Origin of the sequence: Olivibacter domesticus (genome assembly GCF_900109575.1) — a bacterium.
GTDB classification, from domain to species: domain Bacteria; phylum Bacteroidota; class Bacteroidia; order Sphingobacteriales; family Sphingobacteriaceae; genus Olivibacter; species Olivibacter domesticus.
The window spans coordinates 230,686-288,356 of sequence record NZ_FOAF01000004.1 but is presented as its reverse complement, the minus strand read 5'-3'; the positions used below and the strand labels follow the sequence as shown (position 1 = coordinate 288,356).

Below are 57,671 nucleotides of genomic sequence, written 5' to 3'. Positions count from 1 at the left end.
AGACAATTTTATCATATTACCGACGCCTGTAAACGATCGTACGCTTACTGTTACACGTATTGTTCACATTGGTATAAGTGTTTTTAAGCAAGCGCTCGGTTTAGCGCTTCCTGGTTTTATATTTACGCTTTTAACAAAAACTGCCATTGGGGGAGTAATTTTTGTTTTACAGGTTTCTATTGCTACCGTGCTCTGTGTCTTGCTAGTCAATATGTTTTATCTTATTGCCATGCATTTTCTGCCGGTAAAGCGTTTTAAAGACATTGTTGCCTATTTACAAATTGTTTTTTCCATCCTTATCTTTGCGTTGTATTACACGATGCCCAGTATCTTGGAGAGCGCTATGGTACAGCAAATAGATTTTGCTTCTACCTATTGGCTATGGTTCACGCCAAGCGCTTGGATTGGAGCATTACAGGAGCTAGGTGCAGGTGATTTCTCTGTACTAGCACTTTCTTTGTCCGCTCTTGCACTTATAACACCCTTTATTGCTTTATGGTTAATTACCGGCAGGTTTTCATCCGGATTTAATGTAATGTTAGCTGGATTGCCAACAGAAGACAACGTAAGGGAAGAAAAGGTGGTGGCACATGAACAGGTTGCTTTTGGTCACAAGTTGGCAAGAGCTGTTACACGTAGTCCGCTGGAAAGTGCGGGCTTTGAGTTTGTGTGGGCGCTTACTGGTAGAACCCGGGAGTTTAAAATTAAAGTGTATCCTTCCATGGCTTATGTACCTGTATATTTTTTCTTTATGTTCTTTGTTCGTAATAAAGGACAGGGAGCAGTGTCATTTGTGGAACGCTGGCAGATGATTTTAGACCAACACACCTATCTATTCATTTTTTACTTCTCTTTATTTACCCTATTAACCGTATTTCAATTCATTACACAAAGTGAAAAATATAAGGCCGCATGGGTCTACTTTGTTGCACCTATACAGCAACCAGGGCTGTTAATGTCGGGTGTATTAAAAGCCGCCTTTATCAAATTCTATATGCCCTTTATGTTGGTTTTTACTGCGTTAGGTTTGTCCTTTATCGGTTATCCGGTACTCAATGATATTCTCTTATCTACTGCTGTGGGAGGAATTGCGGCAGTCTTAATCTGTTTATTTACCGTCACAGGCTATCCCTTCAGTCAGCCACTTAAAAAGACAGAAGGAAGGTTTATTGCTAACTTAATACTAATAGGTCTTATCAGTGCTATTGGTTTCGGACATTATCTGGCCGTAAAATACGAATGGTTGGTTTGGTTGCTTGCGGGTCTGTTTTCAGGCGTCTTCTTCTTACTTCTCCATTATTTTAAAAAGGAATCATGGGAAAAAGCAGAATTTAAAGAGTAGCCGTATGGCGCTAGTTTTGCTGCCTAGCTGAGTAGTTGAATAGTTAAGTCGTTGAGTAGTTAAATGGCTGACTAGTTAAATTGTCAAGTCGTTGAGTAGTCAAATTGTAAGAATGCTCACAGCTAACAACTCGCAACTGATAACTAATATAGTGCTAACAACTCGCAACTGATAACTCATAACTAATATAGTCTTGCTACTTATATCTTACTACTGATGTCTTGATACTGTATCTCGATATCTTGATACATACTAGCACGAGAGGTGACCTCATAAACAAGACTTTCCTCGTAACGGGATGCTACAACAATTTCTGTAGATCCCGCATGTTCTTTGAATAAACGTGCTACTAAATCCGGGCAGTTATTGTCTTTTGATAAATGTGATAGGAGAAGAAGACTTAGTTCGTCCGTTCGATGAGATAGAAATAGATCCAAAGCTTGTTTATTGGATAAGTGGCCATGGCCACCGCTTATCCTCTTTTTTAAAAAATAAGGATAACGGCCATTGTTCAGCATATCTTCATCATAATTAGCTTCTAAAAAAACAGCATGACACTGTTTAAAATAATAAGTTATGCGGTCGCAAACTCTTCCAATATCCGTAAACACGCCAATTTTCACTTGCTCGTTTGTTATAACAAAACTGTAAGGGTCGGTGGCATCATGGTACTTGGCAAAGGGGATTACTTGTAAGGTACCAATTTGTATAGGTAAAGAAGAGTTAAATATATTGATGGTTGCTAAAGGGAATGTAAAGCCGGTAGCGGCTAAGGTTCCTTGACTTATATATACCGCTAATTGATATTTGTTGGCCAACCTATATAAACCTTTAATATGGTCAGTATGCTCATGGGAGATAAAGATTGCTTTAACCAAGTGCAATGAGAGTCCTAAGCGGGTCATACGTTTTTCAATCTCTCGACAGGAGATTCCAACATCGACAAGAATAGCTTCCTGGTCATTTCCGATATAATAGCAATTGCCATTACTGCCAGAATTAAGTGATGATACAAAAAGCGAAGACATATTACAAACATAGGGAAATTGTTCTATGATTAGAAAATACCGACAAACAAAAAGCACGAAACAGATGTATGTAGGAAGGGAAGGCACAATACTTTAACAACATTATGGATTATATTGACTACTACAAAATTTTAGGTGTCGAAAAAAATGCTTCTCAGGATGATATAAAAAAGGCCTATCGTAAAATGGCGCGTAAGCTGCATCCTGATTTAAATCCTGACGACAAGGAAGCACATAAAAAATTTCAAGAAATTAATGAGGCAAATGAAGTGTTGGGTGATTCGGAAAAGAGAAAAAAATATGATCAATACGGAAAAGATTGGAAACATGCTGATGCATATGAACAGGCAAATCGAGCACAGGGCGGGGGCGGACAACGTAGAGGCGGAAATCCTTTCGATGGCCAAAACCCGTTTGGAGGAGGCTTTTCCAGTACCGGCGGAGATTTCTCCGAAGCTGATTTTTCGGATTTTTTCTCCTCGATGTTTGGAGGAGCTTCTCGAGGAGGAGGACATACACGGTTTAAAGGGCAAGATTACCGTGCAGAACTTCCCTTAAATTTACGCGACGCGGCCGTAACACATAAACATACCGTAAATGTAAATGGCAAGAAATTAAGAATTACTATTCCTGCAGGTGTAGAAAATGGCCAAGAAATACGACTCAAAGGGCAGGGAGGGGCGGGAGTGAACAACGGCCCGGCAGGTGATCTATACATAACTTTTATTATTTCTGATGATCCAATGTTTAAACGATTGAAGGACGATTTATATCTTACAAAAGATATAGATCTTTATACGGCAGTGCTGGGGGGAGAAGTGTTGGTAGATACGCTGACAGGCAAGGTGAAACTTAAAGTTAAACCGGAGACGCAAAACGGCACGAAGGTTAAACTAAAAGGTAAGGGCTTTCCTGTGTATAAGAAAGAGGGGCAATTTGGTGATTTGATCATTACTTATCATGTTAAAATCCCTACTGGTTTAACGGAAGAGCAAAAACAGTTGTTTAGGCAGTTAGCAGACACGGATCATTCATAGACTTTTAAAATGGAAACAACATTGATTTTGATAAAGGAGTATTGTGAGCAATACGAGATCGAGCAGCACTTTGTACAGTCTTTGCAGGAAGAGGGTTTACTTGAAATTACCGTGGTATCCGACGAACGCTATATTAAAGAAGAGCAGTTGAACGAATTGGAACAATTTCGTCGTTGGCATTACGACTTAAATATCAATATTGAAGGCATAGATGCAATGAGGCATCTGATTAACAAAGTAACGAAAATGCAGCAAGAGATTAATCATTTAAAGAATCAGCTGCGGCTACATGGAGGGGTGTAGTGATCGCTCGCAATGATTCGTAATCATTACGAGCGAACAAAATAACACAAAGCGTTTACTTTTTATTGTAACATAGAGCGGAGCATCCAGGCCATCGATTCATGTTGTTCCATAAGACCGGTCAAAAAATCTGCTGTACCGGCATCTTTATGCTTTTCCTGAATTGGATCTATTGCCTTTCTGAGTTCTCTGATGATAGTTTCATGATCTTCCAGTAGTGCTTCTATCATTATTTCCGCAGATGATCCATCATCCGTATGTTCTAATAAATTTGTTTCGTCTAAGAATTGTTGAAGTGTACCCAAGGAATAATGCCCAAGTTTGCGGATGCGTTCTGCCACCTCGTCCATAACCTCGGCAAGCTCTTTATACTGTGATTCGAAAAATAGATGTAAATCGTGAAAATGTATACCCTTTACATTCCAATGAAATTTTCTTGTTTTGGTATACAAAACAAATTCATCTGCAAGGAGATGATTCAAAATGTTAGCAACAGCTTGGCGATTATCCTCAGAGATGCCAATATCAATTTTAGCAGTTTTTGTAAGTGCCATGGTATTTGAATTTATGTAATTGAACGATATTAATAATTTGCTTAGGGTATGCTTAAATTTATGAATAGATATGCTCTTTTTTTAGCTGCATAGAAAAAACAAGATTAATCGCTCGCGCTATTATAAACGCTAAGCTCTCGCATCCTAAAATGAGTGCTGTATATAATCAAATTTAACATATATGAACGATTTATTGCCTTGATAACAATCATATTTAAACATGTGTTTGCTCACTTTTAAACTTTATTTCAATGGTATGACAAATACCTCTTATAACTCGTAAAATTCTAATGGAAGATCATCTGGATCGGCAAAAAAAGTAAAACGTTTATGCGTTAATTCATCTATCCTTATGCATTCGGTCACAACATGGTGAGCCTGAAGATGTGCAACAGCCTTATCAAGATCAGGAACCCCAAAAGCCAAATGCCTTAATCCGCGGGCTTCGGGTCTGCTGACGCGCATCGGCGGATGGGGAAATGAAAAAAGCTCAATCACATAATTATTATTGAGCGCTAAATCAAGTTTATAAGAATCACGTTCTTCACGGTAGGTTTCGTTAATTATCTCAAGATTTAATATTTGCGTGTAAAAATGTTTGGATTTGTTATAGTCCGAGCATATGATAGCGATATGGTGGACAGCTTGAATGAATGGGTGCTTCATGGAAATAAATTATGAAAATTTTAATCTAAGTTAGCTGTTTGGTTGCAAATTTTGGTAACATTCTTATGGTGGAGCGTTTAGAAGAGTTTTTTTTGCTTAAAAAGAGTATTTTAGTGTTCAATTTTGAAGGTCATTGTTTTTATAGGCTGCTTTTGGGAAGCCGAGTGTCAAAAAAATGACTCTAATCCTCATTAATGTTCAAAATTTCATTACAAATCAATACTATGCGAAAATTATTACCTTTTTGTTTTCTGATTCTTGGTTTTTATCTCTTGAAAGCACAAGAGACTTTTCCTGTCAATGGTTCTCATGATAAACGTCCTAAAAAGTACGCCTTTGTAAATGCTACGATTGTCGCTAAAGCGGGCCAACGTGCTGAGAAGGGTACACTGCTCGTCAATGATAAGCTTATTGAAGCGGTAAATGGAGATCAAAAGGTTCCCCCCGGATACATTACCATTGATTTGGAGGGGAAGTACATCTATCCTTCTTTAATTGATGCTTTTTCGACATACGGGGTACCGGAAAGTAAGGAAGGCCGATCGTTTGGAAGAGCACCTCAAGTGCTGACTTCGACAAAAAATGGTGCCTATGGATGGAATGAGGCGATCAGACCAGAAACACGTGCAGTAGATGCGTTTACTGGGGATACTAAAGAAGCTGAACAGTTAAAAAAGATAGGATTCGGAGCAGTACAAACGGTATTGGAAGATGGAATTGCACGTGGTAGTAGTGCGCTTGTATCGCTATTGGGGGCCGAAGATAATGAGGCCGTTTTGGTGGCTGATGTAGGTGCTCATTATTCATTTGATAAAGGGTCGGCGAAAACTTCCTACCCTTCGTCATTGATGGGAAGTATTGCGCTGTTAAGACAAACGTACTATGACGCACAATGGTATGGGCAACAGCAGGAAGAATATAATATGTCATTGGAGGCCTTTAATAAGTGGCAAAATCTGCCACAGTTTTTTGAAGTTAATGATGTGTTAGATGTATTAAGAGCTGATAAAATTGCAAAAGAATTCAGCAAGCAATATGTTATTAAAACAGGTGGGAACGATTATCAGCGTATAAAAGAGATAAAAGCTACAGGGGCTAGTTTAATTGTTCCGTTAAATTTTCCAAAGGCCTATGATGTGGATGATCCATATGAAGCTGATAAGCTTTCATTGGCTCAACTGAAACATTGGGAGCTTGCCCCGGCTAATCCCTCTTTTTTAGAGAAGGCCGCAGTTCCTTTTGCTTTAACGGCAAGTGGCTTAGATAATATACGTTCGTTTTGGCCTAATCTAAGGAAAGCTATACAATTTGGTTTAAGTGAAGAGACCGCTTTAAGGTCATTGACAGAAATACCGGCTCAATTGCTTGGGGTTAGCGATAAAATCGGAACACTTGAAAAAGGTAAGCTAGCTAATTTTATTATTACATCAGATAGTTTATTTAAAGAGGGTAACATTATATATGAAAATTGGATCCAAGGTGAAAAATTTATAGCCAATAATGTAAGTACAGGTGATATTAGAGGGGAATATGCCACAGCGATTGAAGGTTATGGCGATGCAAAACTTGTCATTGGTGGAAAATCAGGTAAATATGAAGCGCATATCAGCACATTAAAGGATACCGCTCAAACGAAGGTGAATATAAACGTTGACGGCGATCTACTAACAATGAGTTTTAATCCTAAAGGAACTAAAAGCAGCTTCAGGATAAGTGCTTACGTCACGAATGAAAAACCTGTTCAACTAAAGGGTGATTTAAGTAAAATGGATGGAGACGTATCGCCATGGTCAGCGACCTATTCAGGAGCTTACGTCGCCAAACCGAAAAAACAGGTAAAAAATAAATCGTTAGACCTCGGAAAGGTAATTTATCCCTTCACCGCTTTTGGACATGAAGAGTCTCCTACTGCTACCACTGTATTGCTTAAGAATGCCACTGTGTGGACAAACGAATCAGCCGGGATACTCCAGGGAGCAGATGTGCTTCTTGTAGATGGAAAAATTAAAGGTGTTGGAAAGGGCTTATCTGCCGCTGGCGCCAAGGTGATCGATGCAACGGGCAAGCATGTGACAGCGGGAATCATAGATGAACATTCGCATATTGCTATATCTCGCGGAATTAATGAAGGAACACAATCCGTAACCTCCGAAGTCAGGATCGCCGATATCATCAATTCGGAAGATGTGAACATTTATCGCCAACTGGCAGGAGGGGTAACTACTTCGCATATATTGCATGGATCGGCAAATGCTATCGGCGGTCAATCTCAATTAATAAAATTACGTTGGGGTAAAGCACCAGAAGAACTAAAATTTGGTGGTAGTGATGGTTTTATCAAATTTGCACTTGGTGAAAATGTAAAGCAAAGTAATTGGGGAGAAGCCGCTAAGATCCGTTTTCCGCAAACACGTATGGGTGTGGAACAAGTGTATGTAGATGCTTTTACACGTGCGAAAGAATATAAAGTGAACATAAACAAAAAGGATGGTAAGACACGTAGAGATCTGGAGCTTGATGCCTTGGTGGAAATTCTGGATAAGAAACGATTTATCACCTGTCACTCTTATGTACAATCCGAAATCAACATGCTTATGCATGTAGCTGATAGCCTAGGTTTTAAGATTAATACTTTTACACACATTTTGGAAGGGTATAAGTTGGCCGATAGAATGGCCGCAAGAAGTATAGCCGGCGCGACCTTTGCTGATTGGTGGGCGTACAAAATGGAAGTACAGGAAGCTATTCCGTACAATGCCTACTTAATGGAAAAACAGGGGGTTGTAACGGCGATTAATTCTGATGATGCCGAAATGGCCCGTCGTCTTAACCAGGAGGCGGCCAAAGTAATAAAATACGGTGGCTTATCAGAAGAAGAGGCTTGGAAGCTCGTAACATTAAATCCCGCTAAGATGCTGCATGTAGACAACCGAGTGGGAAGTATAAAAGTTGGAAAAGATGCAGATGTAGTGGTTTGGAGCGATAATCCGCTATCAATTTATGCTAAAGCTGAAAAAACATTTGTGGATGGTGTTAAATATTGGGATGGGGAAGAAGATGAAAAGGTGAGGAGCTCTCAGAAAAAGGAAAAGGCTCGTCTAATAGCTAAATTGATCGAAGAAAAGGGAAAAGGTAGTACTACCCAGAAAGCGGTGGAAAAGCCTACAATAGTTTATCATTGTGAAACCCTTTTAGAGGAGAATAATGACGATTTTAACCATAACCAATAAGTATGACCATGAGAACAATTTTAAAATATATATCAAATATAACGGTATTAGTTACCTTCATTATAACAGCAAAGGCGCAACCAACTATATATCCAGCTAAGCCACAAACAGGATCTATAAGTATTAAAGGGGCTACTATTCATGTAGGTAATGGACAAATTATTTCCAATGGAACGCTTGTTTTTGAAAAGGGTAAAATTACGTATGTAGGAGATGGAAATGGAGCACCATCTACCGCCGAAACGATAGACGCTGCTGGTAAACATCTGTACCCAGGCTTCATTGCACCCGTTACCAACCTTGGTCTAGTAGAAATCGAAGCGGTAAGAGCAACGGTTGATAATACCGAAGTTGGTGATAATAATGCTCATGTGAGGGCTCTTATAGCTTATAATACAGATTCAAAAGTCATAAACACATTACGCTCTAACGGCATAATCTTAGCGCAAGTAACACCAGAAGGAGGCTTGATTACGGGTCAGTCGTCCGTTGTGCAATTGGATGCTTGGAATTGGGAGGATGCAGCGTATAAAAAAGATGATGCCATCCATGTGAATTGGCCGACTGTCAAGTATGCCCGGTTCGGAAATACCAATAGTGAAGAACAAAAAGAACGTGTAATAAAAGAAAGAGATGTGCTGAATGACTTATTAACGGATGCAAAAGCCTATTGTAGTGTAGATAAGCCCGTAGTTTTTAACGCACGTTTAGAAGCATTCCGAAATGTTTTCGGTGGCTTGAAAAAGGTAATGGTTCACGTAGATAAGAAGAATGATATGATTGCTGCGGTGCAATTTTTTAAGAGACATGCTATAAAACCAGTGATTGTAGGAGGAGCGGATGCTCACTTGGTAAGTTCTTTCTTAAAAGAGAATAACATACCCGTCATTATACATCAAGCACACTCATTGCCTGCTAAAGACGACGATGATGTGAATCTGCCCTATAAACAAGCGAAGGTACTAACTGATGCGGGGATATTGGTGGCTTATGGGATGGATGGTTTTTGGCAACAACGTAATTTACCCTTTATGGCAGGAACGGCCGCGGCTTTTGGATTGGAAAAAGAGAAAGCTTTATCCACCATTACGTTAAACACAGCGAAGATATTAGGGATAGATAAAACAACAGGTAGTTTGGAACAAGGAAAAGATGCTAATCTTTTTATTTCTTCGGGTGATGCGTTAGATATGAAAGGGAATAAAATTGAAAAGGCATTTATCGTAGGAAGGGATATCAATCTAAATAATTTGCATAAACAATTGTTCGAAAGATACGAATATAAATATGGGCAGAAATGATCGTTCAAAGAGCGAAGAATAGGTTCTTCGCTCTTTTGAAATATTATTTATTCGGCCTCTCAAAACCATCTTTAGTAGCTTTTTCTGACATGGCTTTCACTCGTTTTTCTGTGTCTGGATGTGATGACATTAATCGTTGCATAGTAGAGGCTTTTTCTCCCCCTTCACTTTGTTTAGCTAAACTTTCAAAAGCCGTTGCCATATACCAGGGATTTACCTCTTTTTCTTTTAATAGATCATAACCATAGGAGTCTGCAGCACTTTCCTGTGTGCGGGAAAAAGAAGAATTTGCAACGGCCTCTCCTAACTCTCCTAATTTCGAATCGCTTAAGGTTCCAGCAGCACCGCCCTGTGATCCTGCACCATCCTTAAGTGCAGAGGTCAAAAGAGCTGTTCTAAAGGCATCTTTTGAATCTTTATTTTTAACATGACCAATTTCATGGCCTATAACGCCAAGTACTTCGTTGTCATCCATCACTTGCATTAAACCGGCGCAAACACGTACGCTACCATCCGCACAAGCAAAGGCGTTGACGTCTTTTACTAGGTAGACTTTAAAGTTGAGGGCTAGTCCATCATGGCTTTCTAAACCATTTGTTAATTTCGCCAATCGCTGCGCAAGCTCATCGTCTGGCGGAGCCACCGGATTATTTTCGTCCATCCATACCATGTACTCTTTTGCGTAACCGGCAACTTCATCATCTGATAGTGTAACTGCCTTTGCTGCAGAGGTCGCTGCTTTAATGCTTTTCGCATTAAGTTTGAATTGTGCATGCACATGCAAAGCACTCATTGTAACAACGAGAAATAATAAACTGAATTTGAATGTTGGTTTCATAGATCGTTTTTTGTGTGTTATTAATTTAAAGTAAATAAATTGAATCTGATTACAAATATAAGTTTTTAAGGGAATAAAATTATTGTTTGATGAAGTGTGGTGTCTAGCTTTAAAGTAAGCGTTTATTCAAATTAAATGTTACTTTTGTGAATTCTACATTTATTCGTATATATTTTGTCATTCAAAGAACTTAAACTCATAGATCCTTTATTAAAGGCCATTCATGAGGAGGGGTATGAAACTCCTACACCCATCCAATCACAAGCAATTCCGGTAGCACTTACCGGTAAAGACCTTTTAGGATGTGCACAGACCGGTACAGGGAAATCTGCTGCCTTTATTCTGCCAATATTACAGCACCTCGTTGAACATCCTGTTACAGGAAAAAATGTCAAAGCGTTAATTTTAACACCAACCAGGGAGCTAGCTATTCAGATTGATCAAAGTATCGAGGTCTATGGCAAATTTTTACCATTGAAACATCAAGTTGTTTACGGGGGAGTTAACATCAATACACAAATATCGGCGCTTCGCAAAGGAACAGACCTTTTAGTTGCAACGCCTGGACGATTGTTAGATTTAATTAATCAAAGGATTATTTCACTGCAAACAATCTCTCATTTCGTGCTGGATGAGGCCGACCGTATGTTAGATATGGGGTTTATTCACGACATCAAAAAAGTTGTCGCCCTGTTGCCTCAAAAGAGGCAAACGCTTTTCTTCTCTGCTACAATGCCAGAAGAAATAGCCAAATTAGCCAATACCATATTGCGAAATCCTGTTAAAGTAGAGGTTACTCCTGTTTCCTCCACAGCAGAGACGGTAGCACAAGTGGTGTACGCGGTCGACAAAGCTAATAAACCAAAATTGTTGGTGTACCTATTAAATAAGGTAGTGAAAGATCATGTATTGGTCTTTTCCAGAACAAAACATGGAGCAGATCGTTTGGTGAGATTTTTAGATAAAAATAGAATTAAGGCGGAAGCTATTCATGGTAATAAATCGCAAAATGCTAGGCAAAATGCTTTGAATGGCTTTAAGTCGGGCAGGTTAAAGGTGTTGATCGCTACAGATATTGCGGCAAGAGGCATAGACGTGGAGGATCTTAAATATGTAATCAACTTTGACTTACCAAATGAACCAGAAACGTATGTACACCGTATAGGGCGGACGGGGCGAGCAGGAACAAGCGGGAAGGCGATCTCTTTTTGTGATATAGAGGAACGCCCTTATTTACAGGATATTAATAACCTCATTAATCAGGCAATCCCTGTGCTGAATGACCATCCTTATCCTGTGCGAGATGAATTTGTAGCGGTACCACTTCCCAAGGGCGCGTTACAAGGAAAAGCAAAAAAAGAAACTGGTCCCCCAAATAACAAAAAAAGGCGATTTAGGTCCAATAATCAGCAAAAACGAAGATGATTAATATAATTCATCATTAATATTTTATAAATAAAATAGTTAAATGAATGGATTCTAGGATTAATATCCTTACATTTGTTTTAATTATTAATAAATCAATAAAATACAATGCAAGAAGGAGTAGTAAAATTTTATAATGAAACTAAAGGTTTTGGTTTCATCGTTCCTAACGCTGGTGGAAGTGATATTTTTGTTCACTCATCAGGCCTTATCGATTCTATCCGTGAAAATGATAATGTATCATATGACGAAGAACAAGGAAAAAAAGGCTTAAATGCGGTAAATGTTAAAGTTATCTAAAACAATTAATATAAATCGTATGGAAAGCCCGTTCGGAATACCGAACGGGCTTTTTATTTACGCATTTCTTTAATGCCTAAAAAAGGATATACCCTTAATAAAAAACATATACACAATATTTTCATCAAAGAAAAATTAGCTAAGTTTGTACCTTATGAACGAAGAGAAATCATTGAACTTCCTAGAGGAAATTATAGAGGAAGATATTCGCAATGGAAAGAATGATGGTAGGGTTTTAACACGTTTCCCTCCGGAGCCTAACGGCTACTTACATATAGGCCATGCAAAATCAATCTGTTTAAATTTTGGGTTGGCCCAAAGGTATCAAGGTAAAACAAACCTACGGTTTGATGATACCAACCCTGTTACAGAAGATGTAGAATATGTAGACAGTATTAAACACGATATTAAATGGTTAGGTTTTCAGTGGGAAGAGGAGCTTTATACTTCTGATTACTTTGATACACTCTATCAGTTCGCTATTCAATTGATTAAGAAAGAATTGGCTTATGTGGATGATAGCACGCCAGAAGAGATCGCTGTGAGTAAAGGCACGCCTACTGAGCCTGGCAAAGCCACCTCTTATAGGAGCCGCTCCATAGAAGAAAATCTTCGTCTTTTTGAAGAGATGAAAGAAGGGAAACACCCTGACGGTAGCAAAGTATTACGTGCTAAAATCGATTTGGCTAATCCAAATATGCACATGCGTGACCCTTTATTATATCGCATCAAACATGCGCATCATCATCGTACAGGAGATAAATGGTGTATATATCCTATGTATGATTTTGCGCACGGACAAAGCGATTCTATTGAAAAAATAACCCATTCGGTCTGTACGCTGGAATTTATACCACATCGTACTTTATATGATTGGTTAATTGAAAATATAGGTATCTTCCCGTCTAAACAATATGAATTTGCGCGATTGAATATGACCTATACGGTAATGAGCAAAAGACGCTTATTGCAACTGGTTAATGAAAAATATGTAGAAGGATGGGATGATCCTCGGATGCCTACCATTAGCGGTTTACGAAGGAGGGGTTATACACCAGCAAGTATCCGCAATTTTTGTGAACGCATTGGTGTTGCTAAAAGAGAGAACGTAATTGATGTTGGATTGCTGGAATTTTGTATTCGCGAAGATTTGAACAAAACTGCTTGGCGCAGAATGGCTGTATTGGATCCAGTGAAATTGATTATCTCTAATTATCCTGAAGGGAAGGAGGAAATCTTACATGGCGAAAATAATCCGGAAGTAGAAGGTGGTGAAGGCGAACGTGCTATTCCCTTTAGCCGAGAGCTGTGGATTGAACGTGAAGATTTTATGGAAAATGCCCCAAAGAAATTTTTCCGTCTAGGCCCGGGATTAAGTGTGCGCTTAAAGAATGCTTACATCGTTACCTGTGATGATTTCGTAAAGGACGATGCTGGAAATATAACCGAAATATATTGCAGTTATATCCCTAACTCCAAAAGTGGTGAGGATACAAGCGGGTTAAAGGTAAAAGGAACGATTCATTGGGTAAGTGTACCTCATGCTAAGCGTGCGGAAGTGAGATTGTATGATCGTTTATTTAAGTTGGAAAATCCACTGGCAACCGAAGGCGATTTTAAAGAATCAATTAACCCGGAAAGCTTGCAAATACTAGATAATGTGTATATAGAGCCCGATTTAGCCAACGCTGTACCAGGAAAAGGATATCAATTTATCCGTAAGGGCTATTTTACCTTAGATACGCGTTCTACAACGGAACATCTGGTGTTTAACCGGACCGTTGGTTTAAGGGATACGTGGGCCAAGGAATCACAAAAAGAGGCAAGTGTCTAAAAGGGCTCTTCTGTACGTCACTCCCGACTGAAGCACAGCGAAATGGAGAGGTGTATGTTTATATAAAGCAATGAACCGTCCATGTTTATCCGCCAGCTGGCGGATTCATCATACATGGGAATGTAAATTTATTCACGGGTTTTATATATTCTTTGTGTTCATGAGCCCTTCGGGGTTTAAACGTGGTAAGCTCCATTCGACCGATGGATAAAAAACCGCTTTGCGGTTCATGAGTGCCAATAGTAAAATAGGATTAACGAATAATTATTTACGAATGAAATAGATTTCTAGGCTTCAAGCATTTCGAAAAGACAACTTTTTATAAGGTTGTCTTTTTAATATATAAGTTATAAAGAATACTAAGTGCGAATGGCGTCCATTCTTCAGTGGTCTCGGTTGGAACATAATGCCTCTTAAATGCTAAGATAGCTGCGGAAGCATTTCTTGTATCGTAGCCTAATATACGCAAACCATCCAATGGATTGAAAGTGGTAGGAGGAGCAGCCAAGATATCATCATACCAAAGGCCAAAACCTTTTTCGGCCAATCTTTTCCAGGGGAAATTCGCTCCAGGATCAACTTTCCTGCCGGGAGCAACATCCCCATGGCCAATGAAGTTTTCCGTTGGAATGTTGTAATTTATTTTTAGCGTATCCAGTAGGGTAAGTAGATTGGTTATTTGTGGTTCGGTGTAAGGGTCTTTACCATTATTGTCCATCTCAATCCCTAAGGAAATAGAGTTAAGGTCGGTAACAGAACCCCAGCGACCATTGCCAGCATGCCACGCTCGTAAATAATCGTTTAACAATTGATAAACTTTTCCCTCTTTGTCGATAATATAATGGGCGCTTACCTGTGTACGTTCTAAGGTGAAGGTGCGTAATGTTTGTTGTATGCTGTCCTGTGCGGTATGATGCAAAATAACAAAATTGGGCTTGCGCATGCTGAAATTTACGGTGCCTACCCACTCGAAGTCTTTGCGCTGCCCTTCCACGCCGGGGGACGGTAGTCCTGCAGAGGCCATAAGTTGCGGACTGGGAAGCGGTTGTTTTATTACCTCAGCCAGCTGTTCTACCTGTTTTTCGTAAATTTTATTGCTATCCGCAAATTGCTTCTTGGAGGCACAAGCGCTTAAGAAAAAAGCGGAAACAAAAAATGCGTATAAAACATGTTTTAGATGCATATATATACCTATCGAGGGAATTTATAGTTTAGACCAATACCAATACTTTGAGAGCGTTGCAGTTCCTCTATTTGATTAGGATCATACAATAGGGTCGCATTGAACAACAAGCTTATTACTCTCGAAACGCGTACACCTAAGATGGCATCTAGACGATGCCTGGAAGTACTAAGGTCTTCAAAATTAGCTAAAAATTCGTACGTGGTTTTTAAATGCAACCATTTCGTTAGATCTCGATCGGTACCGGCTAATAACTGAAAGCTCACATCATTCTTGAATCTTCCGGGTATTTCTACGCCGAAACGAGTAGTATCTTCTTCCTTTACCGATTGAACATTGTCATCTAAAATATAGGTCATACGGGTCGCTGGACCGAAACGGATGGAACTAAACTGATCTGGTTTATATTCGAGACCGACTGCGGGTGTAAGATAACCTGGAGCCATGAAATTGGATATCTTCCTGGTCGCGGTGTCTACACCATTAATGTTTGCATATTGCCAACCTGCATCAAATTGTGTTTCAAAGGTCAAGGCTGCAAATAACGCCCATTTCTGAGAAAATTTAATGGAGTACTTATTATCCCACCAGATGCGGTCTTGGTTCTTACGCGCAAGTTGATTTTCATTCTTAATCTTTCCATACCTTAAGTCTAATTCAGACACAAAGTTTTTATCCTCTTTGGTGTAATCCCATTTTGTATTAAAAAAGGCGCCTAAAGAGATAGAATTTACGCCACCACTGTTCCAGCTATCACTAAAAGAGGCTTGATTGGCATTTATAGAGAAACTAGTCCAATTACGCCAGTAGTTGATTTTTAGGTTCAGGTTAGGATCCTGAATGTCTACTTCTCGAATAGACATCTTTGGAGTTCTTACCGGTAAACTGTTCTTTTTTGGCGCCTGCCTCAAATCGTTTAAATCATAATCTTGAGCTTTTACCGTGAAAACTGCTCCCAAAAAAAATACTACAAGTAGGTATCGAATATTCATCAGCATAGTTTTATTGTTAACGACTCTTCGCAAATAGCAAAACAAGTCGACTCTTCTTCTCCAACTCAAAATCAACCACAAACATAGATAAATTGCCTTTATAATGCAATTCACTTAAACAAGATAATGATCATGCATCCTTTAGATTAACTTGTTTTCCTGATCCTGGTATGATATAAATTCTTTCGCAACAAGAATAATGCCCTAATTTGGATTTAACCTTTCAATTTTGACTTCTTGTTTTCCGGGTTCAACCTTAGGTAGCGTTTGTATTCGGTAAGCACTTGGGTTTTTTCGATACATATTATAAGATGACTGTATATACTTTCCTAACTCATAATCGTTCGCCTGCATGATGAAATGATAGGAAGGTCTATATTGATGCATAAAATCTTCTAAGGCTACTCCACTTAGGTTTGTTAGTCGCCGAACCGTTATTTGCGTAAAGCGGGTGTCGATTACATTGTTTTCATATTCTCGCTGAATAAGTTCTTGTAAAAATCGTGCGTTTTTTCCTCTTCTGCTGAGAAGCGAGTAAAGAGCATCAATGCTTAAGCCTGCCCCTGTGGGGCCCACTGATAATAGGTCGCCTGGATCGCCATTTTTATAGGCAGTATTATATTCCCTTTTCCGTTCCTCCAGAATTTCCTGTGGTGATCTTTTGGCTACAATACTTACTTCATTTAGCCATATAGTGGATCTATTCAGGTTGAAAACAATCGTTGGTTGACTCTTTACTATAAGCGTGTCTGAATGGTAGCCCTTTACAATGGCAATTAAAGTATCTCCGGGTTGAGCCTCGATGGCAAATTCTCCTCGTTTGTTATTATATTTCATCGCATCATTAGCGGTGTTATAAATATAAACACGGGCAACACGTTGCTTGGTGTAGCTATCAAATACAATACCTTCCCTCTCTTGTGCGGAGAGGTAAGCAGTTCCGGTAAGCAGTAAAACGAGTATGGTTGTTAAGATCTTCAAGTCAACAAAAATACGGAGGGCTTTACGCATTAAGAAAGATTTTGCATTTTTTAACAAAAAAAGATCCCATCTTAATGTATTATTTTGAAACTAAAAGCAATTGGCCCAATACCAAATCATCGTCTTGGAGGCTATTCATGCTTTTTAGTTCACTTGGTGTAAGGCCGTATAGCTTGCTGATATTAAAAATGGTATCTCCTTGTTTTACCTCGTGTATTTTCATCTCAAGGGGTGGTTTGGCAGCCGCCTGCTCCGGCTCTTTGGGGGTGTTTTCGGCAATCTCTGTGAATACACGTTCTTCACGATTTATTTTTTCTGGCGTTTTTTCCCCATGATCGTAATCATATAAACCATATCGTTCAATTAAGTCAATTAGTAATTCGGCGTAACGTGGGTTCGTGGCATACCCTGCTTTTTTTAGTCCTTTAGCCCAGCCAGCATAATCGTCTTTATCTAGTTCAAATAGTGTTGCGTACCGTTTTCTTAATAAAAATTCAGAATGATCCCTAAAAGAATCTTCTGGTGAATCGTAAACTCTGAAACAATCATCTATCCGGTCATCATCTTTATAAAAGGAATCTCCACGCCAATCAGAAGTGCATTTAATTCCGAAATGATTGTTCGCCTCCCTGGCTAAAGTACTATTCCCATTGGCCGATTCCAGTAGTCCTTGTGCCAATGTAATGCTCGCTGGAATACCATAGGTGTTCATTTCTTTGATTGCTATTGGCTTATACCGAGAAATGTAATCTTGAGCAGATGCGCTGATCGCGATTGACTTATTGTTTGATGGATTTCTTTTTTTAGTAGGGTGGGTGCGACCAGGGTAATCGCCCTGTTGCCGCGACTTAGCGCTTTGTAGAACACGCTGTTTGGGTAAACACGCTGTAAAGAGCGAAAAAGATAATAAAAATAAGACCGCATAAAAGTATCGTAGCAATAGAAGGTCTTTTTTATTCTGATTCATATTTATGAAATTTGTTAAATTTTAATGCGTTGACCAATTTTTAACCGGTCGCTCCTAAGTTTATTATCATTTTTTATCTTTCGGACGGTTGTATGATGTCTTTTGGCTATAACACCAAGGGTGTCTCCCTTCTTAACTATATAGGATTTAGCCTCAACGGCTAGAACAACCTCTTCTTTGTCTTTAACAGCGATAGGTTCTTCATATCCTTCCGGTCTTTTGTCCAAAAGAAATAGTTGATGTTTTTTTATCGTGGCAACAATATGAGCTGCCCAAGATTTGCTACCTGCGTATCCTCCTTTCATAATACCGTAAGCCCAGGCTTGATATTCGTAAGGGCCGTATTTGGTAAATAATGATTGAAATTGTTTCCGGTTTTTTAGGTAACTGATAAAATCATCATATGATTCTTGAACGGAAGTGTACCCTTTATAGGATGATCTAATTTGCTTGCTATGGTTTGGACCTTTGATCCCAAAGTGATTGTTAAGATAGGTGGCTACTCTACTTGTTCCATTGGCACTTTCATGCATAGCGACTGCAAGGATAATACTGGCAGGAACACCGAATTCTTCCATTGCACTGACGGCTTGTTCTTTATAGGTATTAATGTATTCCTGGGCGGATTTTTGTGCGAGCGATATTTGCGTACTGCCTATCGAGATGGCGACTATTGAAATGACTGCTAGTAGAATCCTTTTCATGCTAGCGTTTTCTAATAAGAAATATCCCATCGCGAACGGGTAGTATTAATTTTTGCACTCGCTTGTCTTGTGCAATAAAATCGTTCAAGGCAAGAATTTGTTCCGTTTGTTTGTCTGGATGTTCACTAACTATTTTGCCTTTCCATAGCACATTATCAATAAGTATCAGTCCTCCTGACCGTACCTTGTCAATAACTAATTCATAATAACGTAGATTGTTCTTTTTATCAGCGTCTATAAATACCAGATCAAAGGTCTCTGATAGGCTAGGAATGATGTTTGTCGCTTCTCCTACGTGATATTTTATTTTATGTCCAAAACCAGAGGCGTTAAAATAAGCCTGCACCCTTTCTTCCAACTCTTCATTGATGTCTATGGTATGTAATACACCCTGTTCCGTTAAGCCTTCGGCCAGACAGATGGTAGCATATCCGGTAAAGGTGCCAATTTCCAAGATTTTTTGAGGAGATATTAAATGGCTAATCATACTAAGTAGACGGCCTTGGTAATGACCGGAAAGCATGTGTGGCATGGTCTCTTTCAGATGTGTGTCACGGTCAATGTTTTCTAATAAAGAAGGTTCTTTATCGCAGGTACTACTAAGGTAATCACTTAACTGACTGTCTAAAATATCCATAGCAACAAACATAGATAATTTCGTTAGTATATACAATCCTGGTTAAACTTGCTTACCTTCCATATAACTCTGTAAAATAATAACTGCTGAAATGGTGTCAACAAGGCCTTTCTCCTGTCTCTTCGAACGTTTTAGCCCACTTTGTGCAATAGTAGCAGAAGCCATTTTGGATGTGAAGCGTTCGTCAACTTCAACGGCCTCTATGGTCGGGAAAGTTTTTTTTAGCGTGCGGATAAAACCTTTTACGTGCATGGCGGATTGTGAAGCTGTTCCGTCAAGCTGTTTGGGCATCCCTACCACAAAGGTTTCCACAGCTTCCTTTTGTAAATAATCTTTTATATACTGAATAACCTGATTGGGATGAATGGTGGTTAAAGCGGTAGCGATGATCTGCAAGGGATCCGTTACTGCAATACCGATCCGTTTAGTGCCGTAATCGAAAGCCATTATCCGCATAAATTGTTATTTTTGGTGCTTATTAGATACAAAGATAAAGAAATGCCTGACTAAGGTCGAACTTGAGCTACAATTGTTGCCAAAAGGTGAGTGATGAGCTTATTTCAATGAACTGGTTGATATATGGTAAGCAGAGAATTACAACTAGTAACGAATAAAAAGATATGCAATTTAAAGATATAATCGGACAGGAGAAGGTAAAAGCGCATTTAATTCATACTGTTAAAGAAAATAGAGTAAGTCATGCCCAGCTTTTTCTCGGCCCGGAAGGAAGCGGTAGCTTGCCTCTTGCTGTTGCCTATGCTCAGTACATAAATTGTGAAAATAAGCAGGAGAATGATAGTTGTGGGAATTGTAATTCTTGTAGAAAATATGCCAAAATTATACATCCCGACCTACACTTTTCTTATCCCTTTTTTGCATCTCATAAGGAGGATACGGCTACCACCTTTATCGAACAATGGCGAAATAGTTTTCTCTCCAATCCCTATTTAGGGATGGATGTCTGGAGAAATAGCCTGGAGGCAGGAAATAAACAGGCTAATATAAATATAGCCGAATGCCATCATATTATTCAGAAACTTAGCTTGAAAGCCTTCGAAGCCTCGTATAAGGTGCTGATCATGTGGTTGCCGGAGTTTCTTGATAAGGAAGGTAACACGTTGCTGAAGCTGATCGAAGAACCTCCAGAGAATACACTTTTTTTGCTGGTAGCTCAAAATCAAGATCAATTACTTAATACAATCATATCACGTACACAATTGGTAAAGGTGAATCCTATTGATAAAGGGAGCTTGGTTGAATACCTCATCAGCGAAAAAAATCTGACCAATGAGAAGGCTACGCAATTGGCTTACATTAGTGCCGGTAATATGCAACAGGTACTTGCACTTCTAGCTGAAGAAGGCGGAAATAGTCATTTTAACCTATTTGTGCAGTGGCTAAGATTCTGCTTTGGAGGTAAGGTCTTGGATCTTATTAGTATGGTAGATGAAGATCTATCAAAACTGGGACGGGAAAATCAAAAAAGTTTCTTACTTTACGCTATTCAAATTATACGCGATGTAATTCTCTTTAAAGAAGGTGTGGTAAATTTAGTACACCTTCCTCAAGCTGAAATGTCGTTTGTAGAAAAATTTAGTCCGCTTTACAGCACAGAAAAGCTGGAAGCATGTATTAATATCTTTGAAAAAACATGTTATCATATAGAACGAAATGCAAATCCTAAAATCTTATTTTTAGATGTATCTTTGCAATTAGTTTTATTATTTAAACACTAAACGTTCCTGTGATAAACAGGACTCAATATATAAATATGGGATGTGATAATTGCTCATCCGGAGGTGGTTGTGCCCCTGCAGGTTGCCAAAGCAACGGTTCATGCATGACAAACGGATGTAATAAACTGGATGTTTACGATTGGCTAAGCCACATGGATATGCCATCTAACTATATACCTTTTAATATTGTAGAAGTAAGATTTAAAGGTTCAAGGAAGGATTTTTATATCAATCATGAGAATCTTTATCTTGAAATGGGAGAACCCGTAGCCGTGGAAACAGCAACAGGTGGCTATGATATCGGGTACATTTCATTGACAGGAGAGCTCGTTCGCTTACAGCTTAAAAAAAATAAAGTAGAGTCATCTTCTGTTGAAAAAAAGATCTTTAGGAAAGCAACAGCTAATGATATGGATAAATATCAGGCGGCTAAGGACCTCGAATGGGAAACAATGCATAAGGCCCGTAAACTGGCATTGGATCTTGGGCTTTCTATGAAATTGAGTGACGTAGATTATCAGGGGGATAAAACCAAAGCTACTTTTTATTATACTGCCGAAGGAAGAGTTGATTTTAGAGAGCTGATAAAACGAATGGCAGAAGCATTCCGCATTCGTATAGAAATGCGCCAGATCGGGATGAGGCAAGAAGCTAGTCGCTTAGGAGGTATTGGTTCGTGCGGACGGGAGCTTTGCTGCTCCACTTGGCTTACTGATTTTAAAACAGTATCTACTGCTGCAGCCCGTTATCAAAATCTTTCCTTAAACACGTTGAAGTTGGCTGGACAATGTGGTAAGTTAAAATGCTGCCTCAATTATGAGCTGGATACGTATATGGATGCACTCAAAGATATTCCTAATGATATCGAAAGGCTTGAAACGAAAAGAGGAACCGCTCGTCTACAAAAAACAGATATTTTTAAGAGGTTAATGTGGTTTTCTTTTCCTGGAGACGAAAACTGGATTTCGTTGGAAATAGATAAGGTGAAGGAAATTGCGGAAGGAAATAAGAACGGCATTACACCGGACGACTTAGTCGAAGTGAAAGAAAATATCGAGGTAGCAGTAAAACCTGTAACTTATGATTATGAAAATGTTGTAGGACAGGATAGTTTGACAAGACTTGACGAAAAGGGTAAAAAGAAAAAACGACCGTCGCGCAAACGAAATAAAAATAAATCGACGGTAGAAAATAAGACTTCACCAGTAGAAGGATTAGAACCAGAGAGACTTCAAGGGGAGAGGAAAGAAAAGGGAAAAGGAGAGAAAAGGGGGGGCGTTAAACAAGGCCCAACTACTCCAGCAAGTAATGACGCAAAACCTAACACTAATGAGGTAAGGGCAGGTGCCGATGGTAGTAAATCCAAAAATAATAACAGAAGAAGATATAGGGGCAAAAAAAGTCATACAAATAAAGATGGTAATGCCAATAATGGAGACAAAGGTTAAATTATTAAGGACAGGTAACTCGCTGGTTTTTTTAATTGTCTTTTTTTTAATTGCTGGTGTCGTTATTTCTTGTAGTGACGATGTGCTCAAAGATGAATTTAAACCGATTCCCAACCAATCTTGGAACTATAATTTTGTTCCATCATTTGAAGTGAAAGTTGTAGATAAACAAACCAGCTATCGCTTAAAAGTAAATGTAAGAGTAACAGCAGATTATAGGTATTCGAATCTCTTTGTTCTTATGCATCAAGTACACCCAAATAAAAAACAGCAAACAAAAAGGATAGAACTGCGGATTGCTGATAAAGATGGAAGGTGGCTAGGAAAAAGTGCGGGAAGTTTATATAGTTATCAGATTACGTATGACAAGGATTATTATTTCCCAGATACAGGTACATACCGCTACGAGATAGAGCAGAATATGCGCGATAGTCCGCTAAGGGGCGTGAGTGATGTTGGAATATGTATTGAACCGAATAAGAAACATTAAGATTTGGCATTATTTGTGCCTATAAGTTAGCGGCTTTTGAGCTTCTACATTTCTATGGATAACTATTTACGATCTTACCTTCTTTTATTTTTCGCGTTTTTGTTGTGTTGTATTTGTTTAACGCAATGTGGTAGGCCGTCTACACCAGTAGGTGAAGCATTGTTTAAGATAACCAAAAATAAGGTATATAAGGAGTTAAACAACGATTCACTAAAACGGTATTTACAAAGCTACTTAACCAGGCCGAGTAGTAAATTCAAAAACCCCAATTACTTGCGTAATTTTTACGCCGAGAATGATTATCAACCCATTTTGCTTACCAAGTTCTATCCTGACTCCTCATTGTTTAGCTTGATCGACTATTTGGAACAGCTTGAAGAGCACGGTTTATCTAAAAGTAATTATCGTCTAAACGAGCTTAAAGAGTTAATAAATGGTTTGGGAGGCAAAGATACCGTCAAGAATTTAACCGCAGTTTATAACCATCTTATCGAGGCGGAACTGTTAATTGCGGAAAGCTTAACGAATTATAGTTTTGCCCTACAATACGGACAGGTTAATCCGAGAAGAATTTTAAATAGATATTATATTCCGGTTAAAAGACCCGATAGCCTTGTTTTTAAAAATGTGCTTCTGACTGCTAATTTGAAACATTACTTAGATAGTATTCAGCCAAACGCTAAATTATATAAAAGATTGCAAGAAAGACTCAGGAAAAGCCGTGAAACAAAAGAAAATAGGTCTACTTTGATTGCCAATATGGAGCGTCTGCGTTGGAAGTACACAAAAGATAGTACAGGTATGGTTTATGTGAATATACCGGCATTCGAGTTAAATGTAATCAAAGATGAGCAGCTGATAAGTAAAATGAAAGTGGTGGTAGGTAAGGCAGATGGCCATGAAACCCCCATGTTAAGTAGTATGATCCATAGTGTACAAGTGAATCCTGTTTGGCATATTCCTACAAGCATTGCCACAAAGGAGATATTGGTGCAGGCACAGGCTGATAAATTTTATTTAGCTAACCATGGAATTGATGTATACTATAAAGGGGAAAAGCATGAAAATGCAGATAGTATTGAGTGGTCTGGTTATAACAAAGAAAATCTTCCCTATACATTTAAACAAAGACCAGGCAATACCAATTCTTTAGGACTTATTAAATTTTTATTTAAAAATGGAAGTAGTGTATATCTTCATGATACGCCTGTAAAAGCTACATTCAATAGGTCAATGAGAGCAGCAAGTCATGGTTGTGTACGGGTAGAACAACCATTAAATTTAGCGCTTGCTATATTTGGCGAAGGAGAAAAATACAATACAATTAAAGAAGAAATGGGGTCGGTTGATCCTGTTGCGAGAACAATTAAGCTTAAACCTCAAGTGCAGGTAATATTAGACTATTTTACCTGCACTGAGCAAGCGGGAAAACTAGTGTTTTACCAAGATATTTATAAGCAGGATTCTATTCTATATAGAGCACTAAAGTAAGCTTCCTTCGATATTGCTGACTAATGTAGAATCTGGGAGAAGTTCAGAATCACTATTAGCAGAGGCGACTAAGCTTCTGGTAGCTGTTCTTTCGTTGATGAAGGCGGATTGATAGTTAGAAGACTTTCCATGGATATACATAACAGATTTGCCTTTTATTAAATCTATAATTTTATCCTTTAATACTTCTGCAACGGCGGGACAACCTTGGCTTACACCCATTCGATCCTGGCCTTTTAATATGTTTGGTCCAACGTACCAAGCTCCATGCAACACAATACCTCTCTCCCTGGCATTTGTGTTAAAGCCTTCATCCAAACCGTCAAGTTTTAAAGATCTACCATGTTTGCCTTGGTAGGTTTCACCTGTTAAGTAAAACCCTAAACTACTTTGGTTGGAATTAGGCCTATTAGAAAAGAATTTAGCCTCTTCTAAACCACTTCCACGGCCATGCGCTACATAAGTATTTAGCAGAACGGTATCTCGTTCCAAATCTATAATCCATAATCTTCGTTCGCTGCTATGTTTACTAAGGTCTGCAATGGTGATGACAGACGAGCTAGTTTTTCCTTGTTCTAATAAATTTAAATAGCCAACATAGGCTTGCTTAAAAACATTGCTATCGAGCGTTGGATTAGACCCGTGTATACGGTTAAATAAATTCTCAAATTTATATGATAAAATGGAGCGCTTTTTATTGTCGCGTTCTTTTTTTCGATAATTTTTATGAGAAGTTGTTGATGGGTGAATGGATCGCCAACTCGTACTGATAAGAATGGTTAGGAATAAAAATACAAGAGATGGTAGTAGAATACTTTTTTTTAACTTCATATAATCTTTTACACTTTTTTCATCACTGATGAAATATCCAAATTTTAAAACGCAAGTATCTGCAAATTATTGCGTTACAAAGATAGGATAAAATATTGAGTAAAAAGTATTTTTATATGAAAATATTTAACTAAAATGACATTTTTAAGCAAAAATAAACATCCTTGGAACATTGTTTATATTTAACCTGAATTCGATTATTATTTTCGGTTCAGAACGCTTTGAAATGGTGAGATTCAACTGAAAAGAACGAAGGAATAGCGGGCTATTTCGAGGAGTTTTCAGGAAGAAGATGGCCGTTTCAAAGTGAAAAAATGAGAAAAACTAATCCAATAGCTTCTCCAGGTTGCGTTACCTTGGCTTGTCTTATCCCGATAGGCCTGCGCAAAGGTGCCTTACCTGGCTTTGCTATTGAATTTTTGAACTCATAAAGAATAATTGAATTCAGGTTTTAACAAAATTTAAAAAACTTTAGTTGCTCGAATTGTTTATTAAATGAATTAAATTTTTGACATGGCTTATCAGTTTTTATTAACCATTATTGAAAATGGCATTTTGCGAATTACAATTAATCGTGAAAAAAAGTTAAACGCCCTTAACAAAGAGACCTTAATTGAACTAAACGACGCAATCAATAGGGGTTTGCAAGATGCAGTGGTGAAGGGAATCGTACTAACGGGCGCAGGTGAAAAAGCATTCGTTGCCGGAGCAGATATAAGTGAATTTTCAGCTTTCAATGAAGAAGAGGCCCTGCATTTGGCAAAGGATGGTCAAACCAAGGTTTTTGATCTAATCCATCAGGCAGAAAAGCCCATTGTTGCGGCTATTAATGGTTTTGCTTTAGGAGGCGGATTAGAGTTGGCCATGGCATGCCATATCAGAGTTGCCAGTCATACAGCAAGGATGGGGTTGCCTGAAGTTTCGCTGGGTTTAATTCCTGGATATGGTGGTACACAGCGATTAACCCAACTGGTAGGACGAGGTAATGCCCTGGAAATCATACTGACAGGAAACATGATAAATGCGGAAAAAGCCCTGCAAATCGGATTGGTAAACCATGTGGTGCCTAATGACGAAGTGGTTGCAAAAGCAGAAGATATTCTAGTGGATATTGCTACTCGGTCGCCTCAAGCAGTAGCGGCAGCTATAAGGGCTGTAAATGCTTCGCTTGTTGATGGAAAAGATGGTTTTGAAGTTGAAATAGTCGAGTTTTCAAAATGTTTCGGTACAGCAGATTTCAAAGAGGGTGTAACGGCTTTTTTAGAAAGACGAAGTCCAGATTTTAAGAAAGAATGATGCTTTAATTGAAGTAAATTTTATCTTTTTCAATTTTCCTATTAACTTTATACATGTCCGCAGCTTTATTCGATCAAAAACAGCGTAACAATATTACGCTGCTGATTATTATTGTACTTGGTGCTTTTATACTTTACTCATTAAGGGGTATTTTCGGTGCACTTTTAGCTACGCTGGTAATGTATACGATATTTAGGCCATTGAATATTTTTTTGATCGAACGTTTGAAATGGCGTAAATCACTGGTGGCTATTTTGATCATAGTATCTTCCTTTTTCATTATCATATTCCCATTTTATGGATTAATAAATATGATTGCTAGGAGGGTTATTGAAATGACCAGAAATCCAGAGAAAATTAAGCGGGTTATTGATAGCATTAATGAGTTTCTGGGAGACAAGTTACAACAACCAGATTTGATAGCTGACAATCTGCAGAAAGGTATTTCGTATGCTGGTAATTTGCTCACATCGATTTTGGGAGGAGCAGCAAATTTATTGCTGGACTTAACAGTAATGTACTTTCTGTTGTATTTTTTATTTGTGAGCTATCGCGAATTTGAGAAGGGCTTGCTAAAGTATGCTCCTTTTAGAGATGAGAATGCTGTAAGATTTGGAATCGAACTTCGGAATATTACCTATTCGAACATATTAGGACAAGGTTTGATTGCCCTAATACAAGGAACGGCTGTATCATTTGGTTACTGGATTTTTGATTTTGCTGATCCCCTATTCTGGGGAGTTATATGTGTAATTCTTTCCTTTATACCGGTAGTGGGTGCACCCATGGTGTTTATTCCGGCATGTATCATTAAATTAGTAGGCGGCGATACGTTTAATGCTGTTGGAATGCTCTTGTGGGGATTGCTGTTCGTCTCTAATATAGATAATGTGCTTCGCTTGGTGATTGCAAAAAGGGTGGGGAATATACATCCTATTATTACTATAATTGGTGTTATCATAGGAATCCCCGTATTTGGAATTATGGGACTGGTTTTCGGTCCTTTACTTTTATCTTATTTTTTGATAACCGTGAAAATATATGAAACAAATAAGCTGGCAGAGGTTCGATATAGAAAAAAAATAGCCGAAGAATAGCTTGTTGGCAAACAGTTTGCTATATAATATTGTATTTATAAGAGGTCACAATCAGTTGCCTTTGTTTTAACATTAATTAGTAACATAAAATTTAATTTTTAACATCATGAAGGATAATGGAAAAGTAGTAGCTGCTTTATTGGCAGGTTTGGCCGCAGGTGCAGCATTGGGAATTTTATTTGCTCCGGAAAAGGGATCTGATACAAGAGATAAATTAAGCGACTCTTTAAAGGACCTGGGAGATGCTATTAAAGAACGCACTGCTGAACAGGTTGAACAGTTTAATGATCTGAAGGAGCGCTTGGTTTCTACAGTGAAGTCAAAAGTAAACAAAGGAGAGGCTGAAGTAGAAGAAGCACTCGAAGAACACGCCTGAATATAAATTCAATATCCATTATAGAAGGATAATTCAACATCCATTATAGATGCTAAGACGCGGTTGAATGCATCTATAATGGAAATACACGGTCTATGGAAGATAATAAATTTTCAATTAAGAATGTAATCCAAAAGCTAAAAGAATATGTAGAAAATCATGCGGATTTAGCTTATCTAAAATTCGTAGGACGCATCTCCAAGATCCTTCCTGGAATGACTGTTAGTATTATCAGTCTTCTCTTCGCTTTTTTCGTTGTATTCTATCTGAGCATGGCTTTAGCTTTTTTTATAGGAGAATTGCTCAATAGTTATGCATTGGGTTTTGCTCTTACTGGAGCGCTCTTTATTTTGTTAATAATACTGGTAGCGATTTTTAGGAACACAATAAAGACAATGATCGCAAATATGTGTGTTCGTATTTTTATGCGCTTACGTAATGATGATGATGACGATGAAGAAGAAAATTACTAATCTGAATGAACTTAAGGAAGAAATTGCTAGACTCAAAAATCTGAAAGTTGAGCAGGAAGCCTATTTAGGGAATCAATATGGTCTTTTGAAAGAGAAGATTAATAAGCCGATGCATTTTTTTCAAAATATCTTTTCTTTTCTTCCGACAAGCAATATTCTCAGCAAATTCGGTGTTAAAGGAGGCGATGGTTTTCATGAAGACTGGCTTACAAAAAGTTTGCGGGTAGGACTGCCTTTTTTGATTAACCGTATCTTCTTTCGAAAAGCTGGATACTTGAAACGAATTATCATGGGCCTCCTTTCCAGTCAAGCAGCTGGTTTTTTGAATAAAGATCGATTGGCAAGTGTCATAGATAATATAACCTCTTGGATAAAGAAGAAACCTGCACATAATAATACTGCTAGAAGGAGGGCCGGCAATATGGATAACTATGATTTTGGAATTCCACCGGATAGTGAAACCTACTAACCTGAGTTCGATTATTATTTATTACGAAAAAACAGAAAGTCCGTTGTTTAATCTAAACAACGGACTTTCTGTTTATAATAGGGGATAACGATGATTACATCATACCACCCATGCCACCACCCATTGGAGGAGCTCCAGCACCACCTTTATCTTCTTCCGGCTCGTCTGCTAATATACATTCAGTAGTTAACAACATAGCTGCGATTGAAGCTGCATTTTCTAATGCAACACGAGATACTTTAGTTGGATCAATTACACCAGCACTGATAAGGTTCTCAAATCTGTCAAAACGTGCATTATAGCCGTAATCTCCAGATCCTTCTTTCACTTTTTGTACAATAATAGAACCTTCAACACCTGCATTGTTACAGATAGTACGTAATGGTTCTTCAATTGCGCGTTTGATAATGTTGATACCAGTAGTCTCATCTTCATGATCACCTTTTAGGTTTTCAAGGGATTCAATTGCACGAATAAATGCTACGCCACCACCAGCAACGATACCTTCTTCAACTGCTGCACGAGTCGCGTGTAAAGCATCGTCTACACGGTCTTTCTTCTCTTTCATTTCTACTTCAGTAGCAGCACCCACATAAAGAACGGCAACACCGCCAGCTAATTTAGCTAAACGTTCTTGCAATTTTTCGCGATCGTAGTCAGATGTAGTAGATTCAATCTGAGCTTTAATTTGACTTACTCGAGCTTTAATCTCTTCCGTTTGCCCAGAACCGTTAATGATGGTTGTGTTATCTTTATCTACAACTACTTTTTCAGCTTGACCTAAGTAAGAAAGCTCAGCGTTTTCTAATTTGTATCCTCTTTCTTCAGAAATTACAGTTCCGCCTGTTAAAACAGCAATATCTTCTAACATTGCTTTACGACGATCGCCAAAGCCAGGAGCTTTAACTGCTGCTACTTTCAAAGACCCGCGAATTTTATTTACCACTAAGGTTGCTAAAGCTTCTCCATCTAAATCTTCAGCAATAATTAATAATGGTTTGCCTGTTTGAACTTGTTTTTCCAAAATTGGAAGCAACTCTTTCATATTGCTGATTTTTTTATCATAAATCAATATGTAAGGGTTTTCTAATTCAGCTTCCATCTTCTCTGTATTAGTAGCAAAATAAGGAGAAAGATAACCGCGATCAAACTGCATACCTTCTACAGTTCTTACTTCTGTTTCTGTTCCTTTTGCTTCTTCAACAGTAATGACACCATCTTTACCAACTTTTTCCATTGCTTCAGCAATCAATTCACCGATTATCTCATCATTATTAGCAGAGATCGTAGCAACTTGTTTGATTTTGTTGTTGTCTTCACCAACTGTTTGCGATTGCTTTTGTAAGCTCTGAACAATTGCCGTTACAGCTTTGTCAATACCGCGTTTTAAATCCATAGGGTTTGCACCGGCTGCAACATTTTTAATACCAGCTGTTACAATAGCTTGTGCTAGAACGGTAGCAGTTGTAGTTCCATCTCCAGCTTGATCGGCAGTTTTGGAAGCCACTTCTTTTACCATTTGAGCGCCCATATTTTCCAATGGATCTTTTAAATCAATCTCCTTAGCAACAGTAACACCGTCTTTGGTAATAGCGGGGGAACCGAATTTTTTCTCAATAATTACATTGCGACCTTTAGGACCTAAGGTTACCTTAACAGCATTGGCTAGAATGTCAACACCTCTTTTTAAAGCATCACGGGCTTCAACATTATATTTAACTTGTTTCGACATAATTTTTAAATTTTAAAATTGCGTACAATTGTTGTTATACGTTATTTTAAGAATGAATTTCTTTTTAATCTATTCAATAATATCTATCTATTTAGAGGATAGCATAGATGTCAGATTCGCGCATAATTAAATACTCTTTCCCTTCATAGGTTATTTCTGTTCCGGCATATTTACCATATAGAACTTCATCACCTACCTTAACGGTTACAGGCTCGTCTTTCTTGCCTTCACCAACTGCAACAACAGTTCCTCGTTGTGGTTTTTCTTTAGCGGTATCAGGGATATAGATACCTGATGCGGTTTTCTCTTCAGCAGCAGCAGCTTCTACTACCACTCTGTCTCCAATCGGTTTGATACTTAATGCCATAATTTTTAATAAATATTATTACTGTTTTATACTAGATTAACGTTTCGGGAATTAACGGTTCATGAATTATGCCAAACCTTTAGAGATGAAAATTCTTGTCATTTTTTCATTTACTTGGTGAAAAAAAACCAAATACTTTTTCAGTGTGTCAGCTTAGCTGAATATTTGTCAGCATATAAAAACGCAAAAGGGCTCCAAAAACTTGGAACCCTCTTGCGTTTTATAGCGGTTATTTTACTTAGTCGTATCAGTAGTTGCAGGCTTTTCTCCCTGTGGTGCTACTGGTTTGGTTGCAGAACCAGGAAGTGGCGATACAGGAGCCGCGGTAGGCGTAATTTGCTGTTTTAAACCACTACCACTGCCTGAGCTCATGCCTGGGTTGGTAATGTTTATTAATAGTGAGAATACCATGATCGCTATTACTAAAATCCAGGTGCCTTTTTCAAGGATATCTCCTGTACGTTGTACACCCATAAGATTATTGGTTCCGGCGAAACCTGACGCTAATCCCCCACCTTTAGGATTTTGAATCAAAACGATGAATACCAACAGCACACAAGCTAAAATGGTAAGTATTATAAATAATGTATACATTTCTTTATTGTTATTAATTAATTTTATTCTCTAAGTCTTTTATACGGTCGGCAAAATAAACACTTTTTTCGGGATATTTCAAACTTAATTTCATGTAAGTGTCAATAGCCTTATGAAAAAGGCCCTGTTCAGCATAAATTTGTGCTAATGTTTCCGATACAAATGTTGACTGATCTTCGGCACTTTGACGCGCTTTATTTTCCAGTGTTATTTTATTTGCTTGCGGCGGCTTTATTTGAGGCTCTTCCTTTATAAAGCGTTCAATAATATCGTCTGTTTGATGAGAAACTTTAAAAGCAACGGTCTTACTTCCGTCTTTAACACTTAGCTTGTCCTCAGGAGATTGCAAGTGAAATATATTTTCACGGATCTGCTGATCTAATACAATGTCATTGACAGTTTCGGTAAGATACTTTAGTGAAGGCTTCGTCTTTGGAGCATAGGGTTGATAGGTGTCAGCATGTTCCAACCTGGTTTTGTGAAGCCACCAAACAAAAGTATAAGGCATTAAGTCATCGTCATATTTAGACACATCTTCCCGGGTATTTGCACTCTCCGCCTTATTGGAATCGATCGTAATCAGAGCTGTCATCTCCTCTTCATTTGTCATATAATGCAGCTCGTCGTCCTCAATGTCTGTCACCAAGGCCTCAGGCGCAATCGTTTCTTCTATGCGGTTACTTAAAAGCTGATCTAGTTTGGCAACGGCCTCTTCTTGTTGAAATTTCGGATCATTAATACTCGGGGAATAGATATAGCTATATAGCTGCGCCGAACTTTTAGCATATAAAGAAGCTTTATTAAAAACGGATGTACTGTCTTCTATAGGTATATAGGCAGATCTCTTTGCTTCTAGTAGCTGGAAAACATGGCTATAAGGATGTTTTTCAAGCAATAGTGTTAATTCTTCAGTATTTGCTTGAACCGGATCTTCCAAAATACCATTAAATTTATGCAGCAGTAGCGTTTGATGTTCCACAATAAATACTTTTTATGATAAACTTACCAGTTTGCAAATGCTCTATTAAAGATGTCTTCTGTTAACATCCTGTTTATATCCTGGATCAACTGTTGTTCTACTGTTTGAACCACTCCTGTAAAATCCTGATACCGGGTGAACGTTTGCTCAAAACTATTGTCAGGTTCTATGGCGTCAACATATTTTACGCTAACTGTAATAGACAATCTATTTGCCTGCGCGCGATCATTTGCTCCACCAACTGCGGCAGGAGCAATGCTATAGCCAGTAATACGCCCCTCAAATATAGCATCTGCATCACCATCTGTTTGGCTTAGTCGCGATTGATTGCGAATACGTTCTCTTAACGATTCTGTAAACTGCTGACTTAAATTGGGGACAACAATTGGCGCCGAATTCTCGAAAAATTGAACATTAAATGTCTTCATATTTTCTGGTATGAGAGAGCCATTTAATGTATATACACCACAAGACTGTTGCAAAAAAAGCAACGGTAATAGTAGCAACGTAGTTTTCAGGTATTTAAACATGTTTTTTCCCTTTATAGCTCCCACGCGTAAACGCATACTTGACAGGTGCTAACTTAAATTTAGATCTTTTATCTTTCTATATAATGTACGCTCAGAAATTCCAAGTTCTTGTGCTGCCAATTTTCGCTTTCCTTTGTATTTCTTCAAGGCACGTTTAATTAAATCCGACTCCTTCTCAACCAATGATAAGGATTCTTCTACTTCTTCTGCGTGTGGCGCAATTTCATAGTTCTCTTTTTCTGCTGTTGATTGATGAATGGTGAGCGGTGAAAAATTTTCGTTGGAAGCGCTCGTTGCTGGTTGTACTTCCCTATAAAGTTGATTCAAATAAGGGGAGCTATCAGAAATGGCATTAGAATCAATGCCGTTTTTTAATAACTCAACAACCAATTTTTTGAGCTCTACCATATCCTTCTTCATATCAAAGAGCACTTTATAAAGTAAATCTCTTTCAGAAAAATCCTCATTGTTCTTATTCGGCAAGCGCATAGGCAAGGTATTCGTTCGTTCTACGGGAAGATAGGTTTGCAAGATTTGACCTGTTATATTTCGTTCTCTTTCCAATACCGCTATTTGTTCCGCAATGTTTTTCAGCTGACGAACATTTCCGGGCCAACTATAATTGCTTAGCGCTTGCTGGGCATCTTCCGTTAGTTGTATACTCGGACTTCTGTATTTATCCGTGAAATCTGCAACAAATTTTCTGAAAAGTAAATGTATATCTTCTCTACGATCGCGCAGAGGGGGAATTCGTAAGGGAACCGTATTTAATCTGTAATATAGGTCCTCACGAAACTTTCCATCTTTAACAGCATCATAAACGTCCACATTTGTGGCAGCAATCACACGGACATTCGTTTTTTGAACTTTTGAGGAACCTACTCTTAAATACTCACCCGATTCCAGCACGCGTAACAGCCTCGCTTGGGTATTTAAAGGTAGCTCTGCCACCTCATCTAAAAAGATAGTACCTCCATCAACTACTTCAAAATATCCTTTACGTGCTTCATGAGCCCCCGTGAAGGAGCCTTTTTCATGGCCAAAAAGCTCTGAATCAATTGTTCCTTCAGGAATTGCACCACAGTTGACCGCTATAAATGGCCCATGCTTTCTGCTGCTTAGTTGGTGGATTATATGAGAAAATACTTCCTTACCACTCCCACTTTCTCCTGTGATTAAAATAGAAATATCTGTAGGAGCAACTTGTCGAGCTACATCTATTGCCCTATTTAGCAATGGTGAATTGCCGATTATCCCAAATCTATTTTTTATATCTTGGATGTCCATTTATTAGTCTTGCGTGTTTTATTACTTATAAAGCTGCTTCTTAATTCTTCTGTTTAATCAATAATTTTTCCGATTAAAGTTGCAGAAGTGCAATCTAGTCCCATTACAGTAACGTAGTCGCCTACTTTAAATCTCGGATCAACTGGAAAAACTACCATGGCATTTTGGTCATTACGACCGCAATAGTCTTTATCCGATCGTTTAGAAAACCCTTCGATAAGCACTTTATGTGTTTTTCCTACTTGCTCTTTTAATCTATAATGACTGTGTTCCCGTTGTTTTGTTACGACTTCCGTTAATCTGCGTTTTTTTATTTCCTCCGGAATATCATCTTCGTAGCGCTTGGCAGCAAGTGTACCGGGGCGCTCTGAATACGCAAACATGTACGCATAATCATATTTAACGTAATCCATAATGGATAAAGTATCTTGATGTTCCTCTTCTGTTTCGCTACAAAAACCTGTAATGACATCTGTAGAAATTCCGCAAGTAGGAATGATACTGCGAATAGCATCTATACGGTTAATATACCAATCTCTATTATATGTTCGGTTCATTAATTCTAACACTCTGCTATTGCCAGATTGCACAGGAAGGTGAATATAATTACAGATGTTCTCATGCTTAGCCATGCTATGAAGCACTTCATCTGTGATATCTTTAGGGTGGGACGTCGAAAATCTTATTCGTAACAGCGGATCCACTGCTGCTACCATCTCCAATAATTTGGCAAAAGTAATGACAGTTTCGTCCTGGTTATTTTCGGTTTCGCTTAAAGACCATTTGTATGAATCTACGTTCTGTCCCAACAAGGTAACTTCCCGATATCCGTCATTAAACAGTTCTTGCGCCTCTTTAACGATAGAATAAGGATCTCTACTTCTTTCGCGGCCTCTAGTAAAAGGAACAACACAGAAAGAGCACATATTATCGCAGCCACGCATAATCGAAATAAAAGCGGTAATGCCATTGGTGTTTAACCGTACAGGACTGATATCGGCATAGGTCTCTTCACGTGAAAGCAAGACATTCACCGCGCGGGTACCATCATCAACTTTCTCTATAAGATTAGGAAGATCGCGGTAGGCATCCGGGCCAACTACAACATCTACTAATTTTTCCTCTTCTAAAAATTTAGACTTTAAACGTTCTGCCATACAACCAAGTACCCCTACTATCATTCCTGGTTTTTTTGATTTGGCCGATTCAAATTCCTTTAAACGGTTGCGAACACGCTGTTCTGCATTTTCGCGAATAGAACATGTATTAATAAATACCACATCTGCTTCCTTATAGTCTGAAGTGGTTTCAAATCCTTTGTCTAATAAAATTGAAGCAACTATTTCACTGTCAGCAAAATTCATCTGGCAACCATAACTTTCTATGTAAAGTTTACGTCCGCTCAATTTCTCTTTATCTCCCTCCAATATTAATGCTTCTCCTTGGCGAGATTCATCGTGCTCTTTTAAACTTATCTGTGTATCTAGCATACCTCTTAATTTAAGGTTACAAAAGTACAAAAAATATTTGTTTTTAATGACAGTTTGTCAGTTTGCATTAGAATGATTGAACTGGAAAGATTTGGTATCAAGGTCAGAACAATATGATATCTTATTTGTTTCTTGTAAAGAATATAATTAAATTAGATATGAAGATAATTTTACTATGATAAAATTTTATCGTCGGCTGAATACCTCAAAAAAGGTGTTTTTTTGGTTTGTCAGTGTAGTGCTTTTTTTTATAATTTCTCTGGGAATAGCTGGTTATATCCTGCAAAACAGGATGCCTAGTTTGCTCAAGGCTACCGTAAAAGAAAAAAGTGATGGTGTGTATAAATTGACCTTTGATTCAATGAAGGTGAGTTTGCTTAATGGGCAAATGAAACTATCTAATGTGAAGCTTATTCCTGATACAACGATTCATAATCAAGCGCAGCAGATAAAAAAGGCCACCCGCCTCTTTCAGATATGGGTCGAGGTCATTGATATTAGCGGTCTTAATGTATTGAAGCTCTTTCTACACAAGGAGCTAAAAATCAAATCAATCAATATTTTAAAACCGGAAATTACTGTTTTGCAAATGAAAGGCATGGTAAAAGAGAAAAAGAGCATGAAATTAATAGACCAATTGCCAACGATCTTTCAAAAAAGTAATATTAATAAGCTGCATATAGCCGGTTTATCTTATCGCTCCGTTTGGGGAAAAGATCGCCTGAAAGATAATCGCGGCAGGTTAAGTGGATTAAATCTCGAGCTTACCGATATTGATTTAGATACATCCATTAATGATACTTCACGTTGTTTTTTTGCAAGGAATATTCGGGTATATGGTAAAAATATAGCTTATAAAACGAAAGATGGATTGTATTCGTTTAGTGTGAGCAATTTTGAACTCTCGACTAAAAAAAAGGAAGTAGAAATAGACACTTTTAAAATTATTCCCGCTTATACCGAAGAAGAGTTTTCAGCGAAATTGCCTTCCAAGCAAGATAGATATGATATGATTTATCCCAAAATAATGATAAAGAATATAGATTTTAAATATTTGGAAATGCATGATAGATTGCCGGTACAAAGCATGGAACTTGACCAAGCTACTGTACGTGTTTTTGCAGATAAAGGTATGAGGGAGAAAAAAACAATGGCTGTAAATAATTTCCCAGCGTTTGCTTTTCGGCGACTGCAATTACCCTTAACGATTGATACTGTAAGAATCAATAACACCGATGTTTATTATAAGGAGCTAAACCCTAAATCAAAACAGGCCGGAACTGTTGTCTTTGCAAACCTTACGGGGACCTTATTTAATGTGAGTAATGATGTCGTTCAACTGAAAAAAAATAATTGGATTAAGGGCTCTTTCGAAACCTATTTTCTTGGAAAACCAAAGTTGTCTCTTCACCTAAATATTGATATGACAAGTAAAGTGGGACGGTTTAATTTTAACGGATCTTTAGCAGGCGCACCTGCACATTTTTATAACCAATTATTGGTTCCAATAGCGTTAGCGAAAGCCGAGGACGGCTATATTCATGGGGTGAGATTTAATGTGCATGCAGATAGATATCACGCAAAGGTAAATACCGAGTTGCTATATAATGATTTAAAAATAGCCATATTGGAGGCCAGCAGCGGGAAGATACAGAAAAAAGGCTTTTTATCTCTTTTTGTAAATTGGATCGGGATTAAAAGTGATAACCCGTCCAAGAAAGAAGATAAGCCAAGAATTGCTAATCTTATTTATGAGCATCCGCAAGAAAAAACTTTTTTTAATTTAATGTGGAAATCTATTTATACAGGGTTTAAATTTAATTTAGGACTTCCAAATAGTTAGAGATTTTCAAATCTTTAATGGTGTGGGGTATGCAATGTTTAATATTTTTTTAAAGTCATTCTATGAGACCTTTTTGGAAATGGATTATTGGTGTTTTCGTAACGCTCCTTTTAGTGCTCTTTGCGGGATTTTGGTATCTAAGCAATCACTGGCGGTCTTTGCTAAATGAAAAAGTGCATGCACTTATATTAAGCTCGAGCGACAGCCTTTATCGTGTTGAATACGACGATTTGGATTTTAATCTAGTTACCGGTAATGCCCATTTGCATAATTTCAAATTAATACCTGATACCGCTGTTTATAAACTTTTAAAAGCCCAGCGTAAGGCTCCGGACAATCTGTATGACATTTCAGTAGCGCAACTTGATATCAATAATTTTCATCCTAAAAGAATTTATACAATGCGTAAATTAAATATTGATGAGATAATAATAAAGAATCCGGATATTAAGGTTATTAATGAAACGCAGATCTATAACGATACTATTCAACCAAAAGATAAACGAACGCTATATCAAAAAATATCAAAAATTTTAAATGAATTGACAATTGATAACATAGCTTTTGAAAATGTTAATGTAATCTATACCAATCGCAATGAAGCCAAAGAAAAAATAACAAAGTTAAAGAACGTAAATATTAATGTGGATGATTTACGGGTCGATTCGGCCTCGCAGGTGGATAGTATGCGTTTTTATAATGCGCGTTCGGTGGACTTTAAGATGGATGATTACCGTATAGCTACGGGAGATAGCTTATATTATATAGATTTAAAGGGTATTCATTTTAAATCGGCTAGTCGAAGTGTGGTAGTAAACGGACTAAAGATGATGCCGCGGCATAATAAAGTCGATTTTTACAAACAAACAAAGCATGCAAAGGAAAGGTATGAATTGGAGTTTGATACGATAAGTATTAACCGTATAGATCTTTTTAAATTGCTTAAACAACAGAAGTTATATGCCAATAATGTTACGCTGGGGCATTCGAGGGTAGAGATCTATAATAATACGGCTTACCCAAGCAAAAGAAAGACAGAAAAAATTGCTAAGTATCCTCATCAACAATTAAGAAAATTAGCTTTGCCGCTAAAAATAGACACTTTACTGCTAAAGGATGTGCTGATAAGTTATGTTGAACATAATGGCAAAACAGCACAAACAGGAAAAGTTACTTTTAATAACACGAAAGGTGTTTTTCATAATGTTACTAATGACTCTGTAGCGCTTGCTAAGAACAGGTTCTTAACCGCGAATATACATTCAAGGTTTATGGATAACGGAAATTTACATATCCACTTCTCTTTTGATATGTTAGACAGGTTAGGGGGATTTACTTACAAAGGGGCATTAACAAATATGAATGCACGCTCGCTGAATCCGCTAACGAAACCCTTGGCAATGATAGAAGTAAGTTCAGGACACTTTAGAAAGTTAAGTTTTGACGTAAAGGCCGACACATATAAGGCAAGGGGTAACGTTTATTTTTACTATAATAATTTAGCAGTACAGGTGATTTTAAAGGATAAAGACGGAAGTAAAGCTAAAAATGATATTGTTTCGGTACTGACAAATAAATTTATTATAAACGACAGTAACCCTGATGCGAATGAAAAGTTCCACCCGGGCCCTGTTTATTATAAGAGGCCACTAACATCTTCCTTTTTTAATTTCTTATGGAAGAGCTTATTTGAAGGGGTAAAAGCAAGTGTAGGGGTAACAAAAGAACGCGAAGCTAAACTGATGAACACTGCTGAGGAGGCAGATAAAACCGCGGGTAAATTGAAGAAGTTTTTTAAAGGAATTTTTAAGAAAAAAGAACAAAAGGACGAAAAGTAATATCATTTAGGCATTGCGAATACAGTTCACAATGCCTAAATTTAGCTATTCTACAATAAAGTTCCATCCAAAAGGATCTTCAATTTTACCATAACGTAAGTCATTAAGATAATTCACTACCCTATTGGAGAAGGTTCTAGTTTCTGGATCACTTAATTTGTAAACTTTTCCTTCAAATCCTATTTCGCTGATTGGGGTAAGTGTGGCGGCAGTACCGGCGGCAAAAGCTTCGCTCACCTGTCCCGTTTCAATGCCGTCAATTAGTTCTTTCACACTAACGTCTCGTGTTTCGGTTTTTATGCCCCAACTGTTAGCAATATCCATAATGCTATGACGAGTAACACCTTGTAAAACAGTGTCTGATCCAGGAGTAACCAATGTGTCGCCAAGCATGAATACGAGATTTGCTGTACCGGCTTCTTCTACATATTTATGTTCCTTGGCATCGGTCCAGATTAATTGATCGAAACCTTCGTCTTGGGCCAGCTTTGTAGGATATAACGCTAAGGCATAATTCCCTGCGTTTTTAGAAAAGCCAACACCGCCGGCAGCAGCGCGCGTATAGAAAGTCTCTACTTTAACACGAAGCGGCTTATTATAGTAAGCGCCTACAGGCCCGGTAATAATTACGAATTTATAAGATTTAGAAGGGTGTACTCCTAATGCCGCCTCTGTGGCAAACATGTAGGGCCTGATATATAGGGAAGCGCCTGCGGTATTAGGTACAAAATTCCGATCAATATCAATGAGTTTTTTTAAGCCGTCAATAAAAATTTCTTTTGGGACGGCCGGCATTTCCAAGCGTAAAGCCGACTTGTTAAAGCGTTCAAAATTTTTGTCTGGTCTGAAGATACTTACACGGTCATCTTCAAATTTATATGCTTTAATTCCCTCAAAAATTGCTTGCCCATAATGCAAGGCAGATGTAGCCGGACTTAAACTTATGTTGCCATAAGGAACAATTTTGACTTCTTTCCATTCACCATCATCATAATCTGCTACCAACATATGATCAGATAAAATCTGTCCAAATTTAAGATTGTTAAAATCAACCTTTTCCAACTGTGAGTTTTGTGTTAACTCTACTTCAATATTATACGGATGTCCCACTGTAAAATTTTTATATACTTTGTAGAAGTGCAAGTTAGGAAAAATTAGAAAACAAGGCAAATACTTGGCGACTGTTTAAAGTTGATTAGACACAGCTTAAAAACAAATAAGCAACATTAGCTGCTACTAAGTAAGTTTCAACTCCTTTCATAATCGATGCTAACGGTGTTTTCGTTAATAATTGTTAACTATTTAGCTTAAGAAATTTTAAATGTTACATTTGTAGAAGACTGCATGAATTCGTGGAGTAGACATAATTAATTGAGCGATTTTTATAAAATGCTCGGCGGTTTTAAGAATACTTTCAAATGAACCCGATATGATTAAAATAATTGTTAAATACACAGGGTAATGATTATTTATTCACAGATTTTAAGGTGGCTTTTGTGTTCATGAGCCCTTCGGGGTTTAATCATCAAAGGCTCCATCTGACCAAGTAAGAACAAAAAATAAACAGATGAAAAGAATAATTTTAGGAACATTATTAGCATTACCTGCGATTGTGAATGCGCAACAGGATTATGTTATCAAAGGAAAAGTTGGAAATTTAAATGCGCCTGCAAAAGCGTATATATCTTATAGACTTAATGGTGCAAATCAACTCGATTCGGCTGCTATTGTTAATGGAGCATTTACGTTTAAAGGTTCGGTGCAAGATCCGGCTAATGCGGTACTCGTAATGGCACACAAAGGTGAACCGGTCATGCAATTAGAGGCACCGGATTTATTGCCTATATACTTGGAAAAGGGCGAGATTACAGTTACGTCAGATGATTCGCTTGCTAAGGCCTCTTTGGGGGGTACTTCCCTCAATAAAGATCAGGCAGTATTAAATAAAGAGATGAGCGCTATTAAAGGGGATGAAGCAGCGGTAATGGCTATGTACTATGGAGCGTCGGATGAAACAAGGGCTACAGAAGCATTTCAGAAAGAATTTGAACAGCATTATGAGGCATTACAAACAAAGCAGCAGGATATATTGGAGCGTTTTATTACAGAGCATTCGAATTCATTGGTTAGTATGTACACCTTGCGTTCTGGCATAGATCCGAATAGAGATTTTGAAAAGGCGCAAAAATTGTATAGCGGTCTTTCGAAAGATGTGCAAACTAGTAAAATTGGTGCAGAGTACGGAGAGCTGCTTTCTGTAGCAAAAGGTACCAGCATAGGCGTTGCTGCACCGGAATTTACCATGAACGATACTACGGGTAAACCAGTGGCATTATCGTCTTTTAAAGGAAAATATGTATTGATCGATTTTTGGGCAAGTTGGTGTGGGCCATGTAGGCAGGAAAACCCAAATGTTGTGGCCGCTTACAATAAATTCAAAGATAAAAACTTCACTATTTTAGGGGTTTCATTAGATAGACCTAATGCAAAAGATGCTTGGTTAAAGGCTATTAATGATGATAAATTGGCTTGGACGCAGGTTTCAGATTTACAGTTCTGGAATAATGCCGCGGCTAAATTATACGGTGTACGTGGTATCCCGGCAAACTTTTTAATAGATCCGCAAGGTAAAATTATTGCAAAAAATCTTCGCGGTGAAGAATTGCATAGTAAGTTACAAGAATTATTATAAAAATTAGAGCCGATTAGCTTTAGCTAATCGGCTCTAATTTTTTAGTACAATATTCTTAGCTTAATGGTGGTAATAATCTGCTTAAGCTCCTTTAATAATTTATCGTCGTATCCTTTACTTATGTCAGTTATAACATAGCCTATATTTCCCTTTGTCATTAAAAATTGAGCTACAATGTTAATGTGGTGTTCGGCAAAAACATTATTGATTTGAGCCATGATTCCAGGTACATTTTGATGGATATGAATTAAACGATGCGCCTGGTGCATTCTTGGGAGTTGCATGTTAGGGAAATTTCTACTCATAGCTGTATCACCCTTATTAATGAAATCAGCCATTCTTTTCGGTATAAATTCTCCACTGCGCTTTTTACCTTTCTTATCGTCAAAAATTACAATACCCATTTCATTGCATAGGTCACGATTTATGACTCCTTTGCTATTTCCCAAATAGCCAATTGTCTTTAGCTTTTCAGCTTGTTTTAATTGCTCATTGTTTACACTTATACCATTTGCAATCAATAACATTCCAACATCTTTCAGGTATTTCTCTTCTAGTGTTTCTTTATGGCGAATAGAAAAACCGTCCCTTCTAAGCAAGTGCACCGAAATCTCAGGAACATCTCCAACGATTAAACATAGTATCCTATTCTTTGGATAGGAAATGGCTCTTGGTAGATGATTTACATATAAAAATTCATCTAAACTTGGCGTGATGTGATCTGCTTTTTCTGAGACTGATTTGCGTTCAATATTTTCGGTAAATGCGTAAAATTTCTCAATTAATCCAGATTCTTTCAACTGAAAATCAGAATAACCGTCACCTATTCCGTAAATAGTCCCATCAAGATCCATGGTTTTTAAAAGTTTTACTTTTCCACCTTCATCCGAAAGAGGATTTGACTCATCATAGCCAATGATATTTCCCGCTGGATCAAAAAGAAACGTGTTGGCATAAATGTTTTCTGTTTTTATGCCATATGGGGTTACTACAGGGGTTATGAATTCTTTAAAGCCACCTGAAACGATTAACACGTCCTCGTTATGGGCTTTAAGAAAATCTCTATTACGTGAAAAAGAGGAGGAAACTTTTTTCTTTAAAATCGCTATTAATTTATCTAAATGGGACTTATTAGCTTGAAGAAGTTTAACGCGGCCGGCTAAACTTTCGCGAAAGGAGATGTTCCCTTCCATTGCTGCGTTGGTGAGTCTTTCTATTTCGTTATAGATAAGTTCTCTTGCAGGGTGATGTTCAAGAGAGATTCGGGCTAATTCATCAAGCGCTTCAACTTGTGTAAAGGTACTGTCGAAATCAATGATGTAGTAATGCTTCATTTTTTGCTTTTATTAAATGCTTAATGTTCAGATTTTGCGGAATTTCCTTTTTTGACGTTGTTTTATATATGTTCGCATATTTCTTTTAAAGTCTTATCTAAGGGTTTGTATGTAAAGTTCAACCGTTCCCTAAATTTTGTATTCGAAAAAGCTTGTTTCATTAAAGATGAATGCGCGGTATCTCTCGTTAATCCAGGTTTTTTTCCGGTAAACCATGACATGACTTTAGCTGCTCGCCACGCAATGCCTAACATAGGTCGTGTAGCATTTTTACTTGGTGCGGGAATACCCATATAATTAGCGCATATGGAGAAAAGCTCTCGATAACCCATGTTTGTGTTGCTAATAATAAAACGTTCCGCTTGAATATCTTCTTTTTCCATTAGTACAATGGCAGCTCTTGCAACATCGTCTACATCGACAAGGCCGACGCTACCTGTCGTATAATAACGAAGTCCGTCTTTTAATAGTTTAAAAATAGCACCAGTGCTTTCATGTCCTGCCTGCTGCCCGATGATGAGCGATGGATTAACAATAACGGCATTTAATCCTTCGACAATACCTCTCCAAACCTCCATTTCGGCTTCATATTTGGAAATAGAATAGCCATGCTGCGTACCGTCAAATTCCCAGATATCATTTTCATCTGCTTCGGCTGTTCCCGGCTTCGGGCCTCCGATGGCGGCTACTGAGCTTATATGAAGTAAGCGGGCATTATGTTGTATACAAAGATTTACAATATGAGCCGTACCTTCGGCATTTACTTTTAAGAGCGCTTTTTTTTCAGAAGGTTCAAAAGAAACAAGAGCAGCGCCATGGTATACTTTTGTCACTCCCTCAAAGGCATCTTTTAATTCAAAGAAATTATTAATATCAGCCGTTACCCATTGTATATGATGATGATTGGCAATGTCGGCGGGAATGAAAGAGGAGTCGCGCTTAGTTGCCCGTAGCTGATGCCCGCGAGCAAGTAATTGCCTTATAAGCGTCGAACCCAAAAAACCTGTTCCGCCAGTAACTAATATCACTTCTTATTTTATGCTAGATTGATCATTAATACTTTCAAAAGTAAGTTAATAAATGGATATTTGCACAAACTTTAATTAAAAATACAACAGTTCAATTCCGATTAGATGTCATTAGTTGATTTTTTTGCTCCCGTAGATATTCAGAAATTTATTCCCGCTAAAGGTTTTTATACCAGTCAGCTTGGAACACATATACAAGTTTTTACAGATGAATTTCCAGATCATGAGAAAGAGCAGTTTGATTTAGTAATTATAGGCGTGATGGAAGATCGAAATGCTGTAGATAATCAGGGTTGTTCCTTGGCACCGGATTATGTGAGGGAGAAACTGTATAGTTTGCACAAAGGAGATTACGCGATAAAGATTGCAGACTTCGGTAATATCAAAGCTGGTAATACCGCAAAGGACACTTATGTGGCAGTAAAAACTGTTGTAGAGGAATTAATAAAAAAAAATATAATTCCCGTAATAATTGGGGGAGGACAGGATGTCACGTACGCTCAATTCCAAGGATATGAAAAATTGGAACAGAAGGTCGATATTGTGGTAATTGACTCTCACCTTGATTTAGATGAAGAAGTTGATGATGATAATGAGGTGAACTCTCAAACCTATTTGACAAAGATCATGCTTCATCAGCCAAATTTTTTGTTTAATTATAGTAATATCGGCTATCAAACCTATTACGTAAGCCAAGACAGCTTAAAAGCGATGGATAAATTGTACTTCGATTCTTATCGGCTGGGATTATTTGCCAGACATACAGATCAGGCGGAACCCGTAATCCGAAATGCAGATATGCTCAGCTTTGATATAGGTGCTATTCGATCTACTGATGCCTGTGGAAACGGAAATGCCTCACCAAACGGCTTTTATGGAGAAGAGGCTTGTCAACTATCTAGGTATGCCGGAATGAGTGATAAATTAAGCTCTATTGGGTTTTATGAATTCAATCCGGCATTTGACCAAAATGGCCAAACGGCCACCTTACTCGCTCAAATGTTATGGTATTTTGTCGATGGATTTTATAATCGGAAGAAGGATTTTCCATTACAGCCTAAATCTTCTTATGTGACTTATCGTGCATCATTAAACGATGATAGCTACGAACTCATATTCATTAAAAGTAAAAAAACAGATCGCTGGTGGATGCAAGTACCTTATCCTAATACAAAATCAGTGAATGAACGCTTCCATTTGGTTCCGTGCAGATATGAAGATTATTTAATGGCTATTGAGGGCGAAATGCCAGATTTGTGGTGGCGAACCTTTCAAAAGCTTTCGTAGAAAAGTAGCAAGTATCAAGATATCATGTCGGTGAATCGTTGAGAGGTTAATTAGTTGAATGGTTAAATCGTTGAGTTGTTAAATCGTGGAGTAGTTAAGTTGTGATCCTTAGGTACGTACTTTGATACGAAAAACAATACTCACAACCCGCAACTAATATAGTCTTGCTACTAATAACCAATAACTAAAACTAATAACCCTCTTGGTGCAACCATTCCAGTGCGTGGTCAAACCATTTATCATCGGTTGTTTTATTGTTCAACCCAAAGCCGTGCCCACCTTGCGGGTAGGTTATAAGTTTTGAAGAAACTTTATTTTTCTGTAGCGCGTTATAAAACCGTTTACTGTTGGCAATAGGAACTGCTTTGTCATCTTCCGCGTGTACTAATAAAGTAGGAGGAGTGTCCTTGGTAATCTGTGTTTCATTAGAGAAATACTTTACCAAAGCCTCATCTGGTTGCTTGCCTAATAGATTATTTCTGGATCCTCCATGTGTAATCGTTGTATCCATACTTATAACAGGATACAATAATAACATGAAGTCGGGGCGTAGACTGGTGTTTTTTAGATTTTCAATTTTTATATCATTATAGTGAACACCAGCCGAAGAAGAAAGATGCCCACCAGCGGAGAAACCTATAATGCCTATCTTATTAGGTTTAATGTCATATGTTGTCGCATGCTCTCGTACAATTTTAAAAGCTTGTTGCACGTCTTGTAAAGGGCCAATACTTTTATCAGCCATAATTAAATCACTTGGTAGGCGGTATTTTAGAACAAATGCAGCAATGCCATTTTCTGCAAATTTTTTGGCAATCTCATCACCCTCGTGGCTCATCGCTAAAATAGCATAGCCTCCGCCTGGACATATAATGATGGCAGAACCCTTGCTTTTGCTTTTATCTGGCGCGTAATAACGCATAGTAGGTATACTCACGCCAGATATACGTTCCTTCCCATCCTGGCCGATTACACTTTCTTCTTTTAGTCTTACTTTTCCAGTCGTTGTATTGGGTATCCTTCCCTCTGGGTATATGGCCTTAAAATCGCCGCCTGTCTGGGCAAGTAATGACTGATATGCCATCGATAACATGATAATTAAAACAATTTTGAGGTTCATCATTTAAGAATTTTATTGATTAGTTATAGAGTTTTAAACGATTAGGTAATTATTTTTAAAATTAGTTTTCTCAGTTAATTCTTCCTATTTACCTTGATATTGCTTCTATTAAAGCCCTAAAGCATTCGCTAACAGATCTCGTCTGGCAATGTGTTCAAAGGATAATATATGGTATTCTTTCTCCAATAGATCATAAATTGATATTACTTTCGCCCAAAGATTTTTGCGCGTCAATCCATCGTCACTTAATCCGGCAAGTTCATCCAAAAATGCTGCCAGCATATTTAACTCTTCAGCTTTATATTGTTGCTCACGGAGCCTATCCGTGAATAAATCACCAGGCATATCAATCATTTCCTGTTCTGTTACGCCATAATAATGAGACAGCGTATAGTTGACATCTTCAAGCGCTTTTAACTCCTGATCTTCCAATATCAAGCGCTTAACCTTGGCTAAGGTATGGCTCAGTTGCTGCATTTGCGCAGTTAAAGAATCTCTTTTAAGCATATATTAGTTGTGAGTTATCAGTTGTTAGTTGCGAGTTGTAAGCATATTATTAGTTGTGAGTTGCCGGTTGCGAGTTGTGAGCATTAAAATCTTCATTTTAAGTCCTAAAATTACGAATCACTACTTAAAACTTGACGATTCAACAACTTCACTATTTAACTACTCCACTGATCATTGTTCATCACTCATCACTCACGATAATTCATAATTCATTGTTCATCACTTCTTTACGCCTACTACCAACTTCCACTAGATCCACCACCACCAAAACCTCCTCCACCGAAGCCGCCAAATCCCCCGCCGCCGCCGCCGAAACTCCCTCCACCGAAGCCTCCACCGCCTCTTTGGCCTCCACGTCCCAATCCGCTTCCAAGCAAAGTTAACCAGAATAAATCAGAACTACCACGGCCACCAATTACTTGCCCTCCGCCACCTTTGCCACCACCACCTCGAGAAATAAGGCTAATCACAACTGCAATGATAATAACGATGATAATTAAACTACCGGTGCCACTTCCACTCTTTCCTTTTTTCGGGTCTGCCTTAAATTCTCCTTTTGTGTAAGAAATAAGAGCATCTGTCGCTCTATTAATACCGCCATAATAGTCCCCAGCTCGAAAGGCCGGTGTAATAATTTGTCTGATGATTTGAAAAGCAATAGCATCTGGCACAGCGCCTTCAACACCATAACCGGTCTGTATCGTAACCTTTCTATCATTCTTGGCAACTAGCAGTAATATGCCATTGTCCTTCCCTTTACTACCGATACCCCATTGTTGTGCAAGTCGCACGCCATAATCTGCAATGTCGTAGTCTCCTACGGAGGTCATAATCACTACAGCAATCTGTGTAGAAGAGCTGTCGTCAAAAGCAACCAGTTTGTTTTCAAGGTTCTGGCGTTCCGAATCAGATAAAGTGCCTGTAAAATCGGTTACCAAGGTAGTTGAACGAGGGGGGAAGTCTTGCGCTTTTACGAATGTAGGCAATAAAAGAATAACGAAGGATAATAACAGTAGGCGAGTAGCTCTCATAGATACAGCTTATTTTTGGCGATTCATAAAAACAATGTCATTAGGCAATTCATTCACATCATCATGTGCCGAAGGAAATAATATTTTTAGTTTCTCTCCCGCGCATGTGATACCTGCAATAAGGCCATTAACGAGGTCACCAGATTTAAAATGAGCTAACATTTTTTCTTTTGTCGTGTCCCAGAAACCTTCTTCTACTTTATTGTTAATACCAGTATCGCCTATGATGGCAAATTTATGATCATCTACTGAAAGATAAACAAGCACTCCATTATGGAGATTCGTTTTATGCATACCTAATTTATTAAAGCAGCTAGCAGCCCTTTCCAAAACATCTTGCTCACAAGTACGTTCAATGCAAACGCGTATTTCGCCGGAGGTGTTTGCCTCAGCCAAGCCTATTGCATGTGAAATATGCTCCTGTTCTTCACTATTAAAAATATCCATTGTTTATCCTTTGTCTAAAATACAATACAATTGTTCCACAGCATAGAAGGGTAAATTAAATGACTGTGAATCCTTTCTAAAATTTTACTTCTGGCGCTTTATCAGCTCCCGCTTGCGATGTGAAATATCCCTTCGACTTGAAGCCAAAAATACCTGCCATCAGGTTATTTGGAAAAGAACGGATAGTAGAATTATATTGTTGAGTAGCTTCATTAAAACCTCTTCTAGAAACTGAAATACGATTCTCTGTACCTTCTAATTGTGCTTGTAAGCCTTGAAAGTTTTCAGTCGCCCGCAGCTCTGGATAATTTTCTGCCACAGCCATTAAACGACTTAAAGAACCTGTTAAAGCACCCTGCGCATCTTCAAATTTCTTAATGGCTTCAGGGGTTAAATTGGATGGGTCAATGTTAATGGAAGTAGCTTTAGCCCGGGCTTCTACAACATTGGTTAATGTTTGTTGCTCAAAATTGGCAGCGCCTTTTACCGTGTTTACAAGATTGGGAATAAGGTCTGCCCTTCGTTGATAGGCATTTTCTACCTCGGCCCATTTAGATTGAACATTTTCGTCTAATTTAACCATGCTGTTATACCCGCATGAGCTTAAAGAAAGTGTGGCAAACAAGCCAACTAATCCAAAAATAAATTTCTTAATCATTACTGTCTCTTTTAATATAGTTGATCAATTTAATACTTTGATAGCAAAATTTATACCTTTGTTACATCTCAGATAAAAACTGGGCAATACAATATGCAAAAAGAAATTGAAATAGCCATCATTCCGGAGAAAATTTCTGATGTGAATTTTATTTTAGAGGAATCGGCTAAAAACCTAAATATTTCAATATCAAGTATTAATTCGGTTAAAGTAAGAAAAAGGTCCATTGATGCACGTGGTAAAAAAGTCGTTTATCGCTTACGTGTTATTGTCTACATTGATGAGCTGCCAACAGCGGAATTGATGACTCGTTCTTATGCCAATGTTTCCGCGGCAGCGCCTGTACTTATTATTGGAGCCGGACCTGCGGGATTATTTGCGGCTTTACAATGTATCGAACAGGGTTTAAAACCGATTGTGCTGGAAAGAGGAAAAATGATTAAAGATAGGCGGCGTGACCTTGCCGTTCTTAATAAAGAAGGTAAAATCAATGCCGATTCTAATTACTGTTTTGGTGAAGGGGGAGCAGGAACGTATTCGGACGGCAAATTATATACAAGATCTAATAAACGGGGTGATGTACAAAAAGTACTACAGTTGCTCGTCGAGCACGGTGCAACAACCGAAATATTAATAGACGCTCGCCCTCATATCGGTACAAATAAGTTACCGCATATTATAGAAGCAATAAGAGAAAAAATAAAAACGTGTGGTGGAGAAATTCATTTTAACACGCGGGTTGCAGATATATCTGTTCAGTTTGGAAAAGTTTGCGGTGTGCAGCTAGCTTCGGGAGAAACGTTGGAAGCTAACCATATAGTGTTGGCAACAGGCCATTCTGCAAGAGATATTTTTGAACTTTTTCATAAGAAAAACTGGCTCGTGGAAGCGAAGCCATTTGCTTTAGGCGTTAGAATAGAACATCCGCAAGAAATAATTGATAGCGCTCAATATCATTGTGCGGTAAGAAGCGAGTTTTTACCTCCTGCATATTATAGCTTAGTAGAGCAAGTGAATGGAAGAGGGGTCTTCTCCTTCTGCATGTGCCCGGGGGGTATAATTGCTCCCTGTGCTACGGATGAGGGAGAAATTGTCGTAAATGGATGGTCGCCCTCCAAGAGAAACAATCCGTATGCCAATTCGGGAACGGTAGTTCAAGTAAATGTGGAAGACATTAAGGAAGCGACAGGAGATCCCTTCGCGCTATTGGATTTTCAGAAAAATATAGAGCGTTTAGCTTTTCAACTAGGTGGCGGACTTATGGTTGCTCCGGCACAGCGCATGGTTGACTTTGTGGAAGGTAAACTTTCATCTAATTTACCTGTTAACTCTTATAAACCGGGAGTGAAGTCGGTTGAAATGGGCGATGTATTACCCAACTTTGTGCATAAAGCACTGAAGGGCGCATTACCTATCTTCGGAAAAAAGATGGCTGGATATTATACAAACGAGGCTGTATTAGTTGGTGTTGAGTCAAGAACCTCATCTCCAATTCGGATCCCAAGAGATAAAGAAACTTTTCAACACCCCCAGATAATCGGGCTTTATCCTTGTGGTGAAGGAGCTGGTTACGCAGGCGGTATCGTTTCAGCAGCTATCGATGGCATGAACTGTGTTTTGCAAATTGGTAGACGTTGATAAGCGGTTAGGGTAGTTTGAGTGAGCGAGTGATGGATGGTTGGGTCGTTAAGTAGTGGAATCGTTAAATAGTTGAATGGTTAAATCGTCAGGTAGTTGAGGCGTGGAGTAGCTAAGTTGACTGGTTAAGTTGTCGAATCGTTTAATAGTTAAGTTGTTGAATCGTCAAGTTTTAAGTAGTGTTCATTAATTTTTGAGTCTGATTACTAATAACCAACAACTAATGCTGACAGTTCGCAACGAATATCTGCTCACAACTCGTAACTCACAACTCACAACTAATATAGTCTTGCTACTAACAGCGAATAACCAACAACTAGTAACGAATAACAAATAACCAACAACGAATAACTAATGACAGAAGCAATGAAAAAGACACTAATTCTTGGAGCTACTCCTAATCCAAGCCGTTATGCATATTTAGCTGCTCACCGTTTAACAGCTGCTGGACACGAAATTGTCAATATTGGTATAAAAAAGGGTGACGTGGCGGGTGTCCCAATTCAGCTGCCTTCTGAACCGTTACAAGACATCGATACGGTAACATTATACATTGGACCTAAATTGCAGGAACAGTATTACAGCTATCTTATGGATACCCATCCAAAACGTATCATATTTAATCCGGGTACCGAAAATGCGCAACTCGTTGCATTAGCAAAAGAGAAGGGCATAGACACGGTATATGCTTGTACCCTAGTTTTATTAAGTACCGGACAGTATTGATTAATTTTAAAGAGATTAATTTCATAAATTAGATGTAACGACAACCAATGAATAAACCATTAAATGAAGATAGATAAAAACGAAAATACGGAAAAAAGTATCGTAGATATCGCGAAAGCCTTAGGGGTTTCAGCGGCAACTGTTTCTAGAGCACTTAATGATAATCCGCGGATTAGTGAAGCCACCAGAAAACGCGTGAAAGAGAAGGCTATTGAACTTGGTTACCGACATAATAGCATGGCTTCATCTCTACGAAATAAAAAATCCAAGATTATTGGATTAATTGTGCCGCGTATTTCCATGTACTTTCATGCGGTCTTTATTACGGCATTGCAAAACAGACTACAGAACGAAGGGTATAGTCTTATGGTTTGTCAATCAAATGATTCGGTGGCTGTCGAACAAAAGTTAGCGAACACCTTATATTCGTCAAGAGTGGATGCCTTAGTGGTGTCTTTGGCACTCTATACAGAGAACTATGCTCATTTCGACGGATTTATTAATCGCGGAATTCCACTAATTTTCTATGACCGTGTTCCAACAAAGGATTATCCCGCCCATATTATACAAGGTGACGATTATCGTGGAGGCGTAATTGCCGGAAATCATCTAATTGAGATGGGATGCAGTAAAATCGCGTATATCTCCGGGCCATTAAGTTGTAGTATCTATAGAGAGCGCACAGAGGGATTAAAACATGTATTGAAAAAGGCGAAAGTGACATTGGCAAAAAAATGGTGTTTTTACCAAGAACTTACAGCAGAGAACGCATGGAACAGCTTAAGGCAAATATTTGCAGGCGACGAGGTGCCCGAAGCTATCTTTGCCTCAAATGATACCACTGCCGTTGCCGCCGTTGAATTTGCACGTGAGCAAGGAATAAAAATTCCCCAAGAACTGAAGATTATTGGATATTCTAATGACCCTCGTGCATCTATAATCTCTCCTCCTATTACCACCATTGATCAGCATCCAGACGAGATGGCACATCGTGTAGCGTATAAACTTTTGCACTTATTGAAAGATAAAAATGCAAGGGAACATGCCGAAACAAACCGTAAAGAAATAGTTCCTGTAACGATGGTGAGAAGGATGACAACATAGTCGGGTTTGTTATTAATTTATGCAATCGATTGTTTGATGTAATCGTTTGCATTTCATTTTTAAATAGCTTACTTTAGCCATTACAATAAGTAAGCTATCCCCCTCATCAAAAAAACCAAGTATTGATGTTTATATACATGATTGGTGGTTATCCTGCTTATTTGCCAAAGAAACCAACCATTAAGCACCATACAAATGAAACAATTCAATTTATTACTATTAGCATTCTTGCTGGTAACAAAAATTTCCGCTCAGGAAATTCAGATGCGAACCTTGATCGACGACAATTTTAACTTTGCAAAAGAACAATATAAGGTTTTGGCAAAGAATATTCCGTCGGATAAACTTCCTCAGTCATTTGATCCAAAAACTGGAAAAATTGATGCAAGAAATATCCAGTGGTGGTGTAGTGGTTTCTATCCCGGATCATTATGGCTAATTTATGAACAAACGAAAGATGAACAAATACATCAAGAGGCACTAAGGTCACTTAAGGTAATTGAAGCAAATAAAACGTTTACAGGTAATCATGATTTAGGTTTTATGATGTTCTGCAGTTATGGAAATGCCTACCGTATTACAAAAGAAAAATCTTACAAAGATATCATTTTTCAATCTGCCGAATCTTTATCTACCCGTTATCGCCCACGTATAAGCGCAATACAATCCTGGAACAAAAATAAATATTGGGAGTGTCCAGTAATCATTGATAACATGATGAATCTGGAGATGTTAAATTGGGTAAGCGACAATGGCGGGGATTCAAAATTTAAAGATATTGCCAAAACACATGCGAATACAACATTGAAAAACCATTTTAGAACAGATTATAGTTCCTATCACGTAGTAGATTATAATCCTGATAATGGTAGTGTTATTAGAAAAGCTACTTGGCAAGGAGCGGCTAACAGTTCTGCGTGGGCCAGAGGACAGGGTTGGGCCTTATATGGTTATACAATGATGTATCGTGATACTAAAGATAAAAAGTATTTGAAACAGGCAGAAGGTATTGCAAATTTTATATTAAATCATCCAAATTTACCAAAGGATAAAATACCTTATTGGGATTTCGATGCTCCTTTTATGCCATTTACAGTCCGTGATGCTTCTGCTGGAGCATTAATTGCCTCAGCGCTATTAGAGCTAGGTCAGTATGTAGAGGGAAATAAGAAGGAGTTTTACAGAAAAAATGCCGAACAAATGATCCGATCCTTAGCCAGCAGTGCGTATCGGTCTGATACGGGAGAAAATGGCGGATTCTTACTTGCTCATAGTACAGGAGCTCTACCGCTTAATTCAGAAATTGATATCCCTATTATTTATGCAGATTATTATTTTCTTGAAGCGCTGAAGCGCTATAAAGAGTGGTATTTATAATTTCCAAATTATCCATCAGATTTGCTTTATGAGCCTTTAAAAGGCATTTTTTAACTAACTAAAATGTAAACGTTTGCGCTTGTCTGTTAATAAATGTATATTAGCACTTTGTAAACCCTTAATCTAATTGTTTTAATAAATATATTTAAAATGGCTACAACGTATGAAACCCGTTATGCTTCCAGTCCTAATGAAACGAAACAGATGGACACGGAGTCTTTGCGCAAGAATTTTTTAATTGAAAAACTTTTTGAAGAGAACAAGATTCATTTAGTATATACTCATTATGACCGTTATATAGCAGGAGGAGTAATGCCTGTTAGCGAAACAATTAAGCTCGAAACGATTGATGCATTGAAGGCGCCTTACTTTTTAGAGCGAAGAGAGCTCGGAATAATCAACATCGGTGGGGCAGGTACTGTTACCATCAACGGTGATGTTTACGACATTGATTTTAAAGAGGCTCTTTATGTTGGAAAAGGAAACGAAGAAGTGCTGTTTGCTAGTAATGATGCGAGTAACCCCGCGAAATTTTACCTTAATTCAGCTCCTGCTCATCAGGTATTTCCAATCAAAAAAGTTACCAAGGCAGATGCAGAAATTGTAGAGCTAGGCAGTTTGGAGACGGCTAATCATCGAATTATAAATAAATTATTAGTGGCGAGTGTGGTAAAGACCTGTCAATTACAAATGGGAATGACGGAATTAAAAACAGGGAGCGTTTGGAATACAATGCCCGCTCATACACATGATCGACGAATGGAAGTATATTGCTATTTCGAGGTGCCTCAAGGTCAGTCAGTATGCCATTTTATGGGCCAGCCGCAAGAAACAAGACATATTTGGATGCAGAATGAACAAGCTGTAATTTCTCCACCATGGTCTGTTCATGCCGGAGCTGCGACCTCCAATTATACCTTTATTTGGGGGATGGCTGGCGAAAATATGGATTATGGCGATATGGATGCTTGTGCAATTACCGAGCTGAGATAGACAGGGTAGCTTTTGCTAAGGGGTAATTATTACATGCCGACCAGTTAAGAGTATTTATAAAAATTAACAAATAGATAATAAAGAAGTGGGAAAAATCGAAAAAACGGGGTACTTGGGCACGCTGATAGCTTTGATGTCGCTGATCTTAATGTCTTGTAACACGGCGAATAAGCACAATAAGACAATTATAATTGCTAATCCTTCTAATGTAAAAAGAGCGGAAGTGGCCAGTATACCCTTTCAAGCATTTAAGCAAGCTTATAATCATTCAAATGCTTTTAAAATTATAGATGAGCAAGGAAAGGAATGTAGTTACCAGCTTGAAAAATTAGGAACGGACAGTATCGCAAATGTACTCATATGGGTGGAAATCCCAGCGAATAGTGAAGTACAACTTACAGTCGATAAGGGCGAACCCGCCAAGGTAAGGGCTAAAACTTTCGCGCGTTACGTGCCGGAACGTTTTGATGACTTCGCTTGGGAGAATGATAAAATTGCTTTTAGAATGTATGGAAAAGCATTGGAAGGAAGGCCGGATGATGCACAAGGAACAGATATATGGGCAAAAAGAACTGATGCTTTAGTTGTTGATGAATGGTATAAAACGGGCGATTACCATAAGGATCACGGGAAAGGATTAGATTATTATTCCGTTGGTATGACATTGGGAGCAGGGGATATCGCACCTTTTGTGAAAGATAGAATAATTTATTCAAAACATTATCGGCAGCACGAAATCTTGGATAACGGACCGCTTAGAAGTACTTTCAAATTAACTTTTGAACCTTGGGATGTAGGCGGTAAGGCTGTGTCTGTTACAAAAACTATCACGTTAGATGCAGGGTCACAGTTAAATAAAGTGGAAGTTGTTTATGATTACGATGGAGAGGAAGCACTACCTGTTGTAGCAGGAATTGTGTTGCGCGATGAAGCAGGCGAGACGATAGAAAAAGCCGAACAAGGGCTAATGGCCTATTGGGAACCAACGCATGGTGCTGATGGCACGTTAGGTGTGGGGGTTTTAACAGCAGAGCCGGTTAAAAAAAGTTTTAAAGCGGAAGGGCAATTGCTTAGCTTGTTAAGTGCTTCTAAAGGTAAACCTCTTATTTATTATAATGGAGGGGCTTGGGATAAGGCCGGCAACATAACATCAGCAAAAGCATGGGAGGAATACTTGCTACAATATCAGCATAATTTGAAAAATCCGTTAAAAGTTTCAATAAAGTAAATATATGTCCACATTAAATAAATTTGATTTAACAGGTAAGTTAGCAATTGTTACAGGCTGTAAACGAGGTATTGGAAAAGCAATGGCAGTTGCTTTGGCAGAGGCAGGAGCTGATATTATTGGTGTTTCAGCTTCTTTGGAGCTGACAAACAGCCAGGTGTCTCAAGAAGTTTCTGCGCTAGGGCGTAAGTTTTATGCCTATCAATGCGACTTCGCTCAGCGCCAATCGCTTTACAATTTTATAAATGAGGTAAAAACACATCATCCTCAAGTAGATATCCTTGTAAACAATGCCGGTAATATATTAAGGAAGCCCGCTGCGGAACACCCAGACGAATATTGGGATGAAATCATCGCTATAAATCAAACAGCCCAATTTATTATTACACGTGAATTTGGAAAGGAGATGGTTGCCCGTGGATCCGGTAAAATAATTTTCACCGCTTCTTTATTAACTTTTCAAGGGGGTATTAATGTACCTGGATATGCAGCATCAAAAGGTGCTGTAGGTCAGCTCACTAAAGCATTTGCGAATGAATGGGCAGGAAGCGGTGTAAATATAAATGCGATTGCTCCTGGTTATATTGCAACAGATAACACTTCTGCCCTGCGCGCAGACGGGGATAGAAGTCAGTCGATACTGGCACGCATTCCCGCTGGAAGGTGGGGTGAGCCAGACGATTTTAAAGGACCTATTGTGTTTTTATCCTCGGATGCGGCGGCCTACGTGCATGGCACTATCCTGACGGTAGACGGTGGTTGGATGGGACGTTAATTGAAACAACAAATGGCTTGTAAAATCGTTATAGGAA

The 57,671-nt window shown here is 38.3% G+C and carries 55 protein-coding genes (1 of these 55 running past the window's edge); 28 read left to right on the top strand and 27 right to left on the bottom strand.

The window, feature by feature from the left end; translation table 11 throughout:
- Positions 1-1,342, top strand: the 3' portion of a protein-coding gene (locus BMY50_RS17550; RefSeq protein ID WP_139202282.1) for a hypothetical protein. It extends 338 nt beyond the left edge of the window; only the last 1,342 of its 1,680 coding nucleotides appear in the window; its start codon lies off the left edge, out of view; its stop codon occupies positions 1,340-1,342.
- Positions 1,343-1,542: 200 nt separating this feature from the next.
- On the opposite strand, the gene BMY50_RS17545 is transcribed toward BMY50_RS17550, so the two are convergent.
- Positions 1,543-2,370 carry an MBL fold metallo-hydrolase gene (locus BMY50_RS17545; RefSeq protein ID WP_093326853.1) on the bottom strand — a complete coding sequence of 276 codons (828 nt, stop codon included), beginning with the start codon at positions 2,368-2,370 and terminating at the stop codon, positions 1,543-1,545.
- Positions 2,371-2,474: 104 nt separating this feature from the next.
- Between BMY50_RS17545 and BMY50_RS17540 the strand changes: the two genes are divergently transcribed.
- Positions 2,475-3,407 carry a DnaJ C-terminal domain-containing protein gene (locus BMY50_RS17540; RefSeq protein WP_093326850.1) on the top strand — a complete coding sequence of 311 codons (933 nt, stop codon included), beginning with the start codon at positions 2,475-2,477 and terminating at the stop codon, positions 3,405-3,407.
- Positions 3,408-3,416: 9 nt separating this feature from the next.
- Positions 3,417-3,710 carry a chaperone modulator CbpM gene (locus BMY50_RS17535; protein ID WP_093326848.1) on the top strand — a complete coding sequence of 98 codons (294 nt, stop codon included), beginning with the start codon at positions 3,417-3,419 and terminating at the stop codon, positions 3,708-3,710.
- 62 nt (positions 3,711-3,772) lie between these two features.
- On the opposite strand, the gene BMY50_RS17530 is transcribed toward BMY50_RS17535, so the two are convergent.
- Both BMY50_RS17530 and gloA2 read right to left on the bottom strand, forming a co-directional pair.
- Positions 3,773-4,264 (bottom strand): Dps family protein, encoded by a 492-nt coding sequence (locus tag BMY50_RS17530; protein WP_093326845.1) that lies wholly within the window; start codon positions 4,262-4,264, stop codon positions 3,773-3,775.
- A gap of 270 nt (positions 4,265-4,534) precedes the next feature.
- Positions 4,535-4,930: an SMU1112c/YaeR family gloxylase I-like metalloprotein gene (gene gloA2 / locus BMY50_RS17525; protein ID WP_093326842.1), complete on the bottom strand. Its 396-nt coding sequence runs from the start codon at positions 4,928-4,930 to the stop codon at positions 4,535-4,537.
- 224 nt (positions 4,931-5,154) lie between these two features.
- Here gloA2 and BMY50_RS17520 point away from each other — a divergent pair, with 224 nt between their 5' ends.
- Together BMY50_RS17520 and BMY50_RS17515 are read left to right on the top strand one after the other, a co-directional pair.
- Positions 5,155-8,160: an amidohydrolase family protein gene (locus BMY50_RS17520; protein ID WP_093326840.1), complete on the top strand. Its 3,006-nt coding sequence runs from the start codon at positions 5,155-5,157 to the stop codon at positions 8,158-8,160.
- Positions 8,161-8,168: 8 nt separating this feature from the next.
- Entirely contained in the window at positions 8,169-9,461 is a 1,293-nt protein-coding gene (locus BMY50_RS17515) for an amidohydrolase family protein (protein WP_238383806.1), read from the top strand.
- Between the two features lie 43 nt (positions 9,462-9,504).
- Here the strand turns inward: BMY50_RS17515 and BMY50_RS17510 are convergent, their stop codons facing one another.
- Positions 9,505-10,299 (bottom strand): M48 family metallopeptidase, encoded by a 795-nt coding sequence (locus tag BMY50_RS17510; protein ID WP_093326831.1) that lies wholly within the window; start codon positions 10,297-10,299, stop codon positions 9,505-9,507.
- 174 nt (positions 10,300-10,473) lie between these two features.
- Here BMY50_RS17510 and BMY50_RS17505 point away from each other — a divergent pair, with 174 nt between their 5' ends.
- The 3 genes from BMY50_RS17505 (at position 10,474) to BMY50_RS17495 (ending at position 13,858) form a co-directional block, all read left to right on the top strand.
- The gene (locus tag BMY50_RS17505; protein ID WP_093326829.1) at positions 10,474-11,724 is read left to right on the top strand and encodes a DEAD/DEAH box helicase; all 1,251 of its coding nucleotides are present in this window, start codon (positions 10,474-10,476) and stop codon (positions 11,722-11,724) included.
- A gap of 108 nt (positions 11,725-11,832) precedes the next feature.
- Positions 11,833-12,024, top strand: a complete 192-nt coding sequence (locus tag BMY50_RS17500; RefSeq protein ID WP_093326826.1) for a cold-shock protein — start codon at positions 11,833-11,835, stop codon at positions 12,022-12,024.
- Between the two features lie 154 nt (positions 12,025-12,178).
- Positions 12,179-13,858 carry a glutamine--tRNA ligase/YqeY domain fusion protein gene (locus BMY50_RS17495; RefSeq protein ID WP_093326824.1) on the top strand — a complete coding sequence of 560 codons (1,680 nt, stop codon included), beginning with the start codon at positions 12,179-12,181 and terminating at the stop codon, positions 13,856-13,858.
- Between the two features lie 319 nt (positions 13,859-14,177).
- On the opposite strand, the gene BMY50_RS17490 is transcribed toward BMY50_RS17495, so the two are convergent.
- The 7 genes from BMY50_RS17490 to ruvX form a co-directional block, all read right to left on the bottom strand.
- Positions 14,178-15,041 (bottom strand): N-acetylmuramoyl-L-alanine amidase, encoded by an 864-nt coding sequence (locus BMY50_RS17490; protein ID WP_093326822.1) that lies wholly within the window; start codon positions 15,039-15,041, stop codon positions 14,178-14,180.
- Between the two features lie 8 nt (positions 15,042-15,049).
- On the bottom strand, positions 15,050-16,033 hold the full coding sequence (locus BMY50_RS17485; RefSeq protein ID WP_093327101.1) for a DUF3078 domain-containing protein: 984 nt from the start codon (positions 16,031-16,033) through the stop codon (positions 15,050-15,052).
- Positions 16,034-16,237: 204 nt separating this feature from the next.
- Positions 16,238-17,044: a hypothetical protein gene (locus BMY50_RS17480; RefSeq protein ID WP_093326820.1), complete on the bottom strand. Its 807-nt coding sequence runs from the start codon at positions 17,042-17,044 to the stop codon at positions 16,238-16,240.
- A 49-nt stretch (positions 17,045-17,093) separates the two neighbouring features.
- The gene (locus BMY50_RS17475) at positions 17,094-17,981 is read right to left on the bottom strand and encodes a glucosaminidase domain-containing protein (protein ID WP_093326818.1); all 888 of its coding nucleotides are present in this window, start codon (positions 17,979-17,981) and stop codon (positions 17,094-17,096) included.
- A 14-nt stretch (positions 17,982-17,995) separates the two neighbouring features.
- Positions 17,996-18,685: a glucosaminidase domain and LysM peptidoglycan-binding domain-containing protein gene (locus BMY50_RS17470; RefSeq protein ID WP_093327099.1), complete on the bottom strand. Its 690-nt coding sequence runs from the start codon at positions 18,683-18,685 to the stop codon at positions 17,996-17,998.
- 1 nt (position 18,686) lies between these two features.
- The gene (locus BMY50_RS17465) at positions 18,687-19,322 is read right to left on the bottom strand and encodes an O-methyltransferase (protein WP_093327098.1); all 636 of its coding nucleotides are present in this window, start codon (positions 19,320-19,322) and stop codon (positions 18,687-18,689) included.
- Positions 19,323-19,364: 42 nt separating this feature from the next.
- Positions 19,365-19,778: a Holliday junction resolvase RuvX gene (gene ruvX, locus BMY50_RS17460; protein ID WP_093326816.1), complete on the bottom strand. Its 414-nt coding sequence runs from the start codon at positions 19,776-19,778 to the stop codon at positions 19,365-19,367.
- A gap of 164 nt (positions 19,779-19,942) precedes the next feature.
- Here ruvX and BMY50_RS17455 point away from each other — a divergent pair, with 164 nt between their 5' ends.
- The 4 genes from BMY50_RS17455 (at position 19,943) to BMY50_RS17440 (ending at position 24,487) form a co-directional block, all read left to right on the top strand.
- Positions 19,943-21,058: a DNA polymerase III subunit gene (locus BMY50_RS17455; protein ID WP_093326814.1), complete on the top strand. Its 1,116-nt coding sequence runs from the start codon at positions 19,943-19,945 to the stop codon at positions 21,056-21,058.
- Positions 21,059-21,093: 35 nt separating this feature from the next.
- Entirely contained in the window at positions 21,094-22,506 is a 1,413-nt protein-coding gene (locus BMY50_RS17450) for a PSP1 domain-containing protein (RefSeq protein ID WP_202907876.1), read from the top strand.
- On the top strand, positions 22,490-22,996 hold the full coding sequence (locus tag BMY50_RS17445; protein ID WP_162276621.1) for a gliding motility lipoprotein GldH: 507 nt from the start codon (positions 22,490-22,492) through the stop codon (positions 22,994-22,996). The genes BMY50_RS17450 and BMY50_RS17445 overlap by 17 nt, the downstream gene beginning before the upstream one ends.
- Before the next feature lie 273 nt (positions 22,997-23,269).
- Positions 23,270-24,487 carry a L,D-transpeptidase scaffold domain-containing protein gene (locus tag BMY50_RS17440; RefSeq protein WP_162276620.1) on the top strand — a complete coding sequence of 406 codons (1,218 nt, stop codon included), beginning with the start codon at positions 23,270-23,272 and terminating at the stop codon, positions 24,485-24,487.
- On the opposite strand, the gene BMY50_RS17435 is transcribed toward BMY50_RS17440, so the two are convergent.
- Positions 24,479-25,318: a murein L,D-transpeptidase catalytic domain family protein gene (locus tag BMY50_RS17435; RefSeq protein ID WP_093326806.1), complete on the bottom strand. Its 840-nt coding sequence runs from the start codon at positions 25,316-25,318 to the stop codon at positions 24,479-24,481. The two genes, BMY50_RS17440 and BMY50_RS17435, sit on opposite strands and share 9 nt — an antisense overlap.
- A 513-nt stretch (positions 25,319-25,831) precedes the next feature.
- Here BMY50_RS17435 and BMY50_RS17430 point away from each other — a divergent pair.
- The 5 genes from BMY50_RS17430 to BMY50_RS17410 all read left to right on the top strand — a co-directional run bounded on the left by BMY50_RS17430 (position 25,832) and on the right by BMY50_RS17410 (position 29,029).
- A complete protein-coding gene (locus BMY50_RS17430) occupies positions 25,832-26,614 on the top strand; it encodes an enoyl-CoA hydratase/isomerase family protein (protein WP_093326804.1) in 783 nt (260 codons plus the stop codon).
- Positions 26,615-26,667: 53 nt separating this feature from the next.
- The gene (locus BMY50_RS17425; RefSeq protein WP_093326802.1) at positions 26,668-27,711 is read left to right on the top strand and encodes an AI-2E family transporter; all 1,044 of its coding nucleotides are present in this window, start codon (positions 26,668-26,670) and stop codon (positions 27,709-27,711) included.
- 106 nt (positions 27,712-27,817) lie between these two features.
- Positions 27,818-28,087, top strand: coding sequence for a YtxH domain-containing protein (locus tag BMY50_RS17420; protein ID WP_093326800.1), 270 nt, complete (start codon positions 27,818-27,820; stop codon positions 28,085-28,087).
- A 95-nt stretch (positions 28,088-28,182) separates the two neighbouring features.
- Positions 28,183-28,560 (top strand): phage holin family protein, encoded by a 378-nt coding sequence (locus tag BMY50_RS17415; RefSeq protein ID WP_093326797.1) that lies wholly within the window; start codon positions 28,183-28,185, stop codon positions 28,558-28,560.
- A complete protein-coding gene (locus BMY50_RS17410) occupies positions 28,541-29,029 on the top strand; it encodes a hypothetical protein (RefSeq protein ID WP_093326795.1) in 489 nt (162 codons plus the stop codon). Before BMY50_RS17415 ends, BMY50_RS17410 begins: the two co-directional genes overlap by 20 nt.
- Positions 29,030-29,123: 94 nt before the next feature.
- On the opposite strand, the gene groL is transcribed toward BMY50_RS17410, so the two are convergent.
- From groL to miaB, 7 genes are all read right to left on the bottom strand, one after another.
- On the bottom strand, positions 29,124-30,761 hold the full coding sequence (gene groL, locus BMY50_RS17405; RefSeq protein WP_093326793.1) for a chaperonin GroEL: 1,638 nt from the start codon (positions 30,759-30,761) through the stop codon (positions 29,124-29,126).
- Positions 30,762-30,852: 91 nt separating this feature from the next.
- Positions 30,853-31,128, bottom strand: a complete 276-nt coding sequence (locus tag BMY50_RS17400; RefSeq protein WP_093326791.1) for a co-chaperone GroES — start codon at positions 31,126-31,128, stop codon at positions 30,853-30,855.
- 234 nt (positions 31,129-31,362) lie between these two features.
- Positions 31,363-31,722 (bottom strand): preprotein translocase subunit SecG, encoded by a 360-nt coding sequence (secG, locus tag BMY50_RS17395; RefSeq protein WP_093326789.1) that lies wholly within the window; start codon positions 31,720-31,722, stop codon positions 31,363-31,365.
- A gap of 13 nt (positions 31,723-31,735) precedes the next feature.
- On the bottom strand, positions 31,736-32,701 hold the full coding sequence (locus tag BMY50_RS17390; RefSeq protein WP_093326787.1) for a hypothetical protein: 966 nt from the start codon (positions 32,699-32,701) through the stop codon (positions 31,736-31,738).
- A 23-nt stretch (positions 32,702-32,724) separates the two neighbouring features.
- On the bottom strand, positions 32,725-33,129 hold the full coding sequence (locus BMY50_RS17385; protein ID WP_317040852.1) for an LptE family protein: 405 nt from the start codon (positions 33,127-33,129) through the stop codon (positions 32,725-32,727).
- Positions 33,130-33,279: 150 nt separating this feature from the next.
- Complete coding sequence (locus BMY50_RS17380) at positions 33,280-34,518, bottom strand: sigma-54 interaction domain-containing protein (protein WP_093326785.1); 1,239 nt, start codon at positions 34,516-34,518, stop codon at positions 33,280-33,282.
- A 53-nt stretch (positions 34,519-34,571) separates the two neighbouring features.
- The gene (gene miaB / locus BMY50_RS17375; RefSeq protein WP_093326782.1) at positions 34,572-36,008 is read right to left on the bottom strand and encodes a tRNA (N6-isopentenyl adenosine(37)-C2)-methylthiotransferase MiaB; all 1,437 of its coding nucleotides are present in this window, start codon (positions 36,006-36,008) and stop codon (positions 34,572-34,574) included.
- A gap of 175 nt (positions 36,009-36,183) precedes the next feature.
- Between miaB and BMY50_RS17370 the strand changes: the two genes are divergently transcribed.
- On the top strand, positions 36,184-37,851 hold the full coding sequence (locus BMY50_RS17370; RefSeq protein ID WP_093326779.1) for a hypothetical protein: 1,668 nt from the start codon (positions 36,184-36,186) through the stop codon (positions 37,849-37,851).
- Positions 37,852-37,913: 62 nt separating this feature from the next.
- Positions 37,914-39,689: a hypothetical protein gene (locus BMY50_RS17365; RefSeq protein WP_093326776.1), complete on the top strand. Its 1,776-nt coding sequence runs from the start codon at positions 37,914-37,916 to the stop codon at positions 39,687-39,689.
- 45 nt (positions 39,690-39,734) lie between these two features.
- Here BMY50_RS17365 and BMY50_RS17360 read toward each other — a convergent pair whose 3' ends face one another.
- Positions 39,735-40,799, bottom strand: a complete 1,065-nt coding sequence (locus tag BMY50_RS17360; protein WP_093327093.1) for a branched-chain amino acid aminotransferase — start codon at positions 40,797-40,799, stop codon at positions 39,735-39,737.
- 457 nt (positions 40,800-41,256) lie between these two features.
- On the opposite strand from BMY50_RS17360, the gene BMY50_RS17355 reads away from it, so the two are divergent.
- Positions 41,257-42,381, top strand: coding sequence for a TlpA disulfide reductase family protein (locus BMY50_RS17355; RefSeq protein WP_093326775.1), 1,125 nt, complete (start codon positions 41,257-41,259; stop codon positions 42,379-42,381).
- Between the two features lie 41 nt (positions 42,382-42,422).
- Here BMY50_RS17355 and BMY50_RS17350 read toward each other — a convergent pair whose 3' ends face one another.
- The gene (locus BMY50_RS17350; RefSeq protein ID WP_093326772.1) at positions 42,423-43,715 is read right to left on the bottom strand and encodes an HAD-IB family phosphatase; all 1,293 of its coding nucleotides are present in this window, start codon (positions 43,713-43,715) and stop codon (positions 42,423-42,425) included.
- A 62-nt stretch (positions 43,716-43,777) separates the two neighbouring features.
- The gene (locus tag BMY50_RS17345; RefSeq protein ID WP_093326770.1) at positions 43,778-44,743 is read right to left on the bottom strand and encodes an NAD-dependent epimerase/dehydratase family protein; all 966 of its coding nucleotides are present in this window, start codon (positions 44,741-44,743) and stop codon (positions 43,778-43,780) included.
- Between the two features lie 105 nt (positions 44,744-44,848).
- On the opposite strand from BMY50_RS17345, the gene BMY50_RS17340 reads away from it, so the two are divergent.
- On the top strand, positions 44,849-46,030 hold the full coding sequence (locus tag BMY50_RS17340; RefSeq protein ID WP_093326767.1) for a formimidoylglutamase: 1,182 nt from the start codon (positions 44,849-44,851) through the stop codon (positions 46,028-46,030).
- A 190-nt stretch (positions 46,031-46,220) separates the two neighbouring features.
- On the opposite strand, the gene BMY50_RS17335 is transcribed toward BMY50_RS17340, so the two are convergent.
- The 5 genes from BMY50_RS17335 to BMY50_RS17315 all read right to left on the bottom strand — a co-directional run bounded on the left by BMY50_RS17335 (position 46,221) and on the right by BMY50_RS17315 (position 49,793).
- On the bottom strand, positions 46,221-47,153 hold the full coding sequence (locus BMY50_RS17335; RefSeq protein ID WP_238383805.1) for an alpha/beta hydrolase: 933 nt from the start codon (positions 47,151-47,153) through the stop codon (positions 46,221-46,223).
- A gap of 105 nt (positions 47,154-47,258) precedes the next feature.
- Positions 47,259-47,657 carry a hypothetical protein gene (locus BMY50_RS17330; RefSeq protein WP_093326763.1) on the bottom strand — a complete coding sequence of 133 codons (399 nt, stop codon included), beginning with the start codon at positions 47,655-47,657 and terminating at the stop codon, positions 47,259-47,261.
- A 236-nt stretch (positions 47,658-47,893) separates the two neighbouring features.
- Positions 47,894-48,688, bottom strand: a complete 795-nt coding sequence (locus BMY50_RS17325; RefSeq protein WP_093326761.1) for a TPM domain-containing protein — start codon at positions 48,686-48,688, stop codon at positions 47,894-47,896.
- A 9-nt stretch (positions 48,689-48,697) separates the two neighbouring features.
- Entirely contained in the window at positions 48,698-49,135 is a 438-nt protein-coding gene (locus BMY50_RS17320; protein WP_093326759.1) for a TPM domain-containing protein, read from the bottom strand.
- Positions 49,136-49,211: 76 nt separating this feature from the next.
- On the bottom strand, positions 49,212-49,793 hold the full coding sequence (locus tag BMY50_RS17315) for a LemA family protein (RefSeq protein WP_238383804.1): 582 nt from the start codon (positions 49,791-49,793) through the stop codon (positions 49,212-49,214).
- A 93-nt stretch (positions 49,794-49,886) separates the two neighbouring features.
- Here BMY50_RS17315 and BMY50_RS17310 point away from each other — a divergent pair, with 93 nt between their 5' ends.
- The 7 genes from BMY50_RS17310 (at position 49,887) to BMY50_RS17280 (ending at position 57,634) form a co-directional block, all read left to right on the top strand.
- Entirely contained in the window at positions 49,887-51,431 is a 1,545-nt protein-coding gene (locus tag BMY50_RS17310; RefSeq protein ID WP_093326757.1) for an NAD(P)/FAD-dependent oxidoreductase, read from the top strand.
- A 366-nt stretch (positions 51,432-51,797) separates the two neighbouring features.
- The gene (locus BMY50_RS17305; protein WP_093327089.1) at positions 51,798-52,157 is read left to right on the top strand and encodes a CoA-binding protein; all 360 of its coding nucleotides are present in this window, start codon (positions 51,798-51,800) and stop codon (positions 52,155-52,157) included.
- A 63-nt stretch (positions 52,158-52,220) separates the two neighbouring features.
- Complete coding sequence (locus BMY50_RS17300) at positions 52,221-53,261, top strand: LacI family DNA-binding transcriptional regulator (protein WP_093326755.1); 1,041 nt, start codon at positions 52,221-52,223, stop codon at positions 53,259-53,261.
- A 195-nt stretch (positions 53,262-53,456) separates the two neighbouring features.
- The gene (locus tag BMY50_RS17295; protein ID WP_202907875.1) at positions 53,457-54,638 is read left to right on the top strand and encodes a glycoside hydrolase family 88 protein; all 1,182 of its coding nucleotides are present in this window, start codon (positions 53,457-53,459) and stop codon (positions 54,636-54,638) included.
- A 150-nt stretch (positions 54,639-54,788) separates the two neighbouring features.
- The gene (gene kduI, locus BMY50_RS17290; RefSeq protein WP_093326752.1) at positions 54,789-55,631 is read left to right on the top strand and encodes a 5-dehydro-4-deoxy-D-glucuronate isomerase; all 843 of its coding nucleotides are present in this window, start codon (positions 54,789-54,791) and stop codon (positions 55,629-55,631) included.
- Between the two features lie 85 nt (positions 55,632-55,716).
- Positions 55,717-56,859 (top strand): DUF4861 family protein, encoded by a 1,143-nt coding sequence (locus BMY50_RS17285; protein WP_093326749.1) that lies wholly within the window; start codon positions 55,717-55,719, stop codon positions 56,857-56,859.
- A 4-nt stretch (positions 56,860-56,863) separates the two neighbouring features.
- Positions 56,864-57,634, top strand: coding sequence for an SDR family NAD(P)-dependent oxidoreductase (locus tag BMY50_RS17280; protein ID WP_093326747.1), 771 nt, complete (start codon positions 56,864-56,866; stop codon positions 57,632-57,634).
- Positions 57,635-57,671: the final 37 nt, after the last annotated feature.

Excerpts from the sequence above, each read along its gene's own strand:
- BMY50_RS17545 (WP_093326853.1), bottom strand. The coding sequence starts at position 2,370 with ATGTCTTCGCTTTTTGTATCATCACTTAATTCTGGCAGTAATGGCAAT.
- BMY50_RS17540 (WP_093326850.1), top strand. The coding sequence starts at position 2,475 with ATGGATTATATTGACTACTACAAAATTTTAGGTGTCGAAAAAAATGCT.
- BMY50_RS17535 (WP_093326848.1), top strand. The coding sequence starts at position 3,417 with ATGGAAACAACATTGATTTTGATAAAGGAGTATTGTGAGCAATACGAG.
- BMY50_RS17530 (WP_093326845.1), bottom strand. The coding sequence starts at position 4,264 with ATGGCACTTACAAAAACTGCTAAAATTGATATTGGCATCTCTGAGGAT.
- gloA2 (WP_093326842.1), bottom strand. The coding sequence starts at position 4,930 with ATGAAGCACCCATTCATTCAAGCTGTCCACCATATCGCTATCATATGC.
- BMY50_RS17520 (WP_093326840.1), top strand. The coding sequence starts at position 5,155 with ATGCGAAAATTATTACCTTTTTGTTTTCTGATTCTTGGTTTTTATCTC.
- BMY50_RS17515 (WP_238383806.1), top strand. The coding sequence starts at position 8,169 with ATGAGAACAATTTTAAAATATATATCAAATATAACGGTATTAGTTACC.
- BMY50_RS17510 (WP_093326831.1), bottom strand. The coding sequence starts at position 10,299 with ATGAAACCAACATTCAAATTCAGTTTATTATTTCTCGTTGTTACAATG.
- BMY50_RS17500 (WP_093326826.1), top strand. The coding sequence starts at position 11,833 with ATGCAAGAAGGAGTAGTAAAATTTTATAATGAAACTAAAGGTTTTGGT.
- BMY50_RS17495 (WP_093326824.1), top strand. The coding sequence starts at position 12,179 with ATGAACGAAGAGAAATCATTGAACTTCCTAGAGGAAATTATAGAGGAA.
- BMY50_RS17490 (WP_093326822.1), bottom strand. The coding sequence starts at position 15,041 with ATGCATCTAAAACATGTTTTATACGCATTTTTTGTTTCCGCTTTTTTC.
- BMY50_RS17485 (WP_093327101.1), bottom strand. The coding sequence starts at position 16,033 with ATGAATATTCGATACCTACTTGTAGTATTTTTTTTGGGAGCAGTTTTC.
- BMY50_RS17480 (WP_093326820.1), bottom strand. The coding sequence starts at position 17,044 with ATGCGTAAAGCCCTCCGTATTTTTGTTGACTTGAAGATCTTAACAACC.
- BMY50_RS17475 (WP_093326818.1), bottom strand. The coding sequence starts at position 17,981 with ATGAATCAGAATAAAAAAGACCTTCTATTGCTACGATACTTTTATGCG.
- BMY50_RS17470 (WP_093327099.1), bottom strand. The coding sequence starts at position 18,685 with ATGAAAAGGATTCTACTAGCAGTCATTTCAATAGTCGCCATCTCGATA.
- BMY50_RS17465 (WP_093327098.1), bottom strand. The coding sequence starts at position 19,322 with ATGGATATTTTAGACAGTCAGTTAAGTGATTACCTTAGTAGTACCTGC.
- ruvX (WP_093326816.1), bottom strand. The coding sequence starts at position 19,778 with ATGCGGATAATGGCTTTCGATTACGGCACTAAACGGATCGGTATTGCA.
- BMY50_RS17455 (WP_093326814.1), top strand. The coding sequence starts at position 19,943 with ATGCAATTTAAAGATATAATCGGACAGGAGAAGGTAAAAGCGCATTTA.
- BMY50_RS17450 (WP_202907876.1), top strand. The coding sequence starts at position 21,094 with ATGGGATGTGATAATTGCTCATCCGGAGGTGGTTGTGCCCCTGCAGGT.
- BMY50_RS17445 (WP_162276621.1), top strand. The coding sequence starts at position 22,490 with ATGGAGACAAAGGTTAAATTATTAAGGACAGGTAACTCGCTGGTTTTT.
- BMY50_RS17435 (WP_093326806.1), bottom strand. The coding sequence starts at position 25,318 with ATGAAGTTAAAAAAAAGTATTCTACTACCATCTCTTGTATTTTTATTC.
- BMY50_RS17430 (WP_093326804.1), top strand. The coding sequence starts at position 25,832 with ATGGCTTATCAGTTTTTATTAACCATTATTGAAAATGGCATTTTGCGA.
- BMY50_RS17425 (WP_093326802.1), top strand. The coding sequence starts at position 26,668 with ATGTCCGCAGCTTTATTCGATCAAAAACAGCGTAACAATATTACGCTG.
- BMY50_RS17420 (WP_093326800.1), top strand. The coding sequence starts at position 27,818 with ATGAAGGATAATGGAAAAGTAGTAGCTGCTTTATTGGCAGGTTTGGCC.
- BMY50_RS17415 (WP_093326797.1), top strand. The coding sequence starts at position 28,183 with ATGGAAGATAATAAATTTTCAATTAAGAATGTAATCCAAAAGCTAAAA.
- BMY50_RS17410 (WP_093326795.1), top strand. The coding sequence starts at position 28,541 with ATGAAGAAGAAAATTACTAATCTGAATGAACTTAAGGAAGAAATTGCT.
- groL (WP_093326793.1), bottom strand. The coding sequence starts at position 30,761 with ATGTCGAAACAAGTTAAATATAATGTTGAAGCCCGTGATGCTTTAAAA.
- BMY50_RS17400 (WP_093326791.1), bottom strand. The coding sequence starts at position 31,128 with ATGGCATTAAGTATCAAACCGATTGGAGACAGAGTGGTAGTAGAAGCT.
- secG (WP_093326789.1), bottom strand. The coding sequence starts at position 31,722 with ATGTATACATTATTTATAATACTTACCATTTTAGCTTGTGTGCTGTTG.
- BMY50_RS17385 (WP_317040852.1), bottom strand. The coding sequence starts at position 33,129 with ATGAAGACATTTAATGTTCAATTTTTCGAGAATTCGGCGCCAATTGTT.
- BMY50_RS17380 (WP_093326785.1), bottom strand. The coding sequence starts at position 34,518 with ATGGACATCCAAGATATAAAAAATAGATTTGGGATAATCGGCAATTCA.
- miaB (WP_093326782.1), bottom strand. The coding sequence starts at position 36,008 with ATGCTAGATACACAGATAAGTTTAAAAGAGCACGATGAATCTCGCCAA.
- BMY50_RS17370 (WP_093326779.1), top strand. The coding sequence starts at position 36,184 with ATGATAAAATTTTATCGTCGGCTGAATACCTCAAAAAAGGTGTTTTTT.
- BMY50_RS17365 (WP_093326776.1), top strand. The coding sequence starts at position 37,914 with ATGAGACCTTTTTGGAAATGGATTATTGGTGTTTTCGTAACGCTCCTT.
- BMY50_RS17355 (WP_093326775.1), top strand. The coding sequence starts at position 41,257 with ATGAAAAGAATAATTTTAGGAACATTATTAGCATTACCTGCGATTGTG.
- BMY50_RS17350 (WP_093326772.1), bottom strand. The coding sequence starts at position 43,715 with ATGAAGCATTACTACATCATTGATTTCGACAGTACCTTTACACAAGTT.
- BMY50_RS17340 (WP_093326767.1), top strand. The coding sequence starts at position 44,849 with ATGTCATTAGTTGATTTTTTTGCTCCCGTAGATATTCAGAAATTTATT.
- BMY50_RS17335 (WP_238383805.1), bottom strand. The coding sequence starts at position 47,153 with ATGATGAACCTCAAAATTGTTTTAATTATCATGTTATCGATGGCATAT.
- BMY50_RS17330 (WP_093326763.1), bottom strand. The coding sequence starts at position 47,657 with ATGCTTAAAAGAGATTCTTTAACTGCGCAAATGCAGCAACTGAGCCAT.
- BMY50_RS17325 (WP_093326761.1), bottom strand. The coding sequence starts at position 48,688 with ATGAGAGCTACTCGCCTACTGTTATTATCCTTCGTTATTCTTTTATTG.
- BMY50_RS17320 (WP_093326759.1), bottom strand. The coding sequence starts at position 49,135 with ATGGATATTTTTAATAGTGAAGAACAGGAGCATATTTCACATGCAATA.
- BMY50_RS17315 (WP_238383804.1), bottom strand. The coding sequence starts at position 49,793 with ATGATTAAGAAATTTATTTTTGGATTAGTTGGCTTGTTTGCCACACTT.
- BMY50_RS17310 (WP_093326757.1), top strand. The coding sequence starts at position 49,887 with ATGCAAAAAGAAATTGAAATAGCCATCATTCCGGAGAAAATTTCTGAT.
- BMY50_RS17305 (WP_093327089.1), top strand. The coding sequence starts at position 51,798 with ATGAAAAAGACACTAATTCTTGGAGCTACTCCTAATCCAAGCCGTTAT.
- BMY50_RS17300 (WP_093326755.1), top strand. The coding sequence starts at position 52,221 with ATGAAGATAGATAAAAACGAAAATACGGAAAAAAGTATCGTAGATATC.
- BMY50_RS17295 (WP_202907875.1), top strand. The coding sequence starts at position 53,457 with ATGAAACAATTCAATTTATTACTATTAGCATTCTTGCTGGTAACAAAA.
- kduI (WP_093326752.1), top strand. The coding sequence starts at position 54,789 with ATGGCTACAACGTATGAAACCCGTTATGCTTCCAGTCCTAATGAAACG.
- BMY50_RS17280 (WP_093326747.1), top strand. The coding sequence starts at position 56,864 with ATGTCCACATTAAATAAATTTGATTTAACAGGTAAGTTAGCAATTGTT.